Raw genomic sequence first — 53,944 nt, 5'->3', positions numbered from 1 at the left:
AATATTTTTTTAAAAACGAATACTGATTTCAGTGTCTGCTTTCAATTCAAATTTAGCGTCATTAAAGTTTGGTGGTCCCATGAGTATCGGATTGTTGGACATACCGTAAGATTCTTTAGGCATACCATTAGCTTCAAAATCCATTCGCGAATTATCATTTTCGTCATGAACAACCATAACAGCATAGTTGCCTGGTTTTAAATTATTAAAAGTAGCAATAGCTTTACCATCTGTTACTTTTACTTTACGGTTTTGAAGTGCTTCTGTTTTCATAAAGGTATCCGTTGTATGTAATCCTATTAAAACATGTCCTTTGGCATTTAGTGGATTTTCTACTGTAACGGAAACAGTGTGGGTCTGCAAACTATCTTGTGCGTGAGAAATAAAAGATGTTAAGGTAAAAGCGATAATAATTGCTAGCGTTTTCATAAGTGTTGGTTTTTAGATTAATACATTGTAAATATATATCAAACCGCTATGTTCTGAAAAGTAAGCTCACTGAACTGTTGTTTTTTTAGGATGGATTGTAAAATGGGTTTTATCAAACAGATTAAATTAACCCACGAGCTTTAATTTCTAAATACTTATTAATGGTATTCAAGGTTAAATCTTCTGGAGCTGTTAAAACACTTTGAATGCCATGTTTCTGCAATTCGTTAATGATGAGTTTCTTCTCATAAACAAATTTTTCGGCAATGGTTTTTTCGAATATTTCAAAGGTATTACGTGATTCTTTCTGCGTGAGTTTATCCAATTCGGTATTTTCAAAAAAGATAACAACCAATACATGATGCTTGACTATGGCTTGTAAATACGGTAATTGTCTATGTAAAGCATCTAAGGTTTCAAAATTGGTATAGAGTAGTAATAAGCTTCGTTGGTTTAAACTTCGCTTCACATCAATATATAATCTAGAGAAATCGGATTCTGCGAAATCGGTATCTAAATTATAAAGCGTTTCCATAATCTGATTCATCTGTGATGGTCTGCGTTCAGCCACTACTTTATTATTCACCTTCCTAGAAAAGGCAAACATACCAGCTTTATCTTGTTTTTTTAAAGCCACATTACTAATAACCAAGGTTGCATTAATAGCATAATCCAAAAGGCTTAATCCGTTAAAGGGCATTTTCATAGCGCGACCTTTATCAATAACACTGTAAATAGGTTGGGAGCGTTCGTCTTGGAATTGGTTCACCATCAATTGACTCCGTTTGGCTGTTGCTTTCCAATTTATATTCCGAATATCATCACCTTGAACATAGTCTTTAATTTGCTCAAATTCCATGGTGTGACCAATTCTTCGGATTTTCTTTAATCCAAATTCGAAAATTTTATTCGAAAATGCCAACAACATATATTTCTTTAACTGCAGAAATGATGGGTAATTGGGTACCATAACATTATTTCCAAATTGAAAACGACGGGTTAATAATCCAACTGGAGACGTTACATAAACGTTCAGGTTTCCAAAATGATATTCGCCACGTTCCAAAGGACGCAAGGTGTAGGTGATTTTTTTATCCGTAAGTTTATCAAGTTGGGTATCAATTTCAAAATCGCGCTTCTGATATTGAAACGGCATCTCGTCTATGAGTTTTAGTTTAACTTTATAATTATACGAGTTTTTCAAGGTGATTTCAATCGGATTATCATCACCATTACTCAATTTTTCTGGAAGTAATCGTTTGGCTTCTAATCCATTTTGTTTGAATAACAATATGCTATCTATAAGAATAAGTACTAAAAAAGCTCCAAAAAGCATGATACTTATTGGTAATAATCCCGGAAATTGATACGCCATCAGAAATAGAAATGCGAATCCCATTAAGGCTGCAAAAAACCGAAATTCTAAATAGATATGTTTAAAAATACGTTTCAATTATCTTGGGATTTCAATCGTTTCAAGAATTTGGTCTACTACTTTATCAACTGTGAAGGCTTCCATTTCTCGTTCTGGTGTTAGTACTAAGCGATGTTTTAAAGCAGCTTTGGTACAGCGTTTTATGTCATCTGGTGTTACAAAATCGCGACCTTGAATAGCTGCGTTTGCTTTGGCTGCATTTAAAATGGCAATGGATGCTCTTGGCGATGCGCCTAAATACAAATTAGCATTATTACGCGTGCTGTTAACTATGGAAGCAATGTAATGGAGTAAGTGGTCTTCCACTAAAATTTGTTTAATTAACCCTTGGTATTTTACAATATCAGCAGCTTTTAAAACCGGGTTTATTGTACTATAGTCTAATTGATCTTCCCGTTTGTGGTTGTCCACTAGAATCTGAATTTCATCTTCCAATGATGGATAATCCACATTAATTTTAAATAAAAAACGGTCTAATTGTGCTTCTGGCAAACGGTAGGTTCCTTCTTGTTCAATTGGGTTTTGTGTGGCAAAAACCAAGAAAGGTGGCTCCATAATAAACTGATTGTTATCAATAGTTATTTGTCGTTCTGCCATAACCTCAAATAAAGCGGCTTGCGTTTTTGCGGGTGCTCTGTTAATTTCATCAATTAAAATAATATTGGAAAAAATAGGGCCTTTTTTATATTCAAACTCGCTCGTTTTTACATTAAAAATGGAGGTTCCTAAAATATCACTCGGCATTAAATCTGGTGTAAATTGAATGCGACTAAAATCCACATCTAACGTGCGTGCTAAAAGTTTGGCGGTAACTGTTTTTGCCACACCTGGAACACCTTCAATAAGTGTGTGGCCATTAGATAAAATAGAAATGATGAGCAATTCTACCATTTCATTCTGACCAACGATAATTTTACCAATCTCCGTTTTAATACTTTCTACATGGGCTTGCAAAGGCTTGAGGTCAATTCTATTCGTAAAGCTTAAATCTTCGCTTTCGTGTTGGTTCGTATCTTCCATTATATAGTGTTTTTTGTAAAATGTTCTATTTGTTTGTTAAGGGCAATGAGCTCTTTTTCTGTGTGGTTATTTTTCGATTTTAAAAACGTAATTAAATCGATTAATGCTTTGGTGTCTTGAACCGTATTTGATGATTTAACAGCGAGTTTCTGAATAAAACGTTCACTAAATTCATTAGTTTCTAAATAATATGTGGTTCGTATAAACTCTAAAAAATAGGTTATTTTTTTATGAATAATATTGGAATAATCACCATGTTGGTAGTATAAATCGCCAATAGTTTGGGTAAACGCTACGGTTGAATTTTTTAAGGGTTCTACAACTGGAATAATACGCTGAGTTCGTTTTCCTTTGAAAATTACAAAGATGATTAAGCCTAATAAACTTATATAGAATGTCCATTTTAATGCAGGACTACTCAAAATAAAACGCAATGGACTTTTAATAACTTTGCGTCCGCTTTTATAATAGTTATCCCAAAGGATGCTATTATTCTTTGGCAAAAATGATAAAACTGTTGCGGCATAATCTGCTTTGTCATTTAATAAATGATAGTTTGTAAAGGCAAACGGATTGCTATGAACATAAAAGGCTCCACCATTATCGCCAAAAGGCGTTTTAGTAAAATTAACTTCCTTCCTTATTTTATTTTCATCAATCATATAACCTAAAATGGTTGCATTAGATGTATCTATAGAGGTGAAGAAGCTGTTTTCAATAACGTCCCTAAACAGACGTTCGTTAGCTTTTAAGGTTTTATTAGTGAATATGGATTTGGAAGGATCCTTGAAAAATCCATCATAATCCCGATCTATTTCTATGTTTAGCGAATCGGCAAATGCGCCGTAAACATAATTGGTACTTATAAAAACGGTGTTCCCGTTTTCAACAAATTCCAAAAGCGCATTGGAGCCTTCTTCCTCTACAGAAATATAATCGTTAATAAGAAGGAGCGTCTTGTTTGTTGCGTTAGGAAAATCTTTTAAGCGTTCGTACAAACTTTCATCAGATGTTTCTATTGTACGAGACGTAAATGGCTCCAATTCATTGTAAAGCACGTAGCAACCCAAAGGAATTTTATCGGCAGCGGAGTAGGAGTTTCGCCAATTCAATGGTTTTGGTTTGGTGACTTCAGCTAACATTAACAACACGATAATGGCGCCAATGCTATATAAAGCTATTTTTGAGCGTTTATCCATTAATGCGTTTATTTAAGGTTGAAAAATCGTCTTGATTTCTATTGAAAGCTTGTTCGTCTATGGCAAATTCGCCATACCAAACGTAATCATAGATGTAAGAAATTCGTTTGAATAATTGTTTGATACCATCATCTGAAATTTCATTGAGATAGTCTGAATTGGTTTTGTCATAATGCCAATCGATGATGTTTTTGTTCGTTAAATTTTTAAGTGATTTTAGATATAAATAACGCGTTGCCAAACGATAATTGCTTTCTTTTAAGGCTGTTTTTATTAGGTTTTCAAAATCAACTTGTTGGATGTCTTCTTCAATATAACCAAAATTATCAATGGTTTTTTCTTCCGTTTTAAATACCGAGCTCATTGGTGATTGTAATAAAAACTTAATAAATAAATACAGAGCTCCAGCAGCTAAAAGGCCGTAAACAATGTATTCCAAAGTTTCATAATCCACAAAATCTATGTCAATCCCGAAAAGATTACCTAACCAGTTAAAAAATTTCCGAAGCAATTGTTGTAATAAATTAACACCACCTGTATCGTTGATATTGTAATTGAAATCATTTCCGGAATAGCGATCCAGGATGCCTTCTTTAAAATAGGTAACCGTGATATCTGTCGAGTCTTCTTGGATTTTATTTTGTGCAACGGCAACCGCATGCTTTATAAAAAGCAAACCTGAAACCGTTAAAGTGATATGTCTGTTTGGTTTACTCATTAACACCTATTTGTTCTATACGTTCGCGCAAATACGTGTTATATCGTTCTTCATGTAAATTAAAGAATAGTACACCATAAGCTACCTGTGAAAGGGCTTGCGAGAAAATAAATGCTAATACAAACATGGTAAAACCTAGTGTAAAAACAATAGTTGCAAAGTTACTTGTTAAAAAATCCACTTCACTTTCAATAGAAAAATAGGTGTAAAAACCAATAATGAATCCAGGGATGGATAGGATTAAAAACGTTAGCATTAGATTTAGAATTCCAATTACCAATCCGAAGAAAACCACACGAATAAAATTAGAAAACGTGAAAGACCAACCTTCTGATAAGGCTTCGCCAACCGATTTATTAGTACTGAAAATAGACATAAATGATAAACCAAAAAGGGCGCTTAGCGTAAAATTGATGGCATATTGTGCTAACATACCTAATAACGGAATAAACGCTAAAACCAGAGAAACCACAAAGTAACCGATGTACATGGCAATGCCAATAAGGATAAATAGGATGATGGTTCCTAAATTCTTTTTAATGGCAGACCAAATGTTTGCCGATTTCACGTTGCCTTCCTGCTTTACATATTCTGTCATGTAAGCGCTAGAAAAACTGTAATTTAAAACGGCCGTAACAAATAGAATAACAACGAGAAGCAATCCGCCAACTATTAAATACCAATCGTTATCCATGCTAGTTTCCATACCAAACCTGAAATCACGACTCGCCAAACCCATGAATCCAGTTACTAACAGATAAGATCCAATTAGTGTTAATATAATACTAATGGCATTGTAACGCAAGTATAGGTTGGTATAATGTTTAAAGTTGAGTTTTAAAAACTGAAAATAGTTATTGACAATATCGCCAAAGGTATTTCGCGTACGAAGTTCTAAATACGGTTTTTCCATACGGTAGGTTTTATAGATTTAAGGCCATTTTTTTATTCAATTTAATCGGGTAAATTATATAATAAAATATAATTAAGGTTAAAGATGCAAGAATAATCCCATAAGCTAAAGCAGGGTGCATTTGTTCTCCAAAACGAGTTATAAACCCTTCAATAAAGCCAGCTACAATGAAAAACGGAATCGTGCTAACTACTATTTTCAAGCCGTCTTTGGCGCCTTTCATAAAGGCAACGCGTCTAGAATATGTTTTGGGGAATAGAAAACTATTTCCCATTACCAAACCCGCGCAACCAGCAATTACAATCACCGAAATTTCAATGGTACCATGAAGCCAAACGGTCGATGTTTTTTCTAAAATGCCATAATTATAGAAAAACGTAATAAAAGCGCCTAACATGATACCATTACTAAACAAAATATAAATGGTGCCTACACTAAAAACAACACCTGCAGCAAATGCAAAAATAGCCACACGGATATTGTTTATAGTAATTCCCAGAAAAGTACCCATTTGGCTTCCACTTTTATAAACCGCCATAGGTTCGCCATTTTCAATGTTTTCAATGGTCATATTTACATAAGCATCACCTAAAATTAAACGTACAAAACTGTCGTCATTTAAAGTAGAAACGACACCAATTAAAACAGCCGACATAAAAATTAGAAAGGAATACAGTAAAGTTTTATGATAGGCTATAAAGAACAGTGGAAATTCGTATTTCCAAAAGGAAACAATCTTATTTTTTGACTCTCTTTTGGTGATATAAATTTTCTGATGCGCCTCAGATGCCAACGAATTTAAATACAAAAGCGTCTTACTATCAGCATAGTAAGTCTGTGCATAGGAGAGGTCGTTAGTAAGTTGAATATAGTATGAAGCTAAATCGTCTGGGTTTATTTTAACATTATTGTGTAATGCTTTTTCAAATACCAGCCATTTTTCCTTATTTTGCTTCACGAATGATGCTTCGCGCATAGCCTATTTAAAATTTAAACGAATATACATTTCCATGAGCAATATAGCAATTAACACAGCCCAAAATGTCAATTTAGATTACAAACTAATTGGTGTTGGCGAACGTTTTGTCGCTTTTTTAATTGACGGCTTGATTCTTATAGCTTACATGACCATTATGGAAAACTTGGTAGCAGTTTCTGAAATATTTGATACCGATAGCTGGACCCGTCGTGGGTTTCTTGGATTGTTAACGCTTCCTGCCCTGTTTTATTCTTTGCTTTGTCATGTTCTGTTTAGTGGGCAAACCATTGGTAAAATGATCATGAAAATAAAAGTGGTTCGTTTTGATGGAGCGCCAACCCAATGGTATAATTTATTGGTGCGTTGGATGCTTCGGATTATTGATATATGGATGTTTTTTGCTTCAATTGGTGTAATGAGTATTTTATTGTCCGATAAAAAGCAACGTGTTGGTGATTCAGCAGCAGGCACTGTTGTTATTAGTGTGAAACAAAAACATAAAATATCCAGTACTATTCTGGAAGAAATAACTGACGATTATGAACCTGTATTTAATAATGTAACATTGTTAAGTGATAAGGACGTTCGGATTATTAAAGAAGCCTTTATGATTTCCAAACGGAATAATGATTTCAAGACCTTAACAATTATACGAAATAAAATTTGTGGCTTGCTGCAAATAGAATCAGATATGTTTGACAAAGAGTTTATTGACACCATTTTAAAGGATTATAACTATTACACTCAAAATATGTAAGCAGAGAACCCACTTCTTGCAAAGAAATTGTGTGAATCGCTTACACCGTTTTTAAAACGGTGTCTATTTTATTGAGCTAATGCCTAAATAAATTATCAAGAATATAATTGTGTGAAATGTTCTGGACGTTTTCAAAACGGTATTTCATGTTAGTATTTTTGAATCCGTTGTATTAATTAAAAAAAAGTTGATTTTTGCAAAATAACGGACTTTATTAGTATGCAAAATATGCCTAAAAAATAGTAGGTATTCCGTTTCACTAAATAGCTATCATTCTATACCTTTGCTTGCATTTTAAACTAATAGGTAACAGTCATGTTTTACGCAATAGATATTTTAGGAACCATAGCATTTGCTATTTCAGGTGTGCTAGTCGCTTTAAGTAAGCGCATGGACGTATTTGGAATTTTAATTATTGCTACGGTTACAGCTGTTGGTGGTGGAACACTTCGTGATGTTTTAATTGGTGAAACGCCAGTGAGTTGGATGCTGAATTTAAATTATATCTATGTTATTTTAGCTAGTACGGTATTGACTATTATTTTTAAAAATAAAATTGATTACCTTCGGAAATCCCTATTTCTTTTTGACACAATTGGAATAGGTTTGTACACGGTTGTTGGTGTAGAAAAAGGCATTTCAGCAGGCTTAGACCCTATAATATGTATTGCTTTGGGTACAATGTCGGCCTGCTTTGGTGGGGTAATTCGTGATATTTTATGTAATGAAATTCCTGTAATTTTTAGAAAAGAAATTTATGCAACAGCATGTATTTTGGGAGGTTTAACTTATTTTCTAGTCCGAAAGCTGCCTATAGATAATAACGTTGTTTTTATTATTGCCGGTTTAGTAGTTATTACCATCAGACTACTAGCTGTCCGGTTTAAAGTCAGTTTGCCAACGCTCTATAAATAGTAGCTGCATTACTCAATGATTTCCACTTTCTTAATATATACGTTTCTTAAAGGCCAATCGCCATCGTCGGTTTTTTGAGCGGCAATTTCATCAACCACATCCATACCTGAAATAACTTCACCAAAAATGGTGTAATCGCCATCCAAATGATAGGCACCATCTTTGTTTTGGACTATAAAAAACTCAAATGGCGATGCTAATTTATAGGCATCTTCAATCTCGCTACTTGGCATGCTCACAATACCTCTATGGTGTTTAAAACCTCGTTTGGTGTCTGGGGGAAGGAGATAGCGACCAATATCTCCTCGTTTTCGTTTTATTTTTGGATCGTCTGTATTTCCAGCTTGGATGATGAAGTTATCTATTACTCGGTAAAATTGTGTGCCATCAAAATAACCGCGTTTGGTTAAGTATACGAAATTTGCACGATGAAACTTAATTTTGTCATATAATAAGATATCAATGCTGCCAAATTTGGTGGTAATTCGCACTTTGTTTTCCGGATTGTTTTTTTCGTACTCTAAAAAGAATTCCATGGCATTTTCATCCGTTAGGAAAGGGAATTCAGGTGTTTTTATTTTGGAGCTATCTAATACTTTGGTCGGTTTTTTAACAGTTTTTGTCGTTTTAGGAGTCGTTTCTTTTGGTTTTGATTGTTTATCTTCACAACCAAGAAAAAATATAAAAGCGACTAACATAAGAATACGAATCATAGATGAAATTTGATGAATTTTTACAATCGGTATCAAAAATAGAAAATATACCACTGCCAGCCGAATCTTCACAATTTAAAATGTCGCCACCTTTTAGAGAGCAGCTCCAAGCGCAGCAAAAAAATGCCATTAAAAATGCTAAAAATGCTGGAGTTGTTGCCTTGTTTTATCCGGATCAAGAACATGAAACTAAATTGGTGTTAATTCTTCGGAAAACCTATAAAGGTGTGCATTCTGCCCAAGTAGGCTTTCCTGGTGGAAAAGTGGAAAAAACGGATGCCTCAATAAAAGATGCTGCCATTCGAGAAACGTGGGAAGAAGTAGGCGTGCCACAGAGTGAAGTAGAAATTTTATGCGCCATGACCAAGGTTTATATTCCACCAAGTAATTTTTTTGTTTACCCGTTTATAGGAATTTCTCGATGTACGCCTAAATTTGTTAAACAGGATACGGAAGTTGAAGACATTATTGAGGTGACTTTACAAGATTTTATTAGTGAATCCAGTGTGGTAACTAAAACGGTATCAACTTCCTATAGTGTTGAGGTGGATGTGCCAGCATTTCATTTAAACAATCATATTGTCTGGGGAGCAACAGCTATGATGTTGAGCGAAATAAAAGACTTGTTAAAAGAACTGCTGTAAACGGACAGTTTTATTACATTTGTAATCTTAAACCAGTTTTAAATTATACGTATGGGATTGTTTAAACAAAATCCTTTTGGTCATTATCTCATTTTAAAAAAATGGGTTATTAGAATTCTAGGCGCGCTTACTCATAGGCGATTTAGAGGTTTTAATGAACTTAAAATTGAAGGATCTGAAATTATTAGAAATCTGCCAGATAATAATGTGTTGTTCATATCTAACCATCAAACCTATTTTGCTGATGTGGTGGCTATGTTCCATGTTTTTAATGCGAGTTTAAGTGACCGAGACGATTCTATAAAAAACGTAGGATATTTATGGAATCCAAAAATGAACATTTATTATGTAGCTGCTAAAGAAACCATGAAATCAGGTTTGCTTCCTAAAATAATGGCTTATGCTGGTTCTATTAGCATTGAGCGCACCTGGCGCGCAAAAGGAGAAGATGTAAATCGCCAAGTAAAAATGAGCGATATTTCAGCTATCAAAACTGCTTTAGATGATGGTTGGGTTATTACCTTTCCACAAGGTACTACAACACCTTTTAAACCTATTAGAAAAGGAACAGCGCATATTATTAAGCATTACAAGCCAGTTGTTGTACCTATCGTTATTGATGGTTTTAGGCGTTCGTTTGATAAAAAAGGGCTTCGTGTTAAGAAGAAGAATATTCTGCAAACATTAGAAATTAAAGAGCCATTACAGATTGATTACGAAAATGATTCCATAGCTGAAATAGTTGAAAAAATTGAATTTGCTATAGAGCAACATCCTTCCTTTTTAAAGGTAATTCCACAAGATGTTTTAGAAGCTGAAGAAGCTTTAAATGAAATGCGAAAATGGCGTCCTAATAATCCGTAAATTTATAAGTCTAATTTTTTTAGTTCCTTGTAATTCTTATTTAAACTTCGCAGTAAAATACCGTAAACTAACCAATAAAAGAGGAGTAAGGTAAGTATAACAGCAACTAAAAGCACTAACACGGTTAAAGTAAAAATGGTGTAGAACTTAAATGTTTCTCCACTTGCTGCTGCACTGTTTGCCAGATTAATAAGTTCTTGATCTTGGTCAAACTCTACAAATAGTACAATAACAACGGATAATATTAAGTAAAGGAGATTAAAAGCTACGTAGCGTTTTACCGTCTGACGTGTTTTTAAAATGTTTTCCATAAGTTTTTTTGCACTATCCGTAACAGAAATAGTTCGGTAGTTTTTAAAAAACATGACGAAAAAATACGCTAGAATAATATAGCCAAATACGGTAAGCGGTATAATAACATAATCTGCATCATAACTATTGTAACGTTCCATGCTTTTGCTATCTTTTAATGCAAAGGATATAACAAGCCAGAAAATAAATTCTAATAGACTAATGATAAATATCCACTTTACAATGGACGACGACCTTTTTAAAATCATCTTATAAATATCATTATAGGACACTTTAGGATAGGTATTGTTATCCTTTTTCCAGTCTTTTTTTAATAATTCTAATTCATCCATAAGGTTACGGATTTAAAATGGTTTTAAGCTTCGTTTTTATGCGATTCATTTTTACACGTGCATTTACTTCGCTAATTCCCATTGTTTCACTTATTTCTTTGTAATTTTTTTCTTCTAAATATAAAAACACCAATGCTTTTTCAATATCATTCAGTTCTTTAACAGCATTGTAAAGTAATTTTAATTGTTGCTCTTCGGTATCATCATATTCCTCTGCTTTTATTTTGAATTCAATGCTTTCAAACTCTTGTGTCTTTATTCTGCGCTTTTTCTTTCTATATAGTGTTATAGCGGTATTCAGTGCTACACGATACATCCAAGTACTGAATTTTGAGTCACCACGGAATTTTGGAAAAGCTTTCCAAAGTTGTATGGTAATTTCTTGAAACAAATCATTATGAGCATCTTGGTTATTGGTGTAGAGTCTACACACTTTATGCACAATATTTTGATTTGCCTCAAGCTGTTCAACAAAACTATGTTCTAATGATTGGCTCAAATTGATGGTTTAGTACTGTATAAGTAGCATAAATATTAAAAAGTTACAGGGAATACAAATATTATTCAAAAATAGCCAATTAAATTGTTAAGGTTTATATTTGTATATCTGAAACGTATCCATTTTATTTATGAATATTCCTGAATCTAAACTTCCAAGGTTAGTGATTGTTGGCGGTGGATTTGCCGGTGTTAATCTGGTGAAATCCTTGAAAAATAAACCGGTTCAAGTTGTTTTAATAGACAAAAGAAACTATCATACTTTTCAGCCGCTATTATACCAAGTATCAAGTTCAGGTTTGGAGCCTGACTCCATAGCATATCCACTTCGCAAAATTATCAAATCGTCCCAAAATATCTTTTTTAGGTTAGCGGAAGTCCAAACAATAGATGCGGAAGCGCATACCATACAAACATCAATAGGTAATTTGTCCTTTGATTATTTGGTGTTGGCTACGGGAACGAAAACTAATTATTTTGGCAATAAGGATGTAGAAACCTATAGCATGCCTATGAAAACGGTTCCGCAGGCCTTAAATATTAGAAGTTTAATACTTCAGAATTTAGAAAAAGCAACTATTGCAAAAACGGTTGAGGAACGCCATGCCTTTTTGAATTTTGTAATTGTAGGAGGTGGGCCAACAGGTGTGGAATTAGCTGGCGCTCTTGCTGAATTAAAAAATAACATTGTTCCAAAAGATTATCATGATTTGAATGCACACGATATGCAAATTCATCTTTTGGAGGGAGGTGATAGATTATTGCCGCCAATGAGTAAACATGCATCCAAAAAGGCCGCTGAATTTCTTAATAAATTAGGTGTTACAATTCACTGTAATACGTTTGTTAAAAATTACGATGGAAAAAAAGTAGAAACAAATACAGATTTAGAATTAGAATCTGAAACCTTAATTTGGGCGGCAGGTGTTACTGGAAATCCAGTGAAAGGTTTAGCTTCTGATGCGCTTTTTGAAAAGTTAAATCGGTACCGGGTAAATGGGTATAATCAGGTAGAAAATTACCCTCATATTTTTGCGCTTGGAGACATTGCTTATATGGAAACGGAAGCCTATCCAAAAGGACATCCTCAAGTGGCGCAACCTGCCATCCAGCAAGGCCAATTATTTGCTAAAAATATTATAAAATTAATAGGAAATAAACCTATGAAGAAATTCAAATATAATGACAAAGGTTCCATGGCAACTATAGGAAGAAATAAAGCGGTTGTGGATTTAGGTTCTTTAAAATTTTCTGGATTTTCAGCTTGGTTTGTTTGGATGTTTATTCACCTGATGGCGTTAGTTGGCTTTAGAAATAGAGTGGTAGTTTTCTTCAATTGGACCTATAATTATATCAATTTTGACAAGGCAGCACGCTTAATTATTAGACCATTCAATAAGTTAAATAAATAGTTCAATAAAATGTTTTTAATTATTTGGATATTAGTGTTTTAACTGTCTATTATAAGGAAAATCTATCGCTCTTTTAGGAGTCCAAAAATAATACAAAGTTGTGCAAAAGCGTATGTAAACATAATACTTATATTTGAAAATGGCAAGGGCTCATAAAATTTATTTAAAGCGAGTAAACTGTCAGAAATCATAAATAAAATAGCGCCTACAAAAACCAATATATAACTAACATTTGGCACTTCTCCTTTCCGCAAATACGCTGTTGTTCCCATGGTTAAAATAACTAGCATATATACAATAACAGGTATTAACATATCGCCTAAATTATCCTTCAAAAAGTAAAAAAGTAGTCCGCCATATACGAGTAAAATAACACTAAAAAGATAGGGTTTTTTATCGGTATTTCTTCGTTTTAAAAGCACCAAAATATAGAGAATATGAGCGGTTAAAAAAGCGACCAATCCAAGCGTGAAAAAGTGATCAGATTTGTCTGCAAACATCAATAGAATATCACCCAATAAAGAGAAGATTAAAGCACCAAAAGTAAGCTGTTTTATCTTATTGGCGATGGAAGTATTTTGTTTGTAATAAAATATAATTATTGAAACTAGTAAGGCGGGCTTTGCAAAATAATGTAAGAATGGATAGGACATTCCCGTTTGAATTTCCGCTATCAATATGAAACAAAAAAGGATGATAAATGATTTTTCAAATTTGGTTAATTTCATATAGCAGATAATTTAAATTTTAAATTAGAGGTTTTTAAAGTTGTAAAATTTTTAATGTGAACGCTCCTCTTTTAACAGTAGCGTGTTAAGCTTATTTCTTGAATAGTTATTACCCTTGCCTGTCTTTAAAGCTTTTTGATACATAGAAACTGCTTTGTCTTTTTCATTCACTTCCGCATAATAATCGCCTAAAGAGTCGTAAACATTTGAGTTATTTGGATAATTTTTAACATTTAATTTAAAGAAGGCTTCAGCTTTATCATATAGTTTTCGTCTTAAACATGCATAGCCAAATTGATTTACCAATGATTCTGGGGGTAGAATGGTATAGTTCATTTTGTAAGATACTATTTCATAATGATTTTTAAGTGTTTTGATTACTGTACTGGCTGTAACATTTGGGTTAATAATTAAGGATATAATGTTTTGGTTCAAATTATACCATGAAAAAATAAACCGTAGGGCGTCATAAGTTGCAATTAAAGGCAAGCTACCATGACTTTCGTTCGGGTAATAGTTCGAATTGAACTTAATTTGCGATGATGAGTGTGGAACAACTTTATTGGTAAATTCCAAAATATCCCGAATATGCTGCGTCTGTTTGGAGGTGTCCTGTTCTACTGTTGCTAGTGTTATTCCAGATGGCATGGAATTAGCAATTCCTACAAACAAAGTTTCATTGGAAAGGTTTTTATTATTTAAAATCATTTTTGCTTCTTCTAACATGACGGAATCAGACCACCATAAACTGGGGTCTAAAGCTATATAACTATTAAAAAGTTCTGGGCGCTTTAGCATAGTATTTATCACTGTCAAACCTCCCAATGAGTGACCAATGTACAGACGGTAGGGCTTTGTTTTGTATGTTTTGTCAACAAATGAAATTAGTTCTTTTTGAATAAAATCCATGAAAGCTTCACCGCCACCTGAAGTATTTGGACCATTTTCGCTATTTCCATGTTTGGGCGTTAAATCCCGCAATCTATCCGTATTAAGTATGCCAACAACAATCATTTTTGGTAAAATGGAATTGCCTCTCGCGCTTAACTCTTGAATTGTGCCTACTACAGATGTAAAATGGGAGTCGCCATCAAGCAAATAAACTACGGGAAAGGCTTCATTTGAGTCTGAACGTGTTTCGGGAACGTGAACCCAAATTGTTCGTTCTTCATTTAGTATGGCTGACTGAATAGTGTGTGAAACACCAATACCTATTATATCTCCTTGTACGGTTTGTCCGCTATTCTTGTTAGGGATGAATAAAATAAATAGGGTTAATAAGGATGAGAATAGCTTCGTTCTGCTTGATGTTTGTAGTAATAATCTCATGGGCGGTTAATGATATGCACTAAAATAGCATTTTATTATTAGTATCAATGGCATTTTACATTTCAGCTATTAAAATTTACAATTGAGTCCAAATATTTTTTAAAATGTTATGGGTAGATTCATATTTGTTGTATCAAACATGAAAGCCAACGAATATGAAAACTGTTTACATCATTCTACTATCCTTAATATCCTATTCAGCCTTTTCGCAAGTTGAAATAAGTGGAACCGTTCTAGATTCTAAAAATATTCCTATAGAAGGTGCTAACGTATATATTGAAGGGAGCTATGATGGCACAACATCCAACGCTATGGGTGAATTTCATTTTCAAACTTCAGAAACTGGACTACAAACATTAATTGTGTCCTTTCTGTCTTATGAGACTTATAAATTAGAAGCAGACGTTTCGATGTTTACAACTATTACCATTAAATTACGTGAAGATGTTAATGCTTTGGATACGGTGGTTATTTCAGCGGGTACGTTTGAAGCTGGCGATAATAGTAAAGTATCCGTTTTAAAACCCTTGGATGTAGTTACAACGGCTAGTGCAGTGGGTGACTTTGTTGGCGCATTGCAAACATTACCAGGAACGACTACAGTTGCAGAAGATGGCCGCTTATTTGTGCGCGGAGGTGATGCCAATGAAACGCAAATATTTATTGATGGCATTCGGGTATTTACACCCTATACACCAACAACAAATAATATTCCCACACGCGGTAGATATTCACCGTTTCTTTTTGATGGAATCACCTTTTCAACAGGTGGTTACTCTGCCGAATATGGCCAAGCATTATCAAGTGTACTTCTCTTAAACACGATTAATGAACCAGAACAAAATAAAACAGATATAGGAATCATGAGTGTTGGTGGCTCTTTAGGTCATACTAAAAAATGGGAAAAGAGTTCCTTAAGTGTTAATGGTTCCTATATTAACTTGGCGCCTTATACTGCTGTATTTCCCGATAGAAATGAATGGGATAAACCATTTAATGGTGGTTCCGGTGAAGCTGTTTTTAGACGTCCGTTCAATTCAGGTATACTGAAATTATATATCGCATTTGAATCAGGTGGTTTTGCGCTAACACAAGAAGACATCAATGTTCCAGAAGGTGTTTACTACAAACTAAAAAATAACAACCTTTATTTTAATGGTTCGTACCGAGGCGTACTTTCTGATAATTGGACAATTTTTGGAGGGTTAAGTTATACGTATGCTCATAATGATATTCAAGTTTTTTTAGATGATATTAATGATACTGAAAATGCCGTTCATGCTAAATTTAAATTGAAACGCCGATTTAGCAATCGTTTTAAACTTCATGTAGGTGCTGAATATTTTTCCACAGACTTCAATGAGAAATATAAAAGTCCTGTAACGGCTAAATTATCCTATGGATTTAAAAATAATATTTCGGCAGCCTTTACAGAAGCGGATGTTATATTTTCAAAAAAATTCGCTTTAAAAGGTGGGTTAAGATTAGAATACAGTGGGTTGTTTAATGAAGTTACAATATCGCCTCGTTTGTCATTGGCTTATAAAACATCTAAAAACAGTCAAATATCTTGGGCTTATGGTAATTTTTATCAGAATCCGGATAGTAGTATTTTAAAGTTTGAACAGGATTTGCAAGCTCAAAAAACAACGCATTATATATTGAATTATCAATTAAATCGTGATGGTCAAATTTTTAGGGCTGAGGCTTTTTATAAGGATTATAAGAACCTAATAAAATATAACACGGAATTTGCGGGTTTTAATAGTGATTTTAATAATCAGGGTTTTGCTTATGCTAAAGGGATCGATTTATTTTGGCGTGATAACAAAAGCTTAAAAAATATCGACTATTGGGTAAGTTATAGTTTTTTAGATAGCGAGCGCGACTATTTAAATTATCCAGAACCTGCTACGCCAAATTTTGCAAACACTCATAATCTTTCCATAATAGGCAAATATTGGGTTGAAAACTGGAAAAGTCAGATTGGTTTAAGCTATAATTTTGCTTCTGGACGGACTTATACCAATCCAAATTTAGACGGGTTTTTAAATCAAAAAACAAAAAGTTATAACAGTTTAAGTTTGAATTGGGCGTATTTAGTAACACCACAAAAAATACTATATGTATCTGTTAATAATGCATTGGGTTTTAATAATATTAACGGATATCAATATGCCAACTCACCAGATGTTACTGGAAACTTTGCAAGTCGTGCATTAAAACCGGCCGCAGATCAGTTTTTCTTTATTGGGTTTTTCTGGACAATTAGTGAAAAAGGAACAGATAATCAATTAAATAATTTGTAAACAATTATTATTTAACTATTTGGCATACAGTGTAAAACATGATTTAAATCATAGTTTTTTACAGGTATTTGGAGTAATTTAATTTCAGTTAAACTCTAGAAATTATGGAACTCAAAAAAAATCCAAATTTAGAAATTGGTCGCAACAGCGCTATCTATTTTGCTGTAGGTCTTAATATCATGCTGTTTTTTACTTGGCGTGGATTGGAGTATCGCACGTACGACCAACCAGACATTAATCAAGAACTCTTGATATTCGCAGAAGAGATTGAAGACGATATTCCTATTACTAATCTTGAAGCAACGCCTCCGCCACCACCTCCTGCATCTGCTGCAATTCCTGAAGTTATTACCATAGTAGAAGATACCGAAGAGATTGAAGAAACAATAATAGAAAGCTCGGAATCTGGTCAGGAAGATCGTATTGAAGAGCGCGAAATAACTGTAGACGAAGTAGTCGTAGAAGAGATTGAAGAAGAGGTTTCAGTACCTTTTTCCGTTGTAGAAGATGTGCCTGTTTTTCCTGGTTGTTCTGGAAATAACGTGGCGTTGCGTAATTGTTTTAGTGCGAAAATAACCGAGCATATCCAAAAGCATTTCAAATATCCAGAATCAGCTCTAGATTTAGGAATTCATGGGAAGGTGTATGTCATGTTTATTATTGATTCCCAAGGACGAGTAAGTAATATTAGATCGCGTGGTCCAGATCCGCAATTAGAGAAAGAAGCGGAACGCATAATAGGTTTATTGCCAATTATGCAACCAGGAAAACAACGCGGAAAACCTGTAAAAGTGCCATATAGTATTCCGATAAATTTTAAAATTGAATAATTGTATTGGTCGGTTATCGTTTTTACAGCCGTATTAAAGGGATCCAAGGAACCATTAATACGGTTTTTTTGGTTTTATTGGGTTTTGTAACTGGTTTGGGGTTTAATAACAATTCATCCACAAAAACTGACAGTTGAGAAGGTTGATTTTTGTAAAATCTTATTTCTGGCGCATATTTGCTCTATCAAATAAAAACACAATCTTATGAAATCACTTATAATCACGTGCACGCTTTTATTAGGCTTAGCAACTAAAGGTCAAACTAATTTTGAAAAAGGCATGACAAAGGCTTTTTCTTTGTGGCAGTCTGATAATATGAATGGGGCTGAACAACTTTTTGAGCGCATTGCAGATGCGGAACCAGATGAATGGCTTCCTGCTTATTATATTGCGCAAATTAACATTTTAAAAAGTTGGACAGAAAAGGATGTTAGTGTATTGACTTCTCAATTAGAGAAAGCTCAAAACTATATAGATTTGGCTAAAGCTATAAATCCAAATAATGCCGAAATTTTAGTTATGCAAGCCCAAATTTATACCAATTGGGTGGCCTTTGATGGTGCTACGTATGGCATGAAATACAGCGCCTTAATAAATGAGCTTTATAAGCAAGCGTATAAACTAGATCCAAAAAACCCAAGAGTGGTTCTTAATAAAGCAGAATGGGAAATGGGTAGCGCCAAATTTTTTGGTAAAGATACCAAGCCGTACTGCGAAGACATTGCTGGAGCCATAGAACTTTTTGTTACCTTTAAACCCGCTTCAGATTTTCACCCAAGTTGGGGGAAAGAACGTGCCGAACAAGTATTGGCTAACTGTAAATAATATTAAACAACAATAACCCACGACATCATGAATAGACTAATGAAAAATATACTACTCACTGTTGGTATAGGTGTTTTGGTTTTTTTGATTGGCAATGCATTATCTCGTGGTTTTGAGTTTGATAGCTTTAATGATCTGCTTGTAAACCTTATGTTTTATCAGTTGTATGCTTTTATTTTAGGATTTTCTAACATGTATTTTTTTGGATATTTAGGCAAACGTAACTGGAAAGATGATGAGAGTTTAAAACGAATACTGATAGGTGTTGTTGGTTCAGTTATAATTACGCTTTTTGGCTTATTTCTCTTGCACATGTTTGAAGCCTTGGCACTAGAGGGTAAAAGCTTTGAAACCTTTATTGCCAATGAATCGTACAGGAGTTATACCTTTGGTTTATGGATTACCTTAACCATTGTAATTACGTTTCATGCGGTTTATTTTTATAAGCAATCTCAAGAAAAAAAGGTTAAAGAATCTCAAATCGTTGCACAAACCCAGACCGCAAAATTTGATGCGCTTAAAAACCAGTTAGATCCGCATTTTCTGTTTAATAGTTTAAATGTACTATCTAGTTTAATTGAAGAAAATCCAGAAAACGCCCAACAATTTACAACGTCTTTATCAAAAATATATCGCTATGTTTTAGAACAAAAAAACAAAGATTTAGTATCTGTTGATGCGGAATTAGAATTTGCTAGAACGTATATGCTGCTATTAAAAATGCGCTTTGAGGACAGTATTATTTTTGATATTCCAAATCAGGCTTCCAATCCGGACAGCAAAGTTGTGCCATTAGCACTTCAGTTGCTCTTGGAAAATGCCGTAAAACATAATATGGTAACTTCTAGCAAACCTTTACATATTAAAATTTATGAACGCGAAGGTAATTTGGTAGTCGAAAATAACTTACAAACAAAACAAGTATTAAAAAAGAGTAGTGGAGTAGGGTTGAGTAATATAACGGAACGCTATTCGCTTTTAACAACTAAAAAAGTATTTATTAATCAAGAGTCATCGGTGTTCAAGGTCTCAATACCCATGCTTACAAAACAAATAACAATTATGGAGCCACAAGAAATTACAAATAAAGAAGAAGCTTATTATCGAGCTAAAAAGCAGGTAGAAGAAATAAAAGGGTTTTATGGAAACCTGATATCTTACTGTCTCGTTATTCCCTTTTTAATTTTTTTAAATTATAAAACATCTTGGGGTTTTCAATGGTTTTGGTTTCCAATGCTAGGTTGGGGTATGGGTATAGTGTTTCATGCTTTTGCCGTGTTTGGTTATGGTAAAACATGGGAAGAACGCAAAATACAAGAGATTTTAAACAAAGAAAATAATCAAAAAAAATGGAACTAATGAGTAATAATTTTAATTTTGAAGCGCAAGACCGCTTGGATCGGGCAAAAGCGGAAGTAAAAAAATTAAAGGGTTTTTATTCGCATTTATTTGTATATGTTGTTATCAATTTAATGATTGTGGTAATAAATGTACAAGAATTGGAGCCTGGAGAAAGTTACTTTCAATTTAAGAATTTTTTTACACTTACATTTTGGGGATTTGGATTGTTAGTCCATGGTTTATCGGTTTTTTTACCAAATTGGGTTTTAGGGAAAAACTGGGAAGAACGTAAAATTAAGGAATATATGGAACGCCATAATAAGAAATAAAACCAATCTAAACCAGCTAAAACACTATGAATGTCATAATAATAGAAGACGAAAAACCATCAGCAAGACGATTACAACGGATGTTAGATAAATTAGGAGTCCAAGCTGAAACTATGCTGCATTCGGTTGAAGAATCAATAAATTGGTTTGATAACAACCCACATCCCGATCTTATTTTTTTAGATATTCAATTAAGTGACGGTTTATCTTTTGAAATTTTTGATGCCGTAAAAGTTAAATCTGCTATTATTTTCACAACAGCCTATGATGAATACGCGCTGCAAGCTTTTAAATTAAATAGTATTGATTATTTGTTAAAGCCTATTGATACCGATGAATTGGCAGAAGCATTAGAGAAGTTTAAGGAACATCAATTTAAAGAGCAACAGGTAGCTTTGGATTTTAATGCTATAAAAAATCTGTTGGTTAATGCATCGGAACCAGAATACAAGAAACGTTTTTCAGTAAAAGTTGGGCAGCATTTAAAGCTGTTTACAATTGACGAAATAGAATGTTTTTATAGTGAAAATAAAGGTACCTACTTGCATACCAATCAAGGTAGAAGCTATCTTTTGGATACCACTTTAGAGCAATTAGATAACGAATTAAATCCAAAACAGTTTTTTAGAATTAGTAGAAAATTCTTTATTAATATCCATGCAATAAAAGATATGGTGAGTTATACCAATTCACGTTTAGAAATAAAACTAAATAACTTTAACGAACAAGAGGTAATAGTTGCTCGTGAGCGAGTTAAGGATTTTAAGAATTGGTTGGAATAATAAAAAACGTCTTTAAATTAAATAGTTACTTGGGCTTCTTAATCATCCACCCGGTTATCATCAAAAGCTGAAGGCAATAATTTTGGTATAAATTTTATTACAATTGGTAATAACAAGGCTCCACCAGGTAATAAAAATATGGCTAAACTTGGTATAGATTTAAAAATATCTAATAACTGGTTGTGTACGCGTTTTTGTTCGTCTTCATTTAATTCTCTTATGGTAGATTGCGTTAAAAGCTTCATTAAATCCTTACTTTCCTGAAGTTCCTTTAATAAACGCTTACTATTTCTAGAAATTAATTTGTTTACCATCTCGCTAGAATTATTGTAAAATGTTTTTACAACATTCTTGGAGCTTAATAAGGCTATTTTATCTTTATGTGTTTCGTAAAACACATTAATGGCACGTGTGGCTTCATCCATATTAGCGCCTTCTAATTGTAAGTCGGTTGATAATTTATTTAAAAAATCATATTCCTTCTTATCAATTATCGTATCGCCCCAGGCTGCCATACACGCAATATCTAAAATATAATATTTTTCTAAATCCCCCGAAATATGGGAGAGTGCTTCATTATAACTCATTTTTTTTGAGTCATGATATCTCCGTGACTGTTCAAATAAATTTATTAAACTTTCGTCATAATCACTTTTCAGAATTTTAGAATTTAAGGTGTGAATGACGACCGTTTCAATTGCCGCTTCTAAATTTTGAAGGTAAACTTCTGATATATGTTCTGTTTTTAAAAACGTTTTATAGGCTAGTACATCCGTAAATAATAAGGCATTGGTAATAAAGTAATTGAAACTTCTTTCAATTATGTTATCATCAATTTGAACTCGTTTATGAATGATTTTCTCAAGGGTAGATACATTTTTCTTGCCGCCTAAAAGTTCGGAAAAGAAGGATGCCTTGTAAGCGTTTATAAGTGTGTAAAAGTCTAGAATACTATCAACAAAATTACTTGTAGTGCCTGATGTGCTATGAATATAATTAAACGCCGTAATTAAATTTACTTTACATATCTCTTCACTTGTAAAATCGGAATTAGAGACATAGTCATTAAATACACCTACGTTACTTCCATAAATAAATCCGTTTTGACGAAGCTCTCTATAAAAGGTGTTTGTAGATAGGGTAGAAAGATTGGTACTAATATTTTCTACGAGTAATAATTTATTTATCCAGCCATTTGCTGATGGATTCATGTTCGTTTATTTGAGGGTGTAAAGATAGAGTATTAATCTAAAAAGTCCTTAAAAAATCATGTTAACAAAATTTTAACAAAACCGACTTTAAAGTTATTGCGTAGGTATGTGTGAGAGTCAATAATAATTAACAAAAACTCAAAATTATGAAAAACATGAAAATTTATTTAGGAATCGGTGTTGCAGTCGTAGCAGGTTTCTTTTTGGTAGCAGCCGATCATATCGATGCGCCAGCAGTAGCAGGTGGTACAAGTGATATCACTGATTTTTACGCCTTTCAGGGGCAAAACACAGACAATTTAGTTTTTGTCGCCAACGTTCAAGGGTTGATAAGTCCAGCAAATACTAGTGATGCAGCATTTGACGAAAACGTTTTAATAGAATTTAATATTGATACCGATCAAGACAATATTGAAGATTTAGTAATTCAAGCTATTCCAAGAAATGGTAAAATGTATTTCTTCGGGCCATCGGCGCCTTCTACAACAGGACTTAATAGTACAATCCTTATAGAAAATGCTAAAGGAAGTGTAGATATTTCGCAATATGGAGAATCTGCCATTATTGAAAACGCGAATCAAATGAAGTTTTTTGCAGGACCTAGAGATGATCCATTTTTTATGGATTTCGCACGTTATGGTGATATTATAGCAGGAAACGAGACGGAATTTGCTAATCCAGGATCAGATACGTTTGCTGGATCTAACGTAATGTCCATAGTGGTAGAAGTTCCAAAAAACCTTGTTGGTAGTACTGGAACTATAAATACGTGGGTAGAATCTAAACGTAAACAATAATAAACTAACAAATTTAAAACACAGATATTATGAAAAATTTAAAATACATATTAAGTATTGTTGCTATTGCAGCATTAACAATTAGTTGTTCAAGTGACGACGACTTTACACCAGCACAAGGAGGTCCAGCTGCTCCTGATTTCTCTGGGGTATTTGCACAACAAGATCAAATGGGAAGACCAGCAGTGAATACTGTATTCGTTTCCGGGGATAGTAAAAACATGTTTAATAAAACAATCCCAACACAACAAAATGCGGCATTTCAAAGCATGTTCCAAACCAATTTGGAAGGTTTAAGTCCTGCTTATGCCAATCCGGGAGATACAAATGCTTTAGGGTTAACATCAGCAGAATTTACAGGCTTATTAGCAACAGACGTTCTTAATGTTTCCTTAGATGGACCAACAACATTTTACGATGGAACGAACGTTTTAACAGGACGAAGTTTAACGGATGATGTTATTACAGTAGAATTGATATTGATTTTTGGTGGTGAAACAGGCTTAACAGCTCCAGAATTTCCAGGATTATCAAATGATAATGTAGATGCAAATGACAAAGATTTTTTAAATGAATTTCCATATTTAGCTAGCGCTTGGTAGAGATTCTATATTAGGGCATGTGAGGGCATGCCCTGATTTTTTTATTACAAAACAAACAAACAAAACAAACAAAACAAACAACATCAACACATGAAAACTTTAAAACAATATATCGGATTATTTGTTTGCATGCTTATTGTTACAAGTTGTGACAACCAACCCAAAGCAATAACCGAAAAAACAGATTACAATAGTTATTTAGAATTAGTCGAGAATGATGCGTTGCAAAAAGCTGAAAAGGACCTTTTATTTTGGAAAAAAAAGCTAGAAAAAGAACCATCGCAATATCCTTATGTAGCTAAAATTGCAGCGTCTCATTCTCGATTATTTACCATAACAGGAAGGGTTGAACATTTAATTTTAGCCGAAAAAAATTTAAAAGCAGTAAATGAACACACCAATTATAATAACGTAGGTTATTTGCGTTCACTATCGCGAAATTATATTTCTCAACACCGTTTTCGTGAAGCAAAAACAATGCTGGAAAAAGCTAAAACTAATGGTGAAAACATAGAAGCTACGTATAAAATGCTTTTTGATGTAGAATTAGAACTTGGAAATGTAGCTGCAGCAAAAACGTATTTGGAACGTATAAAAGATTTTAGTGATTTTGATTATTTAATTCGCTTGTCAAAATGGAGCGATCATCAAGGCGATTTGGATTCAGCCATAAAGTATATGGAACAAGCCACAGCTATGGCAGAAAGTGCTAATATTAATAGCTCTAAAGAATGGGCTTACACCAATTTGGCCGACTTTTATGGGCATGCTGGAAAAATAAAGGATTCTTATAATTATTATTTAAAAGCACTTGCCATTAATCCAAATGATGCTTATGCTAAAAAAGGAATTGCTTGGATTGTGTATTCCTATGAAAGAAATCCAGAAGAAGCCACACGTATTTTAAACACCTTAACGCAAAATTACCAAGTGCCAGATTTGTATTTATTGAAAGCTGAAATTGCGGATTTCATGAAAAACAAACAAGCCAAAGAAGGTAATATTGATATGTATTTAGCCTTAGTTTCAAATGACTCTTATGGAGATATGTATAATGCATATAATATTGAACTTTTTGTGGACTCTGAAGATCAACATGAAGCAGCTTTACAATTGGCAAAGAAAGAAATTCAAAACCGTCCAACGGCTATGTCCTATGATTTATTAGCATGGAGTTATTATAAAAACGGAAATGTTAAAAAAGCGTTAAGTATTATGGAAGAGTTCGTTATTGGTAATACTTTTGAACCTCTTGCCATTTATCATTTAGCCCTAATTTATAAGGCAAATGGATTAACTGAAAAAGCGCAAAAACTAAAACCCGAATTGGAGTCTAGTTCGTATGAATTAGGACCTGTTTTATCTCAAGAAATTTCAAGAATCTAACCTATTAAACCAAACCAATTATGCTAACTAAAACAGTAATTAAATATTTATTTGCCGTGTTTATCATGACTCAAATAGCTCATGCTCAAACGGTAAAAGGTGTTGTACATGATGATGAGGGACAACCTATTGAAAACGCTTATGTATATAATATTAACACCTCTAGTCACGCGCACACATTATCAAACGGAACGTTTATCATAGAAAATAATAATCAAGGCGATTCTTTAACCATTGGTTTATTAGGTTATGAAAAAATGTCTGTTATTCTCAATCAAGATCATTTAAAAAATGGTGTTCAAGTTGTTTTAAAGAGTAAAACAATTCTTTTAAATGAATTAGTTATTACCGAACAGGTAAATGCCATGAACAGTATTGCCAGAGTAGATTTGGAAACCAATCCTGTAAACTCATCACAAGAAATATTACGTAAAGTACCAGGATTAATTATTGGTCAACATGCCGGAGGTGGAAAAGCCGAGCAAATATTTTTACGTGGTTTTGATATAGATCACGGAACTGATATAAGTTTGTCTGTAGACGGAATGCCAGTAAATATGGTGTCTCACGCACATGGTCAAGGGTATAGCGATTTACATTTTGTAATTCCGGAAACCATCAATAATATTAATTTTGGTAAAGGACCATATTATGCTAATAAAGGTGATTTTGCAACTGCGGGATACGTAGATTTTAACACGAAAGATAATATTAATGGAAGTGAAGTTAGTTTAAGTTTCGGGCAATTTAACTCAATAAGAACATTAGGTATGTTTGATTTATTGAAAAACAACAAACGCTCTAATGCTTATGTGGCATTGGAATATATTGAGTTTGATGGTCCTTATGATTCGCCTCAAAATTTCAATCGTTTAAATTTATTTGGAAAATTCAGTACCTATTTAAAAGGTAATGATAAATTGTCCCTAACGGTTTCACATTTTACAAGTCGTTGGGATGCTTCTGGGCAAATTCCACAACGCGCTGTAGATAGTGGGCTAATTTCACGATTCGGTTCTATTGATGATACCGAAGGTGGAAACACCTCAAGAAGTAATGTGAATGTTGCTTATGAATCTATTTTAGATAACGACTTACAATTTAAATCCAATGTATTTTACTCTAAGTATGGTTTTGAGTTGTATTCCAATTTCACCTTCTTTTTAGAAGACCCTATTAATGGCGATCAGATTAAGCAATTTGAAAGTCGTGATATTTTCGGGTTTAATACCGCTTTCATAAAGGACACACATGTAGGTGAAGTAGATACCAAAATTACATCTGGTTTTGGTATGCGTTATGATATGGTTAATGATGTAGAGCTTTCTCATACCTTAAACCGAAACGAAACACTCAATTATTTAGCCTTAGGAAATGTAAACGAAACCAATATGTTTGGATATGTTAATGCTGAATTTAAGCTGAACAAATTTATTATAGCACCAGCTTTACGTTTGGACTATTTTAAATTTATGTATAACGATGCATTGGTGGCAGAATATGAAACACTATCTGAAACAAAAACAACAGTAAGTCCAAAATTGAATTTCTTTTATAATCAAAATGAAAACTTACAATTATTTTTAAAATCAGGAATAGGCTTCCATTCCAATGATGCGCGCGTAGTTGTTGCGCAAAATGGTGAAGAAATTTTACCAAGAGCTTACGGTGCCGATTTAGGCGCTATTTGGAAACCATTCCCAAAAATGGTGGTTAATACAGCATTGTGGTATTTGTTTTCAGAGCAAGAGTTTGTATATGTAGGAGATGCAGGTGTTGTAGAGCCTAGTGGAAAATCAGAACGTTATGGGTTAGATTTAGGACTTCGTTACCAATTTACAAATTGGTTGTATTTTGATACAGACGCAACTTTAACCCATGCCAGAAGTGTGGATGAACCAAGTGGTGCGGACTATATTCCATTAGCACCAGATTTTACACTAACAGGTGGTTTATCCATTAATGATTTAAATGGTTTTTCTGCAGGAATTCGTTACCGATATATTGATGATAGGCCAGCTAATGAGGACAACTCAATTGTTGCTACAGGTTATTTTGTAACCGATTTAAATATGAATTACGCCTTCAATAAAAATATTAGTGTTGGTGTAGCCATTGAAAATCTATTTGATACGGAATGGAACGAAACACAATTTGCGACAGAAACGCGATTACAAAATGAAATTGATCCTGTGGAAGAAATTACCTTCACACCTGGTACACCGTTTTTTATTAAAGGAATTGTGAGTTACAAGTTTTAAGTGTTTGTTGATGATAAGAATTACTAGCAAACTGCTTGTTCTTTTGAGCAGTTTGTTTAGTGTTTTTGTTAGTTTGTGGGCGTCTGTTTTATACAGGCGCTTTTTGTTTTATAGATTTTACTAGATATAAAATACGCTAGACCTAATAGCTATTAAAAGTGGCAGGTGCCAGTAATAACAATTTTTTTATCAATCTTAAAACTAGAAGTTAAACTCGACACTTCAGTTAAAACATCATATTCGTTATAAAAAAGCTTTTTTATGTAGATGCCTTGAGGCAAATTAATGTTATGCGTTTTCCATTTGTGATAAGCAGTAGGGTGTGTTAAAATGGGTGCATGTTCGCCCAGCAAAGAATCTATAATATACACATTGAAACCAGCACGTTTTCTTAAACGTTTTTTGAACTATAAGTACTTCTGAAACGATAATTTTGATGATTTCGGCCTTCCATTAAGGTGTCATTCAAAATATTATAATCATACATGTCCGCAACATTTTTTTTTGAATTACTGTAATCCCTTAAATACTCGCAAGGTATATTTATAAATTCTGCTTTGTTAAATTCGGCAATAGTGGTTATAACATCTGCGGCAAAAGAATCATGCACTTTAAAAAGAATATTATATTGTTTTTTTTCGTCAACCGCAATCTCTACAAAATAGCTATTATCTTTAGAGTTTGTTAGATAAATAACTTGTTTCTTAATAGTGTCTTTTTTAAAAATAGCCAACTCATAAGTCAGCATATAATCAAAGTGATAGGTTTTTTGCGAAAAACTAAAAAATGGAAGTATTAAGCATAGTAGAATCTTAATTCTCATGAGCAAAAATTAAGATTCTGAAGTAACAGCACCAAGCGTATACAATTGTTCCATAGTTGGCGTTGGACTACCGCCAGCAGGCTCTAATGTAATTCCAAATGCTTCCGATTGATTGGCATTTTCTATGGTAAATATTTTGTTGGTATTGCTGGTAAAGTTGTCTATAGTTCCTAGACTAGTAGGAGCAAGTGGATTTAAGGTTAAGGACCATACTTGGTATACTTTTCCAGCCGGAGGTTCAGGTAAACCTTGCACATCTAAATAAACCGTGTTGCCCTCTTTATCCCAATATACATTAGCATAAGATTCTGGCGAAACAGCTTGACCTGCAAGCGGAACAGAAAGAATATCTTTATCCCGTATAACCGATAATAATTTTTGAGCTTCCGTTAAGTTTGCGGTGGTTTTAGTTATACGCTCTTCTAATAAGGTATTATCAATAGTTTGTTTTTGTAATTCTGTTTCAACAACTTGAATATCAGATTTTAATGTGTTATTTTGATTAAAGAAGTACATTAAACCTACAGCTAGCAACACAGATGCTGCCCAGCCAGAATATGCCAAGTAATTTGTTTTAGGTTGATGTAGCGGAATCACTTTAGAATCCGCATCCGTATCCAAGCCTAATTTTTCTTTAACAGCCTTAAATAAGTGTTTGGACTCTGAAGGAGAAACAGCTGCAGTAAGCTGCATAACGGCAGCTTCAATTTTTAAAACCTCGTCTAATAAATCTGGATTTTCAAGGAGTTGGTTATAAACTGCTTCGTTTTCTTCATCAGAAAGACTACCAGCTATATACAGCTCTAAAATTCCAGATTCTATGTATTCTTGATTTGTCATTAATTTACGTCTAACATAATTCGTAGCTCATTGATGCAATTTCTGTTTCTGGTTTTAATCGTGCCAATGGGCATATCTAAAGTTTCAGAAGCTTCTTTTTGTGTATAGCCTTTAAAGTATAATAACTCGATTACCTCAATACACTTTTTTGCTAATTTGTCTACAAATTTTTTAATACCGATAGCATTTGTTTTGTCATTTAAGCTATCCTGATCTTCTAATATATCTACGAAAAAATCGGCTTGAAGGTTTTTTTTCGAATTCTTAAAGGTTTTAGATCGTGTTTTATCAATAGCGGCATTTCTAGCGATATTGAGAATCCAAGTAAAAAAACGTCCTTTTTTTGAAGAATATGAAGCTGAATTGTTCCAAGCCTTAATAAAGACATCTTGCATGACTTCTTCTGCAAGGTCATTATCACGAACAATATTATAAATAACACCATGCATACTTTCGCTATACATATTGTAAAGCGTTTCAAATGCTTTTTCGTTTTTGTCTTGAAATTGTGAAACCAAAGTTTCTAACTGCATATAGTTTGTATTAAGTGTCCAAATTAGGAAATAATTAGCAATAAAAAAAGCTGCACAAGGCAGCCTTTTAATTATTATTTCAGTATAGTTTTATTCAATAATACCAGCACAACTAACACGTGCTCCAGCATCTCCAGTAGGTTGTGTTGTAAAATCATCTACACCTTTATGCACAATTACTGCTTTTCCAATAATATCTTTGGCTGGATCGCCACAGCCAATACACCATTCGTCTGTGCTCATTGAAATAGTAGCATTTCCTTTTTCATCCGCTTCTAGGTTACCAATATCTCCTTTATGATAGCCTGCTGCATCACCCCATTTTCCGTGAGGTTCGCCTGTTGGATTCCAATGGCCTCCTGATGAGGTTCCATCATCTGATGAACAATCTGCTGTTTCGTGTAAATGAATAGCATGCATACCAGGCTCTAATCCACTTACAATAGCTGTCATGGAAACCGTTCCATTTTCTTCTTTAAAAACCACATTTCCAGTAACATTACTACCGCTTTTTGCGTTTAACTCAGCCGTTACTTTTTTAGCAGTTACAACGGCTTCTTCAGTCATGGTTTCAGTAACCACTTCGGTTTCTGTGTTTTCCATTTCTGTATTTTCTTTTTTATCATTTTTACAACTTGTAGCAAACGCTAAAGTAACTACAAGCGCTAAAAGGCTTAATTTTTTCATCTGATTTATTTGTTTTTGTGTTTATCCGAAAGTTACATATTTTTTTACTTAAAATGAAATACACGGACTTTATTGTATGATAATTATCATATTTTAATCGTGTAAAAGATTTTAGTTTTGCTTATTATTTAGAGAGGTATGACAAAGGTACTAGTAAACAAATATAATGTAGCGGGTCCGAGATACACTAGCTATCCAACGGTTCCATATTGGGATGATGCTACCTTTTCCATTGGCAAATGGGAAAATAGCTTAAAAAAATCCTTTAATGAAAGTAATGAAAGTGAAGGTATTAGCCTGTATATACATTTACCGTTTTGTGAAAGTTTATGCACCTTCTGTGGATGTAACAAACGCATTACTACTAGACATGAAGTAGAATCGCCTTACATAAATTATGTGTTAAAGGAATGGCGACTCTATGTGGAATTATTAGGAAACACACCTCAAATTAAAGAGTTGCATTTAGGTGGTGGAACACCCACTTTTTTTTCACCTAAAAATTTAGAACGACTCATTAATGGCATTTTTGCCATGGCTAAAAAAGCAGAGAATTACGAATTCAGTTTTGAAGGTCATCCAAATAATACAACGAAAGCACATTTACAAACATTATATAATTTAGGTTTTCGCCGGGTAAGTTACGGTGTTCAAGACTATAATGAAACAGTGCAGAAAGCTATTCATAGAATTCAACCGTTTGAAAACGTGAAGCGTGTTACAGAAGAAGCCCGTGAAATAGGTTATACATCAGTAAGTCATGATATTATTTTTGGGTTACCGTTTCAAACAGAAGCTCATGTTGCTGAAACAATTAGTAAAACCAAAGCATTAATGCCAGACCGCATTGCTTTTTATAGTTATGCGCATGTGCCATGGATAAAAGGAAATGGGCAGCGCGGTTTTAAGGATAGCGATTTGCCTTCAGCAGAAAGCAAACGTAAGCAGTATGAATTAGGAAAGGAAGAATTAGATGTTTGTGGTTATGTGGAAATTGGTATGGATCATTTCGCCTTAAAAACGGATAGTTTATATCAAGCTACAGAGACCAAAAAACTACATCGAAATTTTATGGGCTATACTGCTAGTAAGACTCAAATTATGGTAGGTTTAGGCGTTTCGGCTATTAGCGATAGTTGGTATGGTTTTGCACAAAATGAAAAGAAAATTGAAGATTATTACAAGCGTTTAGATACCGATGTTATTCCGGTGTTTAGAGGTCATATTTTAAATTCAGAGGACTTAATAATTAGACGTCATATTTTAAACCTCATGTGCCATTTTGAAACCAAATGGAGCTTAAATTCAAATTATTTTAAAGAGTTACCAGAGGTTTTAGTTCAATTAAAAGAATTGGAAACAGATGGTTTAATACTTATAAATACGGATTCAATTACGGTCACAGAAAAAGGAAAGCCTTATGTTAGAAATGTATGTATGGCTTTCGATTTGTTGCTTCAGAGAAAACAACCTGAATCACAATTATTTTCAATGACCATTTAAAATTAAACGATATCAATTAAATCATAATCAACCCAAAAACGTTTTAACAATTTGTTTTCGTTTTTAATAAAATTACCACATCATGAAAAAAATAATTGTACCGATAGATTTTTCAGAATATTCGGAATACGCATTAGAAACAGCAGCCATTTTAGCCAAAAAAAATAATGCTGAAATTTTAGCATTGCACATGCTAGAAATGTCTGAAACTATTTTAACAAAAGGTTCTGATGGCCAAATGGAATCCTTGTTTTTAATAAAATTGGCCGAAAAACGTTTTGGCGAATTTTTAGATAAATCTTATTTAGAAGGTGTAAAAGTTACACCAATTGTAAAGCACTTTAAAGTGTTTAGGGAAGTAAACGAGGTTGCTAAAGCACACCAAGCAGATTTAATTATCATGGGATCTCAAGGTAGCAGCGGAATTAAGGAATACTTTGTGGGTTCTAATACTGAAAAGGTAGTTCGCTATTCAGATATACCCGTTTTGGTTATTAAGCATAATCCTATTTTAACCGAATTTGAAACTATTGTTTTTGCATCGGATTTTTCAGACGATTCTGTTTCTGCTTATCTTAAAGCAAAAGATATGTGCAGAATTTTAGGTGCAAATATGAATATGGTGTACGTTAACTTACCCGGAGAAAACTTTAAGAGTACTGCAGAGATGGAAGGCAAAATTGTTGCATTCCTTAAAAAAGCAGAAGGTGATTTAGAAAGTTTATCAAAAGTCACTTATGTCAGTGATTATACGGTAGAAAATGGCATTTCAAACTTTGCTAACCTGATTGGTGCTGATCTGGTAGCAATTGCTACGCACGGTAGAAAAGGAATTGCTCATTTTTTTGAAGGCAGTATTTCAGAGGATATAGCCAACCATTCCACATTGCCAGTAATGACATTTAAAATTTAATTTTCATAGTAATTTCATAGTAATTTTTTTTATTGAAGAGAAAGAGCCGGGCAAATAGCTTGGCTTTTTTTATGTTTTTCCCTATTTTAAGGTATTATAAATCAGGTTGATGGTAAAAAGGGATAATATTATCCTAAATATATTTGAAATATGATTTTTGTCATATTTTTCATTCAGCTTTATTCTTACTTTTGACCTATAAATTTTAAATACACTATGAGAACATCACTAAAACTAATGACATTATTATTCGCAATCGCCTTAATTGGTTGCGGCGGAAAGGAAGAGAAGAAAAAAGAAACTTTTTCTTATGACAAAAAAGCTCCTAAAACAGAAACAACAACTACAACACCAAAAGAAGCGGTAGTACCGCCTTCTAAACGCGTTGACTTAACTAGTAAAGGTGTTGGGCCAATTACCTCGCTAACTTTGGATGCTAATATAGATCAGGCCATGGCTGATAAAGGTGCTGACATTTACCAAAAAATGTGTACCGCTTGCCATAGGGTTGACAAGAAATTTATTGGACCTGCACCAACAGGTATTTTGGAGCGCAGAACGCCAGAATGGGTTATGAACATGATTTTGAATCCTGAACAAATGGTTAAAGAAGATCCATTATCTAAAGAATTATTAATGGAATTTAATGGGTCTCCAATGGCTAATCAGAACCTTACGGAAGAGGAGGCTAGAGCTGTATTAGAATATTTTAGAACCTTATAATAACCAAAAACTATGAAACCAATTAAAAAACTAATGCTTTCGGCCTTTTGCTTATCACTTTTTTTAGGCTGTAAGAATGAAAACGCTGAAGGGACTTCGGTTGAAGCTGACAAACCAGCAGCTACAGAAACAACAGAACGAACTGGTCAGGCTTTTATTGAAGATGATGGGTCAACTCCAAATGTATTACAAATAGCAATAGGTTCCCCAGACCATACAACACTAGTTGCTGCGGTTCAAGCTGCACAATTAGAAAATGCACTTGTTAATGCAGGACCTTTAATGGTTTTTGCACCAACAAATGAAGCGTTTGCAGCTTTGCCAGAAGGAACTGTTGAAGATTTGTTGAAACCTGAAAACAAGGATGCTTTAGCAAATATTTTGAAGTACCATGTAACCCCAGGTAACTATTCTAAAGAATTTTTAACCAAGTTCAAAAAACTGGGTCAAGCAAACAATCAAAGTTTGACAGTAGAAGTTATTGACGGTGAACCTATGATTGGAGGCGCTAAAATATTAGCAAGCATTCCAGCAGGAAATGGTATTGTTCATGTAATTGACAAAGTATTGTTGCCACCAACAGAATAATTAGAAAACACTTAAAACTAAATAAATGATGAAAAATAAATTTAAATTATCAATAGGATTGATGGTTGCGGCACTTGCCTTTACAAGTTGCAATAATTCAACGCAAACATCAAACAAAGGGGCATTAGGCTCTAGTGCGGCTGAAAAGGTGTACGTAGCTCCTGGTGAGCATGATTCGCATTATGCTTTCATGTCGGGAGGTTATAGTGGAAACTTAACAGTTTATGGATTACCTTCTGGACGTATGTTTAAGGAAATTCCAGTTTTCTCGCAGTTTCCAACTAACGGTTATGGTTATTCTGAAGAAACCAAACCAATGCTAGAAACATCTTATGGTTTTATTCCTTGGGATGATTCGCATCACCCAGATATTTCACAAACAAATGGTGAATTAGATGGCCGTTGGATTTTTATTAATGGAAATAATACGCCACGTATTGCCAGAATTAGTTTAAAAACATTTGAAACTGAAGAAATTATTGAAGTTCCAAATAGTGCAGGTAACCACAGTTCGTCTTTTATTACTGAAAACACGGAGTATGTAGTTGCAGGAACGCGTTTTTCTGTTCCAGTACCACAGCGTGATATGTCAATAAAAGATTATAAAGGAAACTTTAAAGGTGCCTTAACCTTCATTAGTGTAGATCCAGAACATGGTCATATGGATATTAAATTCCAAATATTGATGCCAGGTTTTAACTATGACTTATCGCACCCTGGTCGTGGGAAATCTCATGGATGGTTCTTCTTCACAACTTATAATACAGAGGAAGCAAATACTTTATTAGAGGTGAATGCATCTCAAAACGATAAAGATTTTATTGCAGCTATTAACTGGAAAAAAATTGAAGAATATGTAAATAATGGCGGTGGTACAATGATGCCAGCAAATTATGCGCATAATTTACATAGTGATGTTACGCATACAGCAACATCAACTATGAAAAAAGAAGTTCGCGTTGTAAATCCAGCAGAGGTTCCAGGTGCGGTATACTTTTTACCAACACCTAAATCACCGCATGGTTGTGACGTAGATCCTTCTGGAGAATATATTGTAGGTAACGGTAAATTATCAGCTAACTTAACCGTGCATTCATTTACAAAAATGCTTGATGCGATTGAGAAGGAAAAATTTGATGGTGAAGCTTATGGAATTCCAATTTTAAATTTTGAAGATGTTTTAGCTGGTTCAGTTGAGCAGCCAGGTTTAGGACCATTACATACAGAATTTGATGGACAAGGAAATGCTTATACAACCTTCTTTATTTCTTCTGAAGTTGTAAAATGGAAATTAGGTACTTGGGAAGTGTTGGATAGAAAACCTACGTATTACTCTGTTGGTCACTTAACAATTCCTGGAGGAAACTCTAGAAAACCATTTGGTAAGTATATGTTCGCTATGAACAAAATTACAAAAGATCGTTATTTACCAACGGGACCTGAAATGGAGCACTCTGCCCAATTATATGATATTTCAGGCGATAAAATGGAACTTTTATATGATTTCCCAACACACGGTGAGCCGCACTACGCTGCAGCAATGCCAGCAGAAATAATTAAGAACCAATCTGAAAAGTTCTTTAAATTATCTGAAAATGAACACCCACGTAAAACCTTAAGTGATGGGGAAGCTAAAGTAGTTCGTGATGGTAAAAATGTACATGTTTACATGACCATGATTCGTAGCCACTTCTCACCAGATAATATTGAAGGCGTTAAAGTAGGAGATAAAGTATTCTTCCACATAACCAACCTGGAGCAGGATTTTGATGTACCACATGGTTTTGCTATGATTGGTGCTAATAATGCCGAATTATTAATTATGCCAGGTCAAACAAGAACCTTAACATGGGAAGCTAAGCAAGTTGGTGTATGGCCGTTTTACTGTACGGATTTCTGTTCAGCATTACACCAAGAAATGCAAGGATATATTCGTGTGTCACCAGCTGATTCTGATATAGAATTGTCTTGGTCACTCGGTGAATAAATTAAATTAAAGAATAGGAGAATTTTGTTTTAGTGTTTATTTTCCTAATAAGGCGAGAGTAGATGATTCGCTCTCGCCTTTCTTTTTAAATCACTATTAACTAAATGGTTAATTATAAAAACTTTATATTATGAAAAAGGCTGGCATTATAATGATAATAGGATCGTTATTGTTATTGGGACTTTTTAAATTTCCGCTTTGGAATATTATGCTGGGAGCACCTCAATATCCTGAACCTTTAGGCATGGATATTTATATTGATGGTATTAAAGGTATAACAGAATTCGATCTTCAAAATATTGATGGGTTAAACCATTACATTGGTATGAAAACCATACCGAAACCTGAAGAGATGTGGGAGTTTTCAGTATTCCCTAAAGTTATTACTGGTATGGTAATTCTTGGTGTTGTCATAGGATTTCTTGGGTTTTTAGAAAAAATAAGCTATAAATTCTTCTTAGGATGGTTTTTATTAATGTCTATTTTAGGCGTATTAGGAATGTATGATTTTAATAATTGGTTAATTGATTATGGGAGTAATTTAGATCCCCATGCCATTATTAAGGTTACAAACCCAGATGGTACTCCAATGTCCTATAAACCACCATTAATTGGATATCAAAAATTACTGAATTTTGATGTAGATTCATGGCCTCATATTGGAGGATACTTAATGTTTATAGGCATGTCTTTAACCCTTGTTGCTTTTTGGTTAGGAAGAAAAGCAACATTAAAGCAAACGCCCCAGTAAACAATTTGAAAAAAACATTAAACACTAAACACTAATGAAACAATTAATTTTAATACTACTTCTTGGCGTTACTATTACGTCGTGTACGGTAAAACCAGAACCTATAAACTACGGTCAAGATGCATGTCATTTCTGTAAAATGACAATAGTAGATAAAGTACACGGAGCCGAGGTTGTCACGCACAAAGGCAAAGTTTACAAATTTGATGCCTCCGAGTGCATGGTTAATTTTATGGATGATTTTGATACCGAAGAAATTAAGCTATATTTAACCAACCACTTTAATGAACCTGAAACGCTTATTGATGCAACTACGGCTACGTTTTTAATTAGTAAAAACGTTCCAAGTCCTATGGGTGCCTTCTTAACAGCATTTAAAACCAAACAAGAAGCGGCAACTGTGCAGGCAGAACAAGGTGGCGACATTTATACATGGGATGCCTTATTGGAGCACCTATAAGAGTAATTTCGAACATATTTAAACACTAAAACATGTTATGATGCCATTAAAAAAGCACCATATAGTAGCTGCTATTCTCATATTACTAGTGGGAAATTCAGTCTTCTCTCAAAATATTAGAGTTTGCAAAACCTGTGATATCAAAACCCTACAAGGCGGTATTGATGCTGCACAAGCAAATGATACTATTATTATTGAAAAAGGAATCTACAAAGAAATTGACGTACTCGTTAATAAACCACTAACCATTATTGGCAAGGATTATCCCGTTATTGACGGGGAAATGAAAGGCGAAATTATTACCATTACTGCGGATAGTGTTACAGTGGACGGTTTATTTATAAAGAACGTAGGAACAAGTTATACGTCAGATTATGCAGCTATACGCTTGAAACGTGTTGAAAATTTTGTTGTCAAAAATCTGGTATTAGAAAAATTATTTTTTGGTATTTATGTTGAAAAATCTAAAAACGGAAAAATTAGTAACAACAAAATAATTGGCGATGCAAAAGAAGAATATAACTCCGGAAATGGTATTCAATTATGGTATAGCCACAATATTGATATAGAAAATAATATTGTGCAGCGTGTTCGTGATGGTATTTATTTAGAATTTTCAGATGATTGCACCATAAAAAATAATGTGAGTTCTCATAACGTGCGTTACGGATTGCATTTTATGTTTTCGAATGATGATATTTATCAAGATAATCTGTTTGAAAAAAATGGGGCAGGCGTAGCCGTTATGTTTTCTAAAAAAATAAAAATGTATAACAATATTTTTAGAGAAAACTGGGGAACGGCGTCTTATGGTTTATTGCTTAAAGAAATAAATGATGCCGAAATTATGTACAATACATTTGAACAAAACACTATTGGTATTAATACAGAAGGTTCCAACCGCATCCGCTATGAAAACAACAACTTTATAAGTAACGGCTGGGCTATAAAAGTTCTTGGCGCTTGCTATTCAAACACGTTTAAGGGCAATAACTTTTTATATAACTCCTTTGATATGGCCTATAATAGCAAAGTGCATGACAATGAATTTGATGGTAATTATTGGAGTAATTATACGGGGTATGATTTGGATAAAGATGGTGTCGGTGATGTACCATACAGACCTGTTAAACTCTTTTCATATATTGTAAACCGGACGCCAGAGACTATTATTTTACTACGTAGTTTATTTATTGATATTATTGATTTCTCTGAAAAAGTATCACCTGTATTTACACCAGATAACTTACTGGATAATAACCCTAAAATTAAAAAAATAACATGGTAAGTGTTGAAAATTTACATAAAAAATTTGGCAAAAATAACGTTCTAATTGGTCTAGATTTAGATATTAATGAAGGTGGTATTTTTGCCGTATTAGGGCCTAATGGTTCTGGGAAAACCACACTCATTAAATCCATATTAGGTATGGTTATTCCAGATCAAGGAACTATTTCTATTCATGGAAAATCTATTAAAAAGGATTCTAATTACAGAAAGCAAATAGATTATTTACCTCAAATTGCTAATTTTCCAAGTAACCTAAAGGTAAAAGAACTTATTAAAATGATTAAGGACTTAAGAGGTAATTCAACCAACGAAGAGGCTCTAATCCAAATGTTTAAATTAGAACCTTTTATTGATAAAAAACTCGGTCAGCTATCTGGAGGAACCAAACAGAAAGTAAATATTCTATTAACTTTTATGTTTGATAGTCCATTGGTTATTTTAGATGAGCCAACAACTGGTTTAGATCCTATAGCTCTAATCCGATTAAAAGAGCTAATTAAAGCGGAGAAAGCCAAAGGTAAAACGGTGTTAATTACATCGCATATTATGAGTTTTGTGGAAGAAATCTCTGATGAAATCGTTTTCCTTTTAGAAGGGAAAATTTATTTTAAAGGCAGTATTCCGGCGCTAAAAGCACAAACCAATCAACCAGATTTAGAACACGCAATTGCATCCATCTTAACTACAAATCATGTTTAAAATATTAAAATATAGTTTTTACGACCTTATGCGTAGCCGTTGGAGTTACGTGTATTTTGCCTTTTATTTATTATTAGGTATCGTGTTATTATTTCTTAATAATGACCTTTCAAAAGCAGTTATAACCCTAATGAATGTCATCATTATTTTAGTGCCACTTATTGGGACTATTTTTGGTGTTATGTATTATTATAATTCTAAAGAATTTACAGAGCTTCTATTAGCACAACCTTTAAAACGTTCATCTATATTTTTAGGACAATATTTGGGTGTAGCTATTTCGCTGTCTATGAGTTTAATTTTAGGACTCGGAATACCGTTTGTATTCTACGGTTTGTTTATGTCCAATGCCATTTGGGATTTTAGTCTCTTGCTCATAACAGGTGTGTTTTTAACACTTATTTTTACTGCTTTGGCATTTAACATAGCCTTATCCAACGAAAATAAAATAAAAGGTTTTGGATATGCTATCTTAATGTGGCTTTTTCTAGCCGTTATTTATGATGGTTTGTTTTTAATGTCTTTATTGTTTTTTGAAGATTATCCTCTTGATAAATTATCATTAATCGGAACCGTTTTAAATCCGGTAGATTTATCACGAACACTCATTTTGTTAAAACTTGATATTTCGGCTTTACTTGGTTACACGGGAGCCGTTTTTAAACAATTTTTTGGAACGAGTTTCGGCTTAATAGTATCCTTTACCATGCTCGTAGTTTGGGTGCTTTTACCTGTTTTACGTATTGTTCAAAAATCCAAGAAAAAAGACTTTTAATATGAAACCTATTCTCTTTATTTTACTGGCATGCGTCGTGCTTTTTACAAGTTGCAAAAGCGAAAACAAATCAACTAATACGGATGAAATTGGCCATAAAATATCCATAACAGATACCTTACAGTTAACCTTTAACAAAGGAGATAAATGGCTTGTGAATGCTGAAACACATGAAGGTGTTAAAAACATGGAGGCTGTCATTAATGAATTCAAAGCTGAGAAATCTGAAAATTATAAAGAATTAGGTAATAAACTTTCCAAACAAACCAGTTATGTTATTAAAAATTGTACCATGACCGGTGCGTCACATGATCAGTTACATGTGGTGTTAGTACCTATGTTAGACGAAATTAGCGTGTTACGAGAAAGTAATAATTTGATTATGGCTAAAACGTCTTTAACTAATTTAGAAGACTTGATTCAGGCGTATTTTAAACATTTTAATTTATAGTTAAATGTGATTTTTATCATGTAATTATAATAGATGAATTCTTAAATTTGTCATATGATTAAAACAGTTTCACATATAATAACCGCTCATGTGCTTGTGCTAATTTTGTTAGCACACAACATTAATTCGTTGGTTATTGTTACAGATTTTGTTTTAAATCAAGACTTCATTGCTAAAACCCTTTGTATTCAAAAGGAGGATCAGCAAGGTTGTAACGGAAAGTGTCAACTGAAAACTGAACTCGCTAAAAATGAAACTGGAACGGATGGTAAATCGCCAGCTCAAAATACGGTTAAACGTCAAACTTTAGATGTCTTCTTCGTTTCAGAAATTAATGTTATTTCAGATCAATTGGAAACTGTAAAAAGTGTGGCGGTTTCTACTTATTCATACACACCAAGGCTTGACAATCAGTCATTATCCGTGGAAACACCTCCTCCAGATTTTAGTTAATTTTTTAGTGTTAAAAAACAACTAGTTTTTCTGTTTCTACCCATGCATTATGGTGTAGGCATAGTTTTTACAATCTAATTTTTAGTATATTTTTTATCCGTGAACAGTTATTTATACTATCTGTACTGGTAATTAATTAGCTAAACTAAACTCAAAACACAATATAAAATGAAACTAAAATATATCTTACCTGTATTATTCATCGCTTTATTCACAACGGCTTGTTCTGAAGATGACACGAATTTCGATACGCCAATTGTAAATGAAGTGGAAGGCCTTAATAAAGTTCAAGAACTTACAAATAGCACACATACTATTGAATTATTTAATGCTTCTGGCCGTTTTTATACAGGATATAATGCCATTAGCGTTCGTATTAAAGATAATACCACAAATAACTATGTTGAAAATGCATCTATAAGCTGGATGCCTGTAATGCAGATGCCAACTATGCAACATTCTTGCCCGAATGCTAACCCGACTAAAGAACCAGGTAAAAACACCGTTTACAAAGGAAATATCATTTATCAAATGGCTTTTACGGATGGAACAGGTTGGTCATTAACGGTAAACTACACCATTGATAACGTGGATTATTCAGCTACTTCAGACATTACAGTTATGCAAAATGAAGATCAAAATGTGTCTAGTTTTGTTGGTAGTGATGATAAACGTTATGTAGTTGCCATGGTGGCGCCAACAAACCCCATTATTGGAAATAATGAGTTGGTATTGGGTGTTTATGAAATGGAAAACATGATGTCTTTCCCAGCGGTTCAAAATTACAGTCTATCATTAGATCCAAGAATGCCAGGAATGGGTAATCATAGTTCACCAAATAACACGAACTTAACATACAATTCTTCTGACAATCTGTATCATGCCAATTTAACCTTAACTATGACAGGGTATTGGGTGTTAAACCTAAAACTTATGGATGGTCAAGGTGAAATTCTTAAAGGTGAAAATGTAACGGAGGACAACATTCAAAGCAGCCTTTATTTGGAACTTGAATTTTAATTCAAATCTTATTTAAAACCTATAGATAGCTTGCTTTTGGCTATGCTATCTATAGGTTTCCCAAAACACTATTTAGCTATGAAAAAGTATATTATATACGGCATAGGTTTCTTGTTTAGTGCTTTTATGTACGCACAAGAAGTAGAAACTACCGTAGAAAAGGATACCACACAACTCCAAGAGGTTATTTTGATTGGACAGCGCAAATTAAGTAATTATCGACAAGAGAAAACGTTGTCCAGTGTGGATGATTATTTAGAGAAATCGAATAAAATTACCATGATTAAACGTGGAAATTATGCCTGGGAGCCTACCATGAACAACATGACTAGCGAACGTTTGAACGTTACTATTGATGGGATGCAAATTTTTGGTGCCTGTACAGATAAAATGGACCCAATAACATCCTACGTTGATGTGTCTAATTTAGAAAAAGTAAACATAGGATCTGGGCAAGAAGGAACAGAAAATGGTCATGTTATTGGTGGTGGCATCGACTTACAGTTACCGCAATCTAAATATTATGATTTTGGTTTTAAAGGTAGTGCGGATTTAGGCTATGAAACCAACGGAAATTACCGAACAGCTGGTTTAGATTTAGAGTACTCAGGAAATAAATTTTATATTAATGCAGATGGTATTTATCGAAAATCTGATAATTATGATGCCGGAAATAATCAAGAAGTTTTGTACTCGCAATTTGAAAAATACAATGTTTCGGTTCAAAGTGGTTATAAATTAAATGAAAAGCATACTATAGATGCTAATCTTATTTACGATAAAGCAACAGATGTTGGGTATCCAGCATTACCTATGGATGTGTCTTTAGCCGAAGCTTTAATTACTTCTTTAACGCACACGTATAAAAATGATTCCACGTTGGTGAAATCTTGGGAATCTAAACTATATTATAATACCATAACGCATATTATGGACGATTCCAAACGTCCAGATGTTCCAATTAGAATGGATATGCCAGGCTGGAGTGACACCTATGGGTTTTACAGTAAAGTAGGATTTAAAGAAAATAAACACGATTTATTAATCAATTTAAACGGGTTTTATAATCGTTCTGTTGCCGAAATGACCATGTATCCAAATGACCCCAATCAACCAGCTATGTTTATGTACACGTGGCCCGATATTAGAACGTTATATTCAGGAGTTTTTGCCAAAGATGCTATTACATTAAGTGATAAATCAACATTGACAGCTTCCGCTAGATTTAGTTTTCATAATAATACCATTGCAGAGCAAGTAGGATTAGAAAGTTTACAAATTTTCTATCCAGATTTAACGGATAGTAAAAATCGGTTTTTAATGAGTATTTCTGCTGATTATAAGCTAAAAACTAAAACCTACGATGCTAGTTTTGGTCTTGGTTATGGTGAACGCGCACCTTCGGTTAGCGAAGGTTATGGTTTTTTCCTCTTTAACAGCTTTGACAATTATGATTATATAGGAAATCCAACATTAAATAATGAAAAGGCTATGGAAGTTAATGCCAAAGCAAACTATTATAAAAAACGCTTTCAAGTAGGTGTCGAGGCATCTTATTTCTACATTATGGATTACATTATTGGTGAAATAGATCCAAACTTAAGTGCTATGACTATTGGTGCAGACGGTGTACGCGTTTATAATGCGTTATCTTATGCGTCTATCTTTGATGTATTTATAAATGCTAGTTATGATTTTACCGATAAACTATCGGGAAATGCAACTTTAGGCTACAATTATGGTTCTGGCAGTAATGGTGAAAATTTACCACTTATTAAGCCTTTTTCATATGTAGCGGAAATAGCCTATAATCTTACAACGTTTAATGTAGCCTTACAGTTGGAAGGAAATGGTAATCAAAGTCGTTATAGTAGTTATTATGGAGAGGACAATACATCAGCTTATGCTGTTTTAAACCTTAATTTAGGTAATATTTTATATGTGAAGAATAATAAAATGATTTTCAAGTATGGCGTAGAAAACATATTAGATGCTAATTATTCCACTTACGCGGACTGGAATAATATTCCACGTCAAGGTCGAAATTTCTATGCAAATGTGTCGTATGTGTTTTAAAGGAATATACTAGATAATGGTGAAACAAAGTAAAAGCTTTCAATGTACATTGGAAGCTTTTTTAATGACAATCTATTTCACTTGACACATTTTCAACAATTGGAGCAGGCGAGAGGTAAGGTATGCCCAACCCTAAACCACGAAGAATAAATAACAACCCAATAATTACAACGAAAATCGGAATGGCTTTTTGAATACGCTGTTTAATGGTTGCATTTAAAAATTTTCCTAAATAGATAGCGGTGGTCATTAATGGAACAGTTCCAATTCCAAATAAGGACATATAAAGTGCGCCTTGAAAGGCATTCGCACTAGCTAAAGAGCCAAAAACGGCCATATAAACTAAACCACAAGGAAGAAAACCGTTAAGAAAACCAATAGTTAAAAACGTATCGGCTGTTTTCTTTTTAAGGGCAGCTCCCAAACCAGATTTAATTTTTGAAATGATTTTATGTAGCGGTTTCGAAAAGTTGTATTTATTGAATGTCTTATAAGGAATAAGAATGGCAACAATCATTAAAACTCCTATAATAATAGAGAGTTGTTGTTGGAGTCCAAAAATATATAAGCTTTTGCCAATAAGGCCAAAAACAAGTCCAATTAAACTATAAGCCAGAATACGCCCAAAATGATATAGAGTAATTTGCGTAACTTTCCGAGTGGAATTACTGCGGTCTACGGGTAGCATAAAGGCAATAGGTCCACACATACCAACGCAGTGAAAACTACCTAGTAAGCCCAATATAAGTGCTGACCATAACATGTTAGTATCTTATTTCTTTCTTGAAGCGATATGCATTTCCGTTATATTCCCATTCAATAATTAAATTCCAACGTCCACCTAATAATTTATCTTCCGGAATAAGCATGTTTTGAGTCGTTAAAGAAATGGGTACCTCAAAATCAAACTTCTTATTGGATGGTCTGTATAAAATTACATTTCCTGATATCTCTGAAGCATTTAAAGAATCTGGGAAGCTTATAAGAATACCTTCTTCACTTTGTGTTACACGTACATTTTGGGCTAATTTATTGCCCTTTTGCTCACGCGCCATATTACCTTCAACCTTTAATTCTTGTTGGTAGTAATCTTCGGTTACTAAATCGTGTTGATAGGTATCATCTACACTCATTTTAATTACAAAAAACATGATAAAGGCAATAAACCCTATCAATGCTAACACCATACCAGTACCCCAATTTATTTTCATAATAGACTCCGTAAAACGGTTTTTTTAATATTAGTTGCAAGCTACACGTTTAATTATAACTTCGTGGACCTAGAAAGTTCACCGTTTCAGTTTCAATAAGGTCATCGTTGCTATATACTTCAATCATTAAACGGTTTTTATCGCCACTTAAATCTTTCTGATCGATTTCAATAAACAAAGTTCCTTGCACTAAACCTTGAGGTGGAACATTAAAGGTATCCGAATTAGAGACAACTTTAATCGTGCCTTCAAATTTTCTTAATTTAAAGTGAATATTTTCAATTTCTCTCGTTGTTTTATTTACTAGCTTATAAGTGAAAACATTACTAATAATAGTGCCTTCTTTATGTTCATATAATTGACCTGGAAGTCGTAATATATTGGCTTCAACTTCGTTACGCAGCAATAGCATACCAGACAAAAGTCCAACTAGAATTGTTAAAACAGCTATATAACCTTTTAATCTTGGTGTTAATTTAAATTTTTCTTTTTTCTCAATTTCATCTTCACTAGCATAGCGAATTAAACCTTTAGGAAGGTTAATACTTTCCATAATATGATCGCATTCATCAATACATGCTGTACAGTTAACGCACTCTAGCTGTGTACCGTTTCTAATATCGATACCCGTTGGGCAGACATGCACACATTGTAAACAATCAATACAATCACCATAACCTAATGCTTCACGATCTTCATTTTTTCGGAATTTCTTTCTACCATTTTCTGCTTCACCACGTTTATGGTCATAAGCAACAACTATGGATTTATTATCTAGCAACACACCTTGCAGGCGACCGTAAGGACAAGCAATAATACAAACTTGTTCTCTGAACCAGGCAAAAACAAAATAGAAAACAGCTGTAAAAATTAATAATGGAAATAAGGTTCCTAAATGTTCGGATGGTCCATCTGCTATATATCTTAAAAGCTTATCACTACCTATTAAATAAGCTAAAAATATGTTTGCAATTAAAAATGAAATAATTAAAAATATGAACCACTTAAGTAAGCGTTTTTTTATTTTTTCAGCATTCCAAGGCTGTTTATCTAATTTGCGTTGTTTGTTTCTATCGCCATCTATCCAATATTCAATTCTACGGAAAACCATTTCCATAAAAATGGTTTGTGGACAAATCCATCCACAAAAAATACGACCAAAACCTACGGTAAATAGGGCAATAAAAATAACACCTATTAACATAGATATTACAAATAGGTAGAAATCCTGTGGCCAAAAAGGAAATCCAAAAATATTAAAACGACGTTCTAAAATGTTAAACAATAAAAACTGATTTCCATTTATTTTTATAAAAGGAGCAGCAAATAGAAAGGCCAACAAAGCATAACTTACTATTTTACGCCATTCGTAATACCGACCACTAGGTTTTTTTGGATAAACCCATGCGCGTTTACCTTGGTCATCTAATGTGCCAATAGTATCTCTAAATGATTCGTTTTCTGGGCTTTCCACTGTTGTTTATTTTAGGTTGTTGTTTTTGTAGATAACAGAAATCACCAAACTATTTTAGTTCCATGATTTCTGTTAATTGTATTATTCTGCTGCATCGTCTTCCCAAATATCCCCTTCAGCTTCTTTTGGGTTAGCTGCTGTTGTACCTTGAAATGTTAACACATAACTTGATACTTGTGCCATTTCAAGAGGAGATAAACTCTGCTTCCATGCAATCATTCCTTTTCCGGCTCGACCACCTTCTGCAACCGTTTTAAATACATTTTTAATACCGCCGCCTAAAATCCAGTGTTCATCAGTCAGGTTTGGTCCAATACCACCACCACCATCAGCCATGTGGCAGGCCACACAGTTAACTTCATATAGGGCTTGTCCAGCGCTTAAATCGGCTGCACCTGTTAAGACTTCTACTGTATTAGCATCGACTAAATTTTTTGCGGTTCGTTTATATTCTTCAATATCAATAGCTGCTTGGGCATATTCAGAATTCAATTCATCGTACTGGTTTTCACCATCAAAAACATGATATCTCACTAAATAGACCGCTGCAAATACAATAGAAGCATAAAAACTATAAATCCACCAAGGCGGTAAGTTGTTATCTAACTCTCTAATGCCATCATAATTATGATCTAATATAATGTCATGTTCCTCTTCCATTGGTTTGGAATCTAGTGATTTGGTGTATAGTTTTTTAAACCATATAACAAATTTAGATGTACTTTCTTTTTTAGCATCATATCGTGCTTTTGCCGCTTCGTCTAAACTCTGGTATAAAATATTACCCATTGAGCTCACAATAGCTTCAATCCCTATTAATAATATTAATACAAATATTAAAAATAGCATAACTAGTGGTTGTTCAATAAAGGCTGGTTGGCTACCAGATTCTATAAAGAATTCTGCTAGTCCAGCAATTAAGAAAAATATAATAGGTATCCTTATCCAAGCTGGAATTGATTGTCTCATAGTTCTTCGTGGTTTTGGTTGTTATCTAATGGTATATTGCTGACAGTTTCTATGTAATCTTTTTTTGCGGTTACAACCCACCAAAATAAGACTACAAAAAAGATGAAAAATATTAGCAAAGAGATAATCGGGTAAATCTCGATTCCCTCCATACTGTCCATGTGATTTTTTACAAACTTTAACATCGTTTATTTTATTAGATTATTCTTCTAAATCAGTTACATTAATATCTGTTCCTAATCGTTGCATGTATGCAATTACGGCTACAATTTCACGATTACGCATTTCAACAAAATCTTCGCCACCTGCAGCTTTTTCAGCCTCATACGTGGCTGCGAAATCAGGATCAGCATATAAATTCTGTTCAATTTTTGTTCCTTGCTCCAACATGTTTTGTTGTGCGTTGGCAATGTCCTCTTCTGTATATGGTACACCTAAAGTAACCATGGCTTCCATTTTAGTTTCTGTAATGGACTTGTCTAATTTATTGGTAATAAACCATTTGTATGATGGCATAATAGAACCGGAAGAGGTGCTTTGCGGATCATAGAAGTGATTAAAATGCCAATTGTCTGAATATTTTCCACCTATTCGATGTAAATCTGGACCAGTACGCTTACTTCCCCATAGGAATGGGTGGTCATAAACAAACTCTCCAGCTTTGGAGTAGTCACCATAGCGTTCTACTTCACTTCTAAATGGTCTTACCATTTGAGAGTGACAACCTACACAACCTTCACGGATGTATATATCACGACCTTCTAATTCCAAAGGAGTATATGGTTTCACGCTACTAATTGTAGGTATATTGGATTTAACCATAATGGTCGGTACTATTTGGACAATACCACCAATTAATATAGCAATGGTTGCATAAATTGTTAATCTAACTGGTTTTCTTTCTAACCAAGAGTGCCATCCTTCGCCACCCACACGGCTTTTAGAAACATTTTGCAAAGCTGGAGCTTCAGCTAATTCATCTGTAACTTTACTACCATTTTTAGCAGTAATAATAACGTTATAGACTAATACTAACATACCTGTTAGGTAAAGTGTACCTCCAATGGCACGCATCCAATACATAGGCATTATTTCAGTAACGGTTTCTAAAAAGTTACCATAAACTAAAGTCCCATCTGGGTTAAATTGCTTCCACATACTTGCTTGTGTAAATCCAGCAACATATAATGGTAAGGCATACATAATGATACCTAAAGTACCAATCCAGAAATGGAAATTAGCTAAACCAATGGAGTGTAATTTTGTTTTAAATAAGCGAGGTATTAACCAATAAATCATACCGAAAGCCAAGAATCCGTTCCAAGCTAATGCGCCTACGTGAACGTGCGCAATAATCCAGTCGGTAAAATGGCCAATGGCATTTACATTTTTTAAAGACAGCATGGGGCCTTCAAAAGTTGCCATACCGTAACCCGTAATAGCCACTACCATAAATTTTAAAACAGGATCTGTACGTACTTTGTCCCAAGCACCACGAAGCGTTAATAGTCCGTTAATCATTCCACCCCAAGATGGCATTAATAACATAACAGAAAACGCCACACCTAAATTTTGTGCCCATTCTGGAAGTGCTGTGTATAATAAGTGGTGGGGTCCAGCCCAGATATATATAAAAATTAATGACCAGAAGTGAATAATGGACAAACGATAAGAGTATACAGGTCTGTTAGCCGCTTTAGGAACAAAATAATACATTAAACCTAAAAATGGTGTTGTCAAGAAAAATGCTACAGCATTATGTCCATACCACCATTGCACCAATGCATCCTGAACACCTGCGTATACAGAGTAACTTTTAAAAGCACTAACAGGCACTTCTAAACTGTTAAAAATATGAAGTACGGCAACTGTTACAAACGTCGCTATATAAAACCAAATAGCAACATATAAATGTCGTTGTCTACGCTTAATCATAGTTCCAATTAAATTGGCACCAAACACAACCCAAACTACAGCAATGGCAATATCAAAGGGCCATTCAAGCTCGGCATATTCTTTAGATGTTGAAAAGCCTAATGGTAATGTTATGGCCGCACCAACAATAATAAGTTGCCAACCCCAAAAGTTAATTTTACTTAAAACATCGCTATACATTCTCGCTTTTAAAAGTCGTTGTGTTGAGTAGTAAATACCAGCAAAAATGGCATTACCAACAAAAGCGAAAATTACTGCATTGGTGTGTAACGGTCTTAATCTACCAAAACTTAACCACGAAATTCCATCGGTTAAGTTGGGAAATAAAAACATAAATGCTAAAAGTAAGCCTACAAGCATACCTACAACTCCCCAAAACATGGTGGCATAGAGGAAATTTTTAACGACCTTGTTGTCGTAATAGAATTGTTGTACTTCCATAATTTTTAATTAGTCTTTTTGGTTTTAATAGTTTGTTTTTGGTTTTCTTTTACGAGTTCATCTTCAAATAGCATTCTGACAGATGGTGTATAATCATCATCAAATTGACCGCTTCTTACTGCCAAAACAAAAGCAATAAAAAAGCCAATGGCCACTACGATACTGATACTCAGTAATATGTATATAACACTCATACCTGATAGAAGTTATGGTTCAAAAATACTGTCTTAATATACTCAAAAATATGATAAAAATCATATTTGTTTATTTTTAATCATTCTAATTTCCTACCAATAACATTGGTTGCAACCGTAGTAAAAACCACAATACTTATAGAACTTAATGGCATTAAAATAGCGGCAATAACAGGCTCTAATTGTCCAGTAACCGCAAAATACAACCCTATTATATTATATACAAATGAGAGGGCAAAACTCCACTTAATAATTTTTATAGCTTGTTTGGATGCTTTTATATATTGGTATAATTGATTGAATTTGGATGCGTCTAAAATGGCGTCACAAGCAGGCGAAAAGACATTCACATTCTCTGAAATAGCTATGCCAACTTCGCTTTGTGCCAATGCACCAGCATCATTTAACCCGTCGCCAATCATGAGCACTTTAGCGCCTTCAGACTGATGGTATTTAATATAATCCAATTTATCGTCTGGTTTCTGATTAAATATCAATTTAGTTTTAGTGGGTAATAATTTTTTTAAGTTTTCCAATTCACCGGCATTATCCCCCGAAAGGATAACTAAATCATACTCATGTTTTAAGCTATTAAACAATTTGGATAATCCTTTTCTATAACTATTATAAAAGGTGTATTTTCCTTTGTATTGGTTGTTACTGTTAATATGAACTGTGGTATTCAGTATGGATTTATCTTGTTTGAAGCCAACAAAACTGGCGGAACCAATTTTCATCGTATCATTTTGATGTGTACTTTCAATACCTTGACCTAAATGTTCTTCAAAATGGTTTAATGTTATGATATCATGCTCATCTAAAATATCATAAAGTGTACGGCTCAACGGATGGTTTGAACCTCGCAAGGTATTCTTTAAAAGGATTTCCTCTGACGTGGATAATGCATCACCATCATAGGTGGCGGAACTTTGCTTATTGGAAGTAATAGTTCCTGTTTTATCGAAAATAATGGTATTTATAGCTGCTAATTGTTCAATAACAGATGCGTTTTTGAGGTAGAATTTCAACTTGCCAAAAATCCGTAATAAATTTCCTAACGTAAAAGGCGCGGAAAGTGCAATAGCACATGGACAAGCAATAATTAAAACAGCTGTAAAGACATTCATGGCTTTGGAGGAATCTACAAGTAACCAATAGGTGGTTGCAATAAATGCAATACTTAAAACTGCAATTGTAAAACGCTTACTAATAGTATTAGTTAAGTTTGTAAAGCTGTCTTGTTTATTTTTATTAAAAACATCATTACTCCATAACTGTGTTAAATAACTTTGCTCCACAGATTTTAAAGCTTCCATTTCAATAACACCAGTGGTTTGTTTCCCTCCAGCGAAAAGTTTATCGCCAGAATTTTTAGTTATGGCATCAGATTCTCCAGTAACAAAACTATAATCAATTTTTGCTTTGCCATTTATTAAAATGCCATCAACCGGAATTAATTCTTGATTTCTAATAAGAAGGCGATCTCCTTTCTCAATATCATAAACTTGAATTGGTGTTTCTATACCATCCAAAATTTTTGTAATTGCAATAGGGAAGTAGGATTTGTAATCTCTTTCAAAAGAAAGAAATGAATAAGTTTTTTGTTGAAAAAATCGACCTAGCAACAGGAAAAATACTAACCCGGTTAAACTGTCAAAAAATCCAGAACCGATATCTAATATAATTTCAACGGTACTTCTTATGAATAATACCGCCAGACCTAGTGCTATGGGAACATCAATATTTAAAAGTCCAGAGCGCAGTCCTTTATAAGCTGATGTAAAATAATCGCGCCCAGCATAAAAAACAACAGGCAATGAAAACGCAAACATAAGCCATCTAAAAACGTGTTTATATTGCTCTAGCCAAAATTCGCCCACTTCAAAATACTCTGGAAATGATAAAAACATTACGTTTCCAAAAGAAAACCCCGCAATACCGAGCTTGTAAATTAGCGAACGATTAATATTTTCCTTACCCGTTTTGAAATCATTTAAGGAAATATAGGGTTCGTACCCAATAGCACTTAATAGCAAAACCACCTCTTTTAAAGAAAAATTTTCGGTGTTATATGTTATACGAACATTCTTTTTGCCAAAATTAACTTGAGAAGCTGTAATGTTATTATTGAGTTTGTTTAGGTTTTCTAATATCCAAATACACGAACTACAATGTATATGCGGAATATACAAGGTGACAATTTGAATACGTCCATCATTAAATTCCGTGAGTTTTTCAATAATGTTTTCTTTTGATAAAAAGTCATATTTGCCCTGAATTTCTTTCGGTGCAGAACCTGGTGATGCTTGTAAGTCGTAATAACAGGTTAAGTCGTTTTCTGAAAAAATTTCATAAACCGTTTTACAGCCATTACAACAAAATAATTTTTCGTCGTAAGTGATTTGTTCTGAATCGCATATATCACCACAGTGGAAACATTTGTGTTGTTCCATAAAATTTGCCCATTTATACCTTTTGCAAAGGTAAAATATAAGCTTTGATTTAATATGATTTTTGTCATGTATTGTGTATTTTTGATGTTAACTTATTTTAGGCTGATATGAGTAAATGTGAATCCTGTATTGCAAAACAATTAAATTCTTTAAATGCTATGACTACTGAAGAATTGCGAAAAGTATCAGCTTGTAAAACAACACGTTTTTACAAAAAAGGTGATATTATTTTTGATGAAGGCGAATCCCTTCATGGCGTTTATTGTGTTCGTAGTGGTGTTTGCAAGCTAACCAAATTAAGTGCTAATGGTAAAGATCATACCGTAAAACTACTCGGAAAAGGGGAACTTCTAGGGCAACGTTCTATTATTAGTGATGAGCGGACCAATTTAAGTGCTGTGGCTTTAAATGATATTGAACTGTGTTTTGTGCCGAAAGATCAAATAATTACGCCTTTACACGAAAATCAAAATTTTTCATTTGATGTATTGCAGAATTTAGCAAAAGATTTGCGAAGTGCAGAAGACGACCTAATTAATATGGCTCAAAAATCCGTTAAGCAACGTATGGCGGAAACATTAATTTATATTCAACATGTTTTTGGTGTGGATTCGTCTGGAGCATTAAATGTTATATTATCACGTGAAGATTATGCTAGTATTGTAGGTACAGCAACGGAATCTGCCATTCGAATTTTATCACAGTTTAAAAAGGAAAAATTGATTGCCACATCTGGTAAACATATAACGATTACAGATATTGAAGGCTTAAAACGTGTGGATTAAAAAAATGCTTCAATCGTTTTAGATTAAAGCATTTTTAGCA

At 33.7% G+C, this 53,944-nt stretch carries 55 protein-coding genes; 30 read left to right on the top strand and 25 right to left on the bottom strand.

The window, feature by feature from the left end:
* Window positions 1-9: 9 nt before the first annotated feature.
* The 7 genes from ACN0QX_RS06240 to ACN0QX_RS06210 form a co-directional block, all read right to left on the bottom strand.
* Window positions 10-429 carry a DUF2141 domain-containing protein gene (locus ACN0QX_RS06240; protein WP_417195903.1) on the bottom strand — a complete coding sequence of 140 codons (420 nt, stop codon included), beginning with the start codon at window positions 427-429 and terminating at the stop codon, window positions 10-12.
* A gap of 121 nt (window positions 430-550) precedes the next feature.
* A complete protein-coding gene (locus ACN0QX_RS06235) occupies window positions 551-1,882 on the bottom strand; it encodes a DUF58 domain-containing protein (RefSeq protein WP_417195902.1) in 1,332 nt (443 codons plus the stop codon).
* On the bottom strand, window positions 1,883-2,884 hold the full coding sequence (locus ACN0QX_RS06230; RefSeq protein ID WP_417195901.1) for an AAA family ATPase: 1,002 nt from the start codon (window positions 2,882-2,884) through the stop codon (window positions 1,883-1,885).
* Window positions 2,884-4,083 carry a DUF4350 domain-containing protein gene (locus ACN0QX_RS06225; RefSeq protein ID WP_417195900.1) on the bottom strand — a complete coding sequence of 400 codons (1,200 nt, stop codon included), beginning with the start codon at window positions 4,081-4,083 and terminating at the stop codon, window positions 2,884-2,886. The genes ACN0QX_RS06230 and ACN0QX_RS06225 overlap by 1 nt, the downstream gene beginning before the upstream one ends.
* On the bottom strand, window positions 4,076-4,801 hold the full coding sequence (locus ACN0QX_RS06220) for a hypothetical protein (protein WP_417195899.1): 726 nt from the start codon (window positions 4,799-4,801) through the stop codon (window positions 4,076-4,078). The genes ACN0QX_RS06225 and ACN0QX_RS06220 overlap by 8 nt, the downstream gene beginning before the upstream one ends.
* Window positions 4,794-5,714 (bottom strand): hypothetical protein, encoded by a 921-nt coding sequence (locus ACN0QX_RS06215; RefSeq protein WP_248400555.1) that lies wholly within the window; start codon window positions 5,712-5,714, stop codon window positions 4,794-4,796. Before ACN0QX_RS06215 ends, ACN0QX_RS06220 begins: the two co-directional genes overlap by 8 nt.
* A gap of 10 nt (window positions 5,715-5,724) precedes the next feature.
* On the bottom strand, window positions 5,725-6,690 hold the full coding sequence (locus ACN0QX_RS06210; protein ID WP_248400554.1) for a stage II sporulation protein M: 966 nt from the start codon (window positions 6,688-6,690) through the stop codon (window positions 5,725-5,727).
* Between the two features lie 34 nt (window positions 6,691-6,724).
* On the opposite strand from ACN0QX_RS06210, the gene ACN0QX_RS06205 reads away from it, so the two are divergent.
* Window positions 6,725-7,450 (top strand): RDD family protein, encoded by a 726-nt coding sequence (locus ACN0QX_RS06205; RefSeq protein WP_417195898.1) that lies wholly within the window; start codon window positions 6,725-6,727, stop codon window positions 7,448-7,450.
* Between the two features lie 315 nt (window positions 7,451-7,765).
* Entirely contained in the window at window positions 7,766-8,365 is a 600-nt protein-coding gene (locus tag ACN0QX_RS06200) for a trimeric intracellular cation channel family protein (RefSeq protein ID WP_248400552.1), read from the top strand.
* 8 nt (window positions 8,366-8,373) lie between these two features.
* On the opposite strand, the gene ACN0QX_RS06195 is transcribed toward ACN0QX_RS06200, so the two are convergent.
* Entirely contained in the window at window positions 8,374-9,078 is a 705-nt protein-coding gene (locus ACN0QX_RS06195) for a peptidylprolyl isomerase (RefSeq protein WP_417195897.1), read from the bottom strand.
* A 2-nt stretch (window positions 9,079-9,080) separates the two neighbouring features.
* Here ACN0QX_RS06195 and ACN0QX_RS06190 point away from each other — a divergent pair, with 2 nt between their 5' ends.
* Both ACN0QX_RS06190 and ACN0QX_RS06185 read left to right on the top strand, forming a co-directional pair.
* Complete coding sequence (locus ACN0QX_RS06190; RefSeq protein ID WP_248400550.1) at window positions 9,081-9,722, top strand: NUDIX hydrolase; 642 nt, start codon at window positions 9,081-9,083, stop codon at window positions 9,720-9,722.
* 51 nt (window positions 9,723-9,773) lie between these two features.
* Entirely contained in the window at window positions 9,774-10,586 is an 813-nt protein-coding gene (locus ACN0QX_RS06185; RefSeq protein ID WP_248400549.1) for a lysophospholipid acyltransferase family protein, read from the top strand.
* 2 nt (window positions 10,587-10,588) lie between these two features.
* On the opposite strand, the gene ACN0QX_RS06180 is transcribed toward ACN0QX_RS06185, so the two are convergent.
* Together ACN0QX_RS06180 and ACN0QX_RS06175 are read right to left on the bottom strand one after the other, a co-directional pair.
* Window positions 10,589-11,230: a hypothetical protein gene (locus ACN0QX_RS06180; protein WP_376860521.1), complete on the bottom strand. Its 642-nt coding sequence runs from the start codon at window positions 11,228-11,230 to the stop codon at window positions 10,589-10,591.
* Window positions 11,231-11,234: 4 nt separating this feature from the next.
* Window positions 11,235-11,729 (bottom strand): RNA polymerase sigma factor, encoded by a 495-nt coding sequence (locus tag ACN0QX_RS06175; protein WP_248400547.1) that lies wholly within the window; start codon window positions 11,727-11,729, stop codon window positions 11,235-11,237.
* Between the two features lie 130 nt (window positions 11,730-11,859).
* Between ACN0QX_RS06175 and ACN0QX_RS06170 the strand changes: the two genes are divergently transcribed.
* Entirely contained in the window at window positions 11,860-13,140 is a 1,281-nt protein-coding gene (locus ACN0QX_RS06170) for an NAD(P)/FAD-dependent oxidoreductase (RefSeq protein ID WP_417195896.1), read from the top strand.
* A 62-nt stretch (window positions 13,141-13,202) separates the two neighbouring features.
* Here ACN0QX_RS06170 and ACN0QX_RS06165 read toward each other — a convergent pair whose 3' ends face one another.
* Together ACN0QX_RS06165 and ACN0QX_RS06160 are read right to left on the bottom strand one after the other, a co-directional pair.
* Complete coding sequence (locus ACN0QX_RS06165; RefSeq protein WP_417195895.1) at window positions 13,203-13,868, bottom strand: lysoplasmalogenase; 666 nt, start codon at window positions 13,866-13,868, stop codon at window positions 13,203-13,205.
* Window positions 13,869-13,919: 51 nt separating this feature from the next.
* A complete protein-coding gene (locus ACN0QX_RS06160) occupies window positions 13,920-15,197 on the bottom strand; it encodes an alpha/beta hydrolase-fold protein (protein WP_417195894.1) in 1,278 nt (425 codons plus the stop codon).
* 155 nt (window positions 15,198-15,352) lie between these two features.
* Between ACN0QX_RS06160 and ACN0QX_RS06155 the strand changes: the two genes are divergently transcribed.
* The 6 genes from ACN0QX_RS06155 (at window position 15,353) to ACN0QX_RS06130 (ending at window position 21,613) form a co-directional block, all read left to right on the top strand.
* Window positions 15,353-17,506, top strand: coding sequence for a TonB-dependent receptor (locus ACN0QX_RS06155; protein WP_417195893.1), 2,154 nt, complete (start codon window positions 15,353-15,355; stop codon window positions 17,504-17,506).
* Between the two features lie 104 nt (window positions 17,507-17,610).
* Window positions 17,611-18,336: an energy transducer TonB gene (locus ACN0QX_RS06150; protein WP_417195892.1), complete on the top strand. Its 726-nt coding sequence runs from the start codon at window positions 17,611-17,613 to the stop codon at window positions 18,334-18,336.
* Window positions 18,337-18,540: 204 nt separating this feature from the next.
* On the top strand, window positions 18,541-19,161 hold the full coding sequence (locus tag ACN0QX_RS06145; RefSeq protein WP_417195891.1) for a tetratricopeptide repeat protein: 621 nt from the start codon (window positions 18,541-18,543) through the stop codon (window positions 19,159-19,161).
* Between the two features lie 27 nt (window positions 19,162-19,188).
* A complete protein-coding gene (locus ACN0QX_RS06140) occupies window positions 19,189-20,520 on the top strand; it encodes a 2TM domain-containing protein (RefSeq protein WP_417195890.1) in 1,332 nt (443 codons plus the stop codon).
* Window positions 20,520-20,831 carry a 2TM domain-containing protein gene (locus ACN0QX_RS06135; protein ID WP_417195889.1) on the top strand — a complete coding sequence of 104 codons (312 nt, stop codon included), beginning with the start codon at window positions 20,520-20,522 and terminating at the stop codon, window positions 20,829-20,831. Before ACN0QX_RS06140 ends, ACN0QX_RS06135 begins: the two co-directional genes overlap by 1 nt.
* Window positions 20,832-20,857: 26 nt before the next feature.
* On the top strand, window positions 20,858-21,613 hold the full coding sequence (locus ACN0QX_RS06130) for a LytR/AlgR family response regulator transcription factor (protein ID WP_248400539.1): 756 nt from the start codon (window positions 20,858-20,860) through the stop codon (window positions 21,611-21,613).
* A gap of 38 nt (window positions 21,614-21,651) precedes the next feature.
* On the opposite strand, the gene ACN0QX_RS06125 is transcribed toward ACN0QX_RS06130, so the two are convergent.
* Complete coding sequence (locus ACN0QX_RS06125; RefSeq protein ID WP_417195888.1) at window positions 21,652-22,824, bottom strand: LETM1-related biofilm-associated protein; 1,173 nt, start codon at window positions 22,822-22,824, stop codon at window positions 21,652-21,654.
* 146 nt (window positions 22,825-22,970) lie between these two features.
* Here ACN0QX_RS06125 and ACN0QX_RS06120 point away from each other — a divergent pair, with 146 nt between their 5' ends.
* From ACN0QX_RS06120 to ACN0QX_RS06105, 4 genes are all read left to right on the top strand, one after another.
* On the top strand, window positions 22,971-23,621 hold the full coding sequence (locus ACN0QX_RS06120) for a DUF4331 family protein (RefSeq protein WP_256476244.1): 651 nt from the start codon (window positions 22,971-22,973) through the stop codon (window positions 23,619-23,621).
* Window positions 23,622-23,650: 29 nt separating this feature from the next.
* Window positions 23,651-24,223, top strand: a complete 573-nt coding sequence (locus tag ACN0QX_RS06115; protein WP_417195887.1) for a DUF4331 family protein — start codon at window positions 23,651-23,653, stop codon at window positions 24,221-24,223.
* A gap of 90 nt (window positions 24,224-24,313) precedes the next feature.
* Window positions 24,314-25,609, top strand: coding sequence for a tetratricopeptide repeat protein (locus ACN0QX_RS06110; protein WP_417195886.1), 1,296 nt, complete (start codon window positions 24,314-24,316; stop codon window positions 25,607-25,609).
* A gap of 20 nt (window positions 25,610-25,629) precedes the next feature.
* The gene (locus tag ACN0QX_RS06105; protein WP_417195885.1) at window positions 25,630-27,870 is read left to right on the top strand and encodes a TonB-dependent receptor; all 2,241 of its coding nucleotides are present in this window, start codon (window positions 25,630-25,632) and stop codon (window positions 27,868-27,870) included.
* 391 nt (window positions 27,871-28,261) lie between these two features.
* On the opposite strand, the gene ACN0QX_RS06100 is transcribed toward ACN0QX_RS06105, so the two are convergent.
* From ACN0QX_RS06100 to ACN0QX_RS06085, 4 genes are all read right to left on the bottom strand, one after another.
* Window positions 28,262-28,693, bottom strand: a complete 432-nt coding sequence (locus ACN0QX_RS06100) for a hypothetical protein (RefSeq protein WP_417195884.1) — start codon at window positions 28,691-28,693, stop codon at window positions 28,262-28,264.
* Between the two features lie 9 nt (window positions 28,694-28,702).
* On the bottom strand, window positions 28,703-29,533 hold the full coding sequence (locus ACN0QX_RS06095; protein WP_417195883.1) for an anti-sigma factor domain-containing protein: 831 nt from the start codon (window positions 29,531-29,533) through the stop codon (window positions 28,703-28,705).
* Window positions 29,533-30,066 (bottom strand): RNA polymerase sigma factor, encoded by a 534-nt coding sequence (locus tag ACN0QX_RS06090; RefSeq protein ID WP_248400532.1) that lies wholly within the window; start codon window positions 30,064-30,066, stop codon window positions 29,533-29,535. The genes ACN0QX_RS06095 and ACN0QX_RS06090 overlap by 1 nt, the downstream gene beginning before the upstream one ends.
* Window positions 30,067-30,156: 90 nt before the next feature.
* A complete protein-coding gene (locus ACN0QX_RS06085) occupies window positions 30,157-30,753 on the bottom strand; it encodes a superoxide dismutase family protein (RefSeq protein WP_248400530.1) in 597 nt (198 codons plus the stop codon).
* A 138-nt stretch (window positions 30,754-30,891) separates the two neighbouring features.
* On the opposite strand from ACN0QX_RS06085, the gene hemN reads away from it, so the two are divergent.
* The 14 genes from hemN (at window position 30,892) to ACN0QX_RS06015 (ending at window position 44,442) form a co-directional block, all read left to right on the top strand.
* Window positions 30,892-32,256, top strand: a complete 1,365-nt coding sequence (gene hemN / locus ACN0QX_RS06080) for an oxygen-independent coproporphyrinogen III oxidase (RefSeq protein ID WP_417195882.1) — start codon at window positions 30,892-30,894, stop codon at window positions 32,254-32,256.
* 82 nt (window positions 32,257-32,338) lie between these two features.
* Complete coding sequence (locus tag ACN0QX_RS06075) at window positions 32,339-33,169, top strand: universal stress protein (RefSeq protein ID WP_248400527.1); 831 nt, start codon at window positions 32,339-32,341, stop codon at window positions 33,167-33,169.
* A 216-nt stretch (window positions 33,170-33,385) separates the two neighbouring features.
* Window positions 33,386-33,892, top strand: a complete 507-nt coding sequence (locus ACN0QX_RS06070) for a c-type cytochrome (RefSeq protein ID WP_376860555.1) — start codon at window positions 33,386-33,388, stop codon at window positions 33,890-33,892.
* Window positions 33,893-33,904: 12 nt separating this feature from the next.
* Complete coding sequence (locus tag ACN0QX_RS06065) at window positions 33,905-34,480, top strand: fasciclin domain-containing protein (RefSeq protein WP_417195881.1); 576 nt, start codon at window positions 33,905-33,907, stop codon at window positions 34,478-34,480.
* Window positions 34,481-34,508: 28 nt separating this feature from the next.
* A complete protein-coding gene (gene nosZ, locus ACN0QX_RS06060; protein ID WP_417195905.1) occupies window positions 34,509-36,467 on the top strand; it encodes a Sec-dependent nitrous-oxide reductase in 1,959 nt (652 codons plus the stop codon).
* Between the two features lie 130 nt (window positions 36,468-36,597).
* A complete protein-coding gene (locus ACN0QX_RS06055; protein ID WP_417195880.1) occupies window positions 36,598-37,218 on the top strand; it encodes a hypothetical protein in 621 nt (206 codons plus the stop codon).
* Between the two features lie 34 nt (window positions 37,219-37,252).
* On the top strand, window positions 37,253-37,678 hold the full coding sequence (locus ACN0QX_RS06050; RefSeq protein ID WP_417195879.1) for a nitrous oxide reductase accessory protein NosL: 426 nt from the start codon (window positions 37,253-37,255) through the stop codon (window positions 37,676-37,678).
* A 40-nt stretch (window positions 37,679-37,718) separates the two neighbouring features.
* The gene (locus ACN0QX_RS06045; protein WP_417195904.1) at window positions 37,719-38,966 is read left to right on the top strand and encodes a nitrous oxide reductase family maturation protein NosD; all 1,248 of its coding nucleotides are present in this window, start codon (window positions 37,719-37,721) and stop codon (window positions 38,964-38,966) included.
* The gene (locus tag ACN0QX_RS06040) at window positions 38,960-39,667 is read left to right on the top strand and encodes an ABC transporter ATP-binding protein (protein WP_248400517.1); all 708 of its coding nucleotides are present in this window, start codon (window positions 38,960-38,962) and stop codon (window positions 39,665-39,667) included. Before ACN0QX_RS06045 ends, ACN0QX_RS06040 begins: the two co-directional genes overlap by 7 nt.
* Window positions 39,660-40,442, top strand: coding sequence for an ABC transporter permease (locus ACN0QX_RS06035; RefSeq protein ID WP_248400515.1), 783 nt, complete (start codon window positions 39,660-39,662; stop codon window positions 40,440-40,442). The genes ACN0QX_RS06040 and ACN0QX_RS06035 overlap by 8 nt, the downstream gene beginning before the upstream one ends.
* Window position 40,443: 1 nt before the next feature.
* Window positions 40,444-40,893 (top strand): hypothetical protein, encoded by a 450-nt coding sequence (locus tag ACN0QX_RS06030; RefSeq protein WP_417195878.1) that lies wholly within the window; start codon window positions 40,444-40,446, stop codon window positions 40,891-40,893.
* 54 nt (window positions 40,894-40,947) lie between these two features.
* Entirely contained in the window at window positions 40,948-41,346 is a 399-nt protein-coding gene (locus tag ACN0QX_RS06025; protein WP_417195877.1) for a hypothetical protein, read from the top strand.
* A gap of 168 nt (window positions 41,347-41,514) precedes the next feature.
* Window positions 41,515-42,366, top strand: a complete 852-nt coding sequence (locus tag ACN0QX_RS06020; protein WP_417195876.1) for a hypothetical protein — start codon at window positions 41,515-41,517, stop codon at window positions 42,364-42,366.
* 78 nt (window positions 42,367-42,444) lie between these two features.
* Window positions 42,445-44,442, top strand: coding sequence for a TonB-dependent receptor (locus ACN0QX_RS06015; protein WP_417195875.1), 1,998 nt, complete (start codon window positions 42,445-42,447; stop codon window positions 44,440-44,442).
* Between the two features lie 61 nt (window positions 44,443-44,503).
* On the opposite strand, the gene ACN0QX_RS06010 is transcribed toward ACN0QX_RS06015, so the two are convergent.
* The 8 genes from ACN0QX_RS06010 to ACN0QX_RS05975 form a co-directional block, all read right to left on the bottom strand.
* On the bottom strand, window positions 44,504-45,205 hold the full coding sequence (locus ACN0QX_RS06010; RefSeq protein ID WP_417195874.1) for a sulfite exporter TauE/SafE family protein: 702 nt from the start codon (window positions 45,203-45,205) through the stop codon (window positions 44,504-44,506).
* Between the two features lies 1 nt (window position 45,206).
* Window positions 45,207-45,653 carry a FixH family protein gene (locus tag ACN0QX_RS06005; protein WP_248400503.1) on the bottom strand — a complete coding sequence of 149 codons (447 nt, stop codon included), beginning with the start codon at window positions 45,651-45,653 and terminating at the stop codon, window positions 45,207-45,209.
* Window positions 45,654-45,702: 49 nt separating this feature from the next.
* Window positions 45,703-47,127, bottom strand: coding sequence for a cytochrome c oxidase accessory protein CcoG (ccoG, locus tag ACN0QX_RS06000; RefSeq protein WP_376860570.1), 1,425 nt, complete (start codon window positions 47,125-47,127; stop codon window positions 45,703-45,705).
* Window positions 47,128-47,208: 81 nt separating this feature from the next.
* Window positions 47,209-48,096, bottom strand: a complete 888-nt coding sequence (locus tag ACN0QX_RS05995; protein WP_248400499.1) for a cbb3-type cytochrome c oxidase N-terminal domain-containing protein — start codon at window positions 48,094-48,096, stop codon at window positions 47,209-47,211.
* Window positions 48,093-48,281: a cytochrome C oxidase subunit IV gene (locus ACN0QX_RS05990; protein ID WP_066252170.1), complete on the bottom strand. Its 189-nt coding sequence runs from the start codon at window positions 48,279-48,281 to the stop codon at window positions 48,093-48,095. Before ACN0QX_RS05990 ends, ACN0QX_RS05995 begins: the two co-directional genes overlap by 4 nt.
* A gap of 16 nt (window positions 48,282-48,297) precedes the next feature.
* A complete protein-coding gene (gene ccoN / locus ACN0QX_RS05985) occupies window positions 48,298-50,472 on the bottom strand; it encodes a cytochrome-c oxidase, cbb3-type subunit I (RefSeq protein WP_417195873.1) in 2,175 nt (724 codons plus the stop codon).
* Window positions 50,473-50,477: 5 nt separating this feature from the next.
* Window positions 50,478-50,666: a cbb3-type cytochrome oxidase assembly protein CcoS gene (ccoS, locus tag ACN0QX_RS05980; RefSeq protein ID WP_066252177.1), complete on the bottom strand. Its 189-nt coding sequence runs from the start codon at window positions 50,664-50,666 to the stop codon at window positions 50,478-50,480.
* An 80-nt stretch (window positions 50,667-50,746) separates the two neighbouring features.
* Window positions 50,747-53,119 (bottom strand): heavy metal translocating P-type ATPase, encoded by a 2,373-nt coding sequence (locus ACN0QX_RS05975; protein WP_248400497.1) that lies wholly within the window; start codon window positions 53,117-53,119, stop codon window positions 50,747-50,749.
* Between the two features lie 107 nt (window positions 53,120-53,226).
* On the opposite strand from ACN0QX_RS05975, the gene ACN0QX_RS05970 reads away from it, so the two are divergent.
* On the top strand, window positions 53,227-53,904 hold the full coding sequence (locus tag ACN0QX_RS05970; RefSeq protein WP_248400495.1) for a Crp/Fnr family transcriptional regulator: 678 nt from the start codon (window positions 53,227-53,229) through the stop codon (window positions 53,902-53,904).
* The last annotated feature ends 40 nt before the right edge of the window (window positions 53,905-53,944 follow it).

The organism is Bizionia sp. (assembly GCF_048259285.1).
Lineage (GTDB): Bacteria > Bacteroidota > Bacteroidia > Flavobacteriales > Flavobacteriaceae > Algorimicrobium > Algorimicrobium hallyeonense.
Note: the sequence above shows the minus strand (reverse complement) of the source record. Positions and strands in the feature narration are given on the sequence as shown.

Coding starts and splice junctions, on each gene's coding strand:
- ACN0QX_RS06240 (WP_417195903.1), bottom strand. CDS start 429: ATGAAAACGCTAGCAATTATTATCGCTTTTACCTTAACATCTTTTATT.
- ACN0QX_RS06230 (WP_417195901.1), bottom strand. CDS start 2,884: ATGGAAGATACGAACCAACACGAAAGCGAAGATTTAAGCTTTACGAAT.
- ACN0QX_RS06225 (WP_417195900.1), bottom strand. CDS start 4,083: ATGGATAAACGCTCAAAAATAGCTTTATATAGCATTGGCGCCATTATC.
- ACN0QX_RS06220 (WP_417195899.1), bottom strand. CDS start 4,801: ATGAGTAAACCAAACAGACATATCACTTTAACGGTTTCAGGTTTGCTT.
- ACN0QX_RS06215 (WP_248400555.1), bottom strand. CDS start 5,714: ATGGAAAAACCGTATTTAGAACTTCGTACGCGAAATACCTTTGGCGAT.
- ACN0QX_RS06210 (WP_248400554.1), bottom strand. CDS start 6,690: ATGCGCGAAGCATCATTCGTGAAGCAAAATAAGGAAAAATGGCTGGTA.
- ACN0QX_RS06205 (WP_417195898.1), top strand. CDS start 6,725: ATGAGCAATATAGCAATTAACACAGCCCAAAATGTCAATTTAGATTAC.
- ACN0QX_RS06200 (WP_248400552.1), top strand. CDS start 7,766: ATGTTTTACGCAATAGATATTTTAGGAACCATAGCATTTGCTATTTCA.
- ACN0QX_RS06195 (WP_417195897.1), bottom strand. CDS start 9,078: ATGATTCGTATTCTTATGTTAGTCGCTTTTATATTTTTTCTTGGTTGT.
- ACN0QX_RS06190 (WP_248400550.1), top strand. CDS start 9,081: ATGAAATTTGATGAATTTTTACAATCGGTATCAAAAATAGAAAATATA.
- ACN0QX_RS06185 (WP_248400549.1), top strand. CDS start 9,774: ATGGGATTGTTTAAACAAAATCCTTTTGGTCATTATCTCATTTTAAAA.
- ACN0QX_RS06180 (WP_376860521.1), bottom strand. CDS start 11,230: ATGGATGAATTAGAATTATTAAAAAAAGACTGGAAAAAGGATAACAAT.
- ACN0QX_RS06170 (WP_417195896.1), top strand. CDS start 11,860: ATGAATATTCCTGAATCTAAACTTCCAAGGTTAGTGATTGTTGGCGGT.
- ACN0QX_RS06165 (WP_417195895.1), bottom strand. CDS start 13,868: ATGAAATTAACCAAATTTGAAAAATCATTTATCATCCTTTTTTGTTTC.
- ACN0QX_RS06160 (WP_417195894.1), bottom strand. CDS start 15,197: ATGAGATTATTACTACAAACATCAAGCAGAACGAAGCTATTCTCATCC.
- ACN0QX_RS06155 (WP_417195893.1), top strand. CDS start 15,353: ATGAAAACTGTTTACATCATTCTACTATCCTTAATATCCTATTCAGCC.
- ACN0QX_RS06150 (WP_417195892.1), top strand. CDS start 17,611: ATGGAACTCAAAAAAAATCCAAATTTAGAAATTGGTCGCAACAGCGCT.
- ACN0QX_RS06145 (WP_417195891.1), top strand. CDS start 18,541: ATGAAATCACTTATAATCACGTGCACGCTTTTATTAGGCTTAGCAACT.
- ACN0QX_RS06140 (WP_417195890.1), top strand. CDS start 19,189: ATGAATAGACTAATGAAAAATATACTACTCACTGTTGGTATAGGTGTT.
- ACN0QX_RS06135 (WP_417195889.1), top strand. CDS start 20,520: ATGAGTAATAATTTTAATTTTGAAGCGCAAGACCGCTTGGATCGGGCA.
- ACN0QX_RS06130 (WP_248400539.1), top strand. CDS start 20,858: ATGAATGTCATAATAATAGAAGACGAAAAACCATCAGCAAGACGATTA.
- ACN0QX_RS06125 (WP_417195888.1), bottom strand. CDS start 22,824: ATGAATCCATCAGCAAATGGCTGGATAAATAAATTATTACTCGTAGAA.
- ACN0QX_RS06120 (WP_256476244.1), top strand. CDS start 22,971: ATGAAAAACATGAAAATTTATTTAGGAATCGGTGTTGCAGTCGTAGCA.
- ACN0QX_RS06115 (WP_417195887.1), top strand. CDS start 23,651: ATGAAAAATTTAAAATACATATTAAGTATTGTTGCTATTGCAGCATTA.
- ACN0QX_RS06110 (WP_417195886.1), top strand. CDS start 24,314: ATGAAAACTTTAAAACAATATATCGGATTATTTGTTTGCATGCTTATT.
- ACN0QX_RS06105 (WP_417195885.1), top strand. CDS start 25,630: ATGCTAACTAAAACAGTAATTAAATATTTATTTGCCGTGTTTATCATG.
- ACN0QX_RS06100 (WP_417195884.1), bottom strand. CDS start 28,693: ATGAGAATTAAGATTCTACTATGCTTAATACTTCCATTTTTTAGTTTT.
- ACN0QX_RS06095 (WP_417195883.1), bottom strand. CDS start 29,533: ATGACAAATCAAGAATACATAGAATCTGGAATTTTAGAGCTGTATATA.
- ACN0QX_RS06090 (WP_248400532.1), bottom strand. CDS start 30,066: ATGCAGTTAGAAACTTTGGTTTCACAATTTCAAGACAAAAACGAAAAA.
- ACN0QX_RS06085 (WP_248400530.1), bottom strand. CDS start 30,753: ATGAAAAAATTAAGCCTTTTAGCGCTTGTAGTTACTTTAGCGTTTGCT.
- hemN (WP_417195882.1), top strand. CDS start 30,892: ATGACAAAGGTACTAGTAAACAAATATAATGTAGCGGGTCCGAGATAC.
- ACN0QX_RS06075 (WP_248400527.1), top strand. CDS start 32,339: ATGAAAAAAATAATTGTACCGATAGATTTTTCAGAATATTCGGAATAC.
- ACN0QX_RS06070 (WP_376860555.1), top strand. CDS start 33,386: ATGAGAACATCACTAAAACTAATGACATTATTATTCGCAATCGCCTTA.
- ACN0QX_RS06065 (WP_417195881.1), top strand. CDS start 33,905: ATGAAACCAATTAAAAAACTAATGCTTTCGGCCTTTTGCTTATCACTT.
- nosZ (WP_417195905.1), top strand. CDS start 34,509: ATGAAAAATAAATTTAAATTATCAATAGGATTGATGGTTGCGGCACTT.
- ACN0QX_RS06055 (WP_417195880.1), top strand. CDS start 36,598: ATGAAAAAGGCTGGCATTATAATGATAATAGGATCGTTATTGTTATTG.
- ACN0QX_RS06050 (WP_417195879.1), top strand. CDS start 37,253: ATGAAACAATTAATTTTAATACTACTTCTTGGCGTTACTATTACGTCG.
- ACN0QX_RS06045 (WP_417195904.1), top strand. CDS start 37,719: ATGCCATTAAAAAAGCACCATATAGTAGCTGCTATTCTCATATTACTA.
- ACN0QX_RS06040 (WP_248400517.1), top strand. CDS start 38,960: ATGGTAAGTGTTGAAAATTTACATAAAAAATTTGGCAAAAATAACGTT.
- ACN0QX_RS06035 (WP_248400515.1), top strand. CDS start 39,660: ATGTTTAAAATATTAAAATATAGTTTTTACGACCTTATGCGTAGCCGT.
- ACN0QX_RS06030 (WP_417195878.1), top strand. CDS start 40,444: ATGAAACCTATTCTCTTTATTTTACTGGCATGCGTCGTGCTTTTTACA.
- ACN0QX_RS06025 (WP_417195877.1), top strand. CDS start 40,948: ATGATTAAAACAGTTTCACATATAATAACCGCTCATGTGCTTGTGCTA.
- ACN0QX_RS06020 (WP_417195876.1), top strand. CDS start 41,515: ATGAAACTAAAATATATCTTACCTGTATTATTCATCGCTTTATTCACA.
- ACN0QX_RS06015 (WP_417195875.1), top strand. CDS start 42,445: ATGAAAAAGTATATTATATACGGCATAGGTTTCTTGTTTAGTGCTTTT.
- ACN0QX_RS06010 (WP_417195874.1), bottom strand. CDS start 45,205: ATGTTATGGTCAGCACTTATATTGGGCTTACTAGGTAGTTTTCACTGC.
- ACN0QX_RS06005 (WP_248400503.1), bottom strand. CDS start 45,653: ATGAAAATAAATTGGGGTACTGGTATGGTGTTAGCATTGATAGGGTTT.
- ACN0QX_RS05995 (WP_248400499.1), bottom strand. CDS start 48,096: ATGAGACAATCAATTCCAGCTTGGATAAGGATACCTATTATATTTTTC.
- ACN0QX_RS05990 (WP_066252170.1), bottom strand. CDS start 48,281: ATGTTAAAGTTTGTAAAAAATCACATGGACAGTATGGAGGGAATCGAG.
- ccoN (WP_417195873.1), bottom strand. CDS start 50,472: ATGGAAGTACAACAATTCTATTACGACAACAAGGTCGTTAAAAATTTC.
- ccoS (WP_066252177.1), bottom strand. CDS start 50,666: ATGAGTGTTATATACATATTACTGAGTATCAGTATCGTAGTGGCCATT.
- ACN0QX_RS05975 (WP_248400497.1), bottom strand. CDS start 53,119: ATGGAACAACACAAATGTTTCCACTGTGGTGATATATGCGATTCAGAA.
- ACN0QX_RS05970 (WP_248400495.1), top strand. CDS start 53,227: ATGAGTAAATGTGAATCCTGTATTGCAAAACAATTAAATTCTTTAAAT.